43 protein-coding genes are annotated in these 45,172 nt (G+C 70.2%); 30 read left to right on the forward strand and 13 right to left on the reverse strand.

Features of this window, described 5'->3' with window-relative positions; genetic code table 11:
* Positions 1-105 precede the first annotated feature (105 nt).
* Complete coding sequence (locus ACFU53_RS18565; protein ID WP_383993035.1) at positions 106-714, reverse strand: rhomboid family intramembrane serine protease; 609 nt, start codon at positions 712-714, stop codon at positions 106-108.
* Positions 715-805: 91 nt separating this feature from the next.
* Between ACFU53_RS18565 and ACFU53_RS18570 the strand changes: the two genes are divergently transcribed.
* From ACFU53_RS18570 to ACFU53_RS18595, 6 genes are all read left to right on the forward strand, one after another.
* Positions 806-1,504: a UbiX family flavin prenyltransferase gene (locus tag ACFU53_RS18570; protein WP_383993038.1), complete on the forward strand. Its 699-nt coding sequence runs from the start codon at positions 806-808 to the stop codon at positions 1,502-1,504.
* 102 nt (positions 1,505-1,606) lie between these two features.
* On the forward strand, positions 1,607-2,062 hold the full coding sequence (locus ACFU53_RS18575; RefSeq protein WP_383993041.1) for an Lrp/AsnC family transcriptional regulator: 456 nt from the start codon (positions 1,607-1,609) through the stop codon (positions 2,060-2,062).
* Between the two features lie 68 nt (positions 2,063-2,130).
* Positions 2,131-3,294: an aminofutalosine synthase MqnE gene (gene mqnE / locus ACFU53_RS18580; protein WP_383993044.1), complete on the forward strand. Its 1,164-nt coding sequence runs from the start codon at positions 2,131-2,133 to the stop codon at positions 3,292-3,294.
* A gap of 204 nt (positions 3,295-3,498) precedes the next feature.
* The gene (locus ACFU53_RS18585) at positions 3,499-4,023 is read left to right on the forward strand and encodes a GNAT family N-acetyltransferase (protein ID WP_383993048.1); all 525 of its coding nucleotides are present in this window, start codon (positions 3,499-3,501) and stop codon (positions 4,021-4,023) included.
* A 142-nt stretch (positions 4,024-4,165) separates the two neighbouring features.
* Positions 4,166-4,540 (forward strand): DUF4229 domain-containing protein, encoded by a 375-nt coding sequence (locus ACFU53_RS18590; RefSeq protein WP_383993051.1) that lies wholly within the window; start codon positions 4,166-4,168, stop codon positions 4,538-4,540.
* A gap of 105 nt (positions 4,541-4,645) precedes the next feature.
* Complete coding sequence (locus ACFU53_RS18595; RefSeq protein WP_383993054.1) at positions 4,646-5,305, forward strand: TetR/AcrR family transcriptional regulator; 660 nt, start codon at positions 4,646-4,648, stop codon at positions 5,303-5,305.
* 157 nt (positions 5,306-5,462) lie between these two features.
* Here the strand turns inward: ACFU53_RS18595 and ACFU53_RS18600 are convergent, their stop codons facing one another.
* Both ACFU53_RS18600 and ACFU53_RS18605 read right to left on the reverse strand, forming a co-directional pair.
* Complete coding sequence (locus tag ACFU53_RS18600) at positions 5,463-6,758, reverse strand: DUF6716 putative glycosyltransferase (RefSeq protein WP_383993057.1); 1,296 nt, start codon at positions 6,756-6,758, stop codon at positions 5,463-5,465.
* A 247-nt stretch (positions 6,759-7,005) separates the two neighbouring features.
* Positions 7,006-7,935 carry a MaoC family dehydratase gene (locus ACFU53_RS18605; RefSeq protein ID WP_383993060.1) on the reverse strand — a complete coding sequence of 310 codons (930 nt, stop codon included), beginning with the start codon at positions 7,933-7,935 and terminating at the stop codon, positions 7,006-7,008.
* 360 nt (positions 7,936-8,295) lie between these two features.
* Between ACFU53_RS18605 and ACFU53_RS18610 the strand changes: the two genes are divergently transcribed.
* A complete protein-coding gene (locus ACFU53_RS18610) occupies positions 8,296-10,242 on the forward strand; it encodes an AMP-dependent synthetase/ligase (protein WP_383993063.1) in 1,947 nt (648 codons plus the stop codon).
* Here ACFU53_RS18610 and ACFU53_RS18615 read toward each other — a convergent pair.
* On the reverse strand, positions 10,239-10,661 hold the full coding sequence (locus ACFU53_RS18615; RefSeq protein ID WP_383993147.1) for a hypothetical protein: 423 nt from the start codon (positions 10,659-10,661) through the stop codon (positions 10,239-10,241). The two genes, ACFU53_RS18610 and ACFU53_RS18615, sit on opposite strands and share 4 nt — an antisense overlap.
* 215 nt (positions 10,662-10,876) lie before the next feature.
* Between ACFU53_RS18615 and ACFU53_RS18620 the strand changes: the two genes are divergently transcribed.
* Together ACFU53_RS18620 and ACFU53_RS18625 are read left to right on the forward strand one after the other, a co-directional pair.
* A complete protein-coding gene (locus ACFU53_RS18620) occupies positions 10,877-11,368 on the forward strand; it encodes a hypothetical protein (protein WP_383993066.1) in 492 nt (163 codons plus the stop codon).
* Between the two features lie 15 nt (positions 11,369-11,383).
* Positions 11,384-11,632, forward strand: a complete 249-nt coding sequence (locus ACFU53_RS18625; RefSeq protein WP_383993070.1) for a hypothetical protein — start codon at positions 11,384-11,386, stop codon at positions 11,630-11,632.
* 176 nt (positions 11,633-11,808) lie between these two features.
* Here the strand turns inward: ACFU53_RS18625 and ACFU53_RS18630 are convergent, their stop codons facing one another.
* The 3 genes from ACFU53_RS18630 to ACFU53_RS18640 all read right to left on the reverse strand — a co-directional run bounded on the left by ACFU53_RS18630 (position 11,809) and on the right by ACFU53_RS18640 (position 15,660).
* Positions 11,809-12,312, reverse strand: coding sequence for a GNAT family N-acetyltransferase (locus tag ACFU53_RS18630; RefSeq protein WP_383993072.1), 504 nt, complete (start codon positions 12,310-12,312; stop codon positions 11,809-11,811).
* Positions 12,260-12,505: a DUF397 domain-containing protein gene (locus tag ACFU53_RS18635; protein WP_383993149.1), complete on the reverse strand. Its 246-nt coding sequence runs from the start codon at positions 12,503-12,505 to the stop codon at positions 12,260-12,262. Before ACFU53_RS18635 ends, ACFU53_RS18630 begins: the two co-directional genes overlap by 53 nt.
* Before the next feature lie 167 nt (positions 12,506-12,672).
* Positions 12,673-15,660, reverse strand: a complete 2,988-nt coding sequence (locus ACFU53_RS18640) for an AAA family ATPase (protein WP_383993075.1) — start codon at positions 15,658-15,660, stop codon at positions 12,673-12,675.
* Between the two features lie 255 nt (positions 15,661-15,915).
* Between ACFU53_RS18640 and ACFU53_RS18645 the strand changes: the two genes are divergently transcribed.
* Positions 15,916-16,704 (forward strand): hypothetical protein, encoded by a 789-nt coding sequence (locus ACFU53_RS18645; RefSeq protein ID WP_383993078.1) that lies wholly within the window; start codon positions 15,916-15,918, stop codon positions 16,702-16,704.
* A 226-nt stretch (positions 16,705-16,930) separates the two neighbouring features.
* Complete coding sequence (locus tag ACFU53_RS18650) at positions 16,931-18,235, forward strand: RodZ domain-containing protein (RefSeq protein WP_383993152.1); 1,305 nt, start codon at positions 16,931-16,933, stop codon at positions 18,233-18,235.
* Between the two features lie 173 nt (positions 18,236-18,408).
* On the opposite strand, the gene ACFU53_RS18655 is transcribed toward ACFU53_RS18650, so the two are convergent.
* Complete coding sequence (locus ACFU53_RS18655) at positions 18,409-18,702, reverse strand: AzlD domain-containing protein (protein WP_383993081.1); 294 nt, start codon at positions 18,700-18,702, stop codon at positions 18,409-18,411.
* Between the two features lie 119 nt (positions 18,703-18,821).
* On the reverse strand, positions 18,822-19,025 hold the full coding sequence (locus ACFU53_RS18660; RefSeq protein WP_007490911.1) for a cold-shock protein: 204 nt from the start codon (positions 19,023-19,025) through the stop codon (positions 18,822-18,824).
* 379 nt (positions 19,026-19,404) lie between these two features.
* On the opposite strand from ACFU53_RS18660, the gene ACFU53_RS18665 reads away from it, so the two are divergent.
* The 5 genes from ACFU53_RS18665 to ACFU53_RS18685 all read left to right on the forward strand — a co-directional run bounded on the left by ACFU53_RS18665 (position 19,405) and on the right by ACFU53_RS18685 (position 25,123).
* Positions 19,405-20,250, forward strand: coding sequence for a menaquinone biosynthetic enzyme MqnA/MqnD family protein (locus ACFU53_RS18665; protein WP_383993084.1), 846 nt, complete (start codon positions 19,405-19,407; stop codon positions 20,248-20,250).
* 198 nt (positions 20,251-20,448) lie between these two features.
* Positions 20,449-22,257, forward strand: coding sequence for a serine/threonine-protein kinase (locus tag ACFU53_RS18670; RefSeq protein ID WP_383993087.1), 1,809 nt, complete (start codon positions 20,449-20,451; stop codon positions 22,255-22,257).
* A gap of 249 nt (positions 22,258-22,506) precedes the next feature.
* On the forward strand, positions 22,507-23,280 hold the full coding sequence (locus tag ACFU53_RS18675) for a prepilin peptidase (protein ID WP_383993090.1): 774 nt from the start codon (positions 22,507-22,509) through the stop codon (positions 23,278-23,280).
* Between the two features lie 186 nt (positions 23,281-23,466).
* Positions 23,467-24,666 (forward strand): cyclic dehypoxanthinyl futalosine synthase, encoded by a 1,200-nt coding sequence (gene mqnC / locus ACFU53_RS18680; protein ID WP_383993093.1) that lies wholly within the window; start codon positions 23,467-23,469, stop codon positions 24,664-24,666.
* A gap of 7 nt (positions 24,667-24,673) precedes the next feature.
* A complete protein-coding gene (locus ACFU53_RS18685) occupies positions 24,674-25,123 on the forward strand; it encodes a hypothetical protein (RefSeq protein ID WP_383993096.1) in 450 nt (149 codons plus the stop codon).
* Positions 25,124-25,226: 103 nt separating this feature from the next.
* On the opposite strand, the gene ACFU53_RS18690 is transcribed toward ACFU53_RS18685, so the two are convergent.
* Positions 25,227-26,261, reverse strand: a complete 1,035-nt coding sequence (locus ACFU53_RS18690; protein WP_383993100.1) for a chitinase — start codon at positions 26,259-26,261, stop codon at positions 25,227-25,229.
* A 283-nt stretch (positions 26,262-26,544) separates the two neighbouring features.
* Here ACFU53_RS18690 and ACFU53_RS18695 point away from each other — a divergent pair, with 283 nt between their 5' ends.
* From ACFU53_RS18695 to ACFU53_RS18715, 5 genes are all read left to right on the forward strand, one after another.
* The gene (locus tag ACFU53_RS18695) at positions 26,545-26,997 is read left to right on the forward strand and encodes a hypothetical protein (RefSeq protein WP_383993103.1); all 453 of its coding nucleotides are present in this window, start codon (positions 26,545-26,547) and stop codon (positions 26,995-26,997) included.
* A 17-nt stretch (positions 26,998-27,014) separates the two neighbouring features.
* The gene (locus ACFU53_RS18700; protein ID WP_383993106.1) at positions 27,015-29,369 is read left to right on the forward strand and encodes a bifunctional polysaccharide deacetylase/glycosyltransferase family 2 protein; all 2,355 of its coding nucleotides are present in this window, start codon (positions 27,015-27,017) and stop codon (positions 29,367-29,369) included.
* Positions 29,370-29,560: 191 nt separating this feature from the next.
* Positions 29,561-30,625 (forward strand): acyltransferase, encoded by a 1,065-nt coding sequence (locus ACFU53_RS18705; protein WP_383993109.1) that lies wholly within the window; start codon positions 29,561-29,563, stop codon positions 30,623-30,625.
* Between the two features lie 88 nt (positions 30,626-30,713).
* Positions 30,714-31,412 carry a demethylmenaquinone methyltransferase gene (locus ACFU53_RS18710; RefSeq protein ID WP_383993112.1) on the forward strand — a complete coding sequence of 233 codons (699 nt, stop codon included), beginning with the start codon at positions 30,714-30,716 and terminating at the stop codon, positions 31,410-31,412.
* A 218-nt stretch (positions 31,413-31,630) separates the two neighbouring features.
* Positions 31,631-33,607: a zinc ribbon domain-containing protein gene (locus tag ACFU53_RS18715; protein ID WP_383993115.1), complete on the forward strand. Its 1,977-nt coding sequence runs from the start codon at positions 31,631-31,633 to the stop codon at positions 33,605-33,607.
* Between the two features lie 128 nt (positions 33,608-33,735).
* On the opposite strand, the gene ACFU53_RS18720 is transcribed toward ACFU53_RS18715, so the two are convergent.
* Together ACFU53_RS18720 and ACFU53_RS18725 are read right to left on the reverse strand one after the other, a co-directional pair.
* Entirely contained in the window at positions 33,736-34,065 is a 330-nt protein-coding gene (locus ACFU53_RS18720) for a PASTA domain-containing protein (RefSeq protein WP_383993118.1), read from the reverse strand.
* A gap of 217 nt (positions 34,066-34,282) precedes the next feature.
* Positions 34,283-34,789 carry a GNAT family N-acetyltransferase gene (locus ACFU53_RS18725; protein ID WP_383993121.1) on the reverse strand — a complete coding sequence of 169 codons (507 nt, stop codon included), beginning with the start codon at positions 34,787-34,789 and terminating at the stop codon, positions 34,283-34,285.
* A gap of 160 nt (positions 34,790-34,949) precedes the next feature.
* On the opposite strand from ACFU53_RS18725, the gene ACFU53_RS18730 reads away from it, so the two are divergent.
* Together ACFU53_RS18730 and ACFU53_RS18735 are read left to right on the forward strand one after the other, a co-directional pair.
* Positions 34,950-36,242 carry a geranylgeranyl reductase family protein gene (locus ACFU53_RS18730; protein WP_383993124.1) on the forward strand — a complete coding sequence of 431 codons (1,293 nt, stop codon included), beginning with the start codon at positions 34,950-34,952 and terminating at the stop codon, positions 36,240-36,242.
* Between the two features lie 107 nt (positions 36,243-36,349).
* A complete protein-coding gene (locus ACFU53_RS18735) occupies positions 36,350-36,646 on the forward strand; it encodes a hypothetical protein (RefSeq protein WP_383993127.1) in 297 nt (98 codons plus the stop codon).
* Between the two features lie 116 nt (positions 36,647-36,762).
* Here the strand turns inward: ACFU53_RS18735 and ACFU53_RS18740 are convergent, their stop codons facing one another.
* Entirely contained in the window at positions 36,763-37,599 is an 837-nt protein-coding gene (locus ACFU53_RS18740) for a C40 family peptidase (protein ID WP_383993131.1), read from the reverse strand.
* Between the two features lie 717 nt (positions 37,600-38,316).
* On the opposite strand from ACFU53_RS18740, the gene ACFU53_RS18745 reads away from it, so the two are divergent.
* From ACFU53_RS18745 to ACFU53_RS18775, 7 genes are all read left to right on the forward strand, one after another.
* Positions 38,317-38,676: an NADH-quinone oxidoreductase subunit A gene (locus tag ACFU53_RS18745; RefSeq protein WP_005476348.1), complete on the forward strand. Its 360-nt coding sequence runs from the start codon at positions 38,317-38,319 to the stop codon at positions 38,674-38,676.
* A gap of 13 nt (positions 38,677-38,689) precedes the next feature.
* Complete coding sequence (locus ACFU53_RS18750; protein WP_005476347.1) at positions 38,690-39,244, forward strand: NADH-quinone oxidoreductase subunit B family protein; 555 nt, start codon at positions 38,690-38,692, stop codon at positions 39,242-39,244.
* Positions 39,241-40,017, forward strand: a complete 777-nt coding sequence (locus ACFU53_RS18755; RefSeq protein ID WP_383993135.1) for an NADH-quinone oxidoreductase subunit C — start codon at positions 39,241-39,243, stop codon at positions 40,015-40,017. The genes ACFU53_RS18750 and ACFU53_RS18755 overlap by 4 nt, the downstream gene beginning before the upstream one ends.
* Before the next feature lie 55 nt (positions 40,018-40,072).
* Entirely contained in the window at positions 40,073-41,389 is a 1,317-nt protein-coding gene (locus ACFU53_RS18760) for an NADH-quinone oxidoreductase subunit D (protein ID WP_383993138.1), read from the forward strand.
* A gap of 29 nt (positions 41,390-41,418) precedes the next feature.
* Entirely contained in the window at positions 41,419-42,249 is an 831-nt protein-coding gene (gene nuoE / locus ACFU53_RS18765; RefSeq protein WP_383993155.1) for an NADH-quinone oxidoreductase subunit NuoE, read from the forward strand.
* Complete coding sequence (nuoF, locus tag ACFU53_RS18770; protein ID WP_383993141.1) at positions 42,246-43,604, forward strand: NADH-quinone oxidoreductase subunit NuoF; 1,359 nt, start codon at positions 42,246-42,248, stop codon at positions 43,602-43,604. Before nuoE ends, nuoF begins: the two co-directional genes overlap by 4 nt.
* The coding region (locus ACFU53_RS18775; protein ID WP_383993144.1) for an NADH-quinone oxidoreductase subunit G at positions 43,601-45,172 on the forward strand (1,572 nt) is incomplete at its 3' end. The genes nuoF and ACFU53_RS18775, both read left to right, overlap by 4 nt.

The following is a 45,172-nucleotide window of genomic DNA, read 5'->3' on the forward strand; positions in this document are numbered from 1 at the left end:
CCCCTGAACGGCATGGGCAGCGCCCGGGGTTCTCAGGGGCGCGGGGAACTGCGCGACCAGCCCCCGCTTACCCGCACTCGCCAACGCACAGCACCCCCCGAGCTCTCAGACGACAGCCTTCCGCCGGAACAAGAAGGCCGCCACAACCCCCGTCACCAACCCGATCAGATGCCCCTGCCAACTGATGCCCGTCTCGGTCGGGGCGATACCCCCGAGGATCGAGCCACCCCACACCGCCGCGACGAGAACACCCACCGCGACCCCCAGCAGCCGACGCTCGACGAACCCGCTGACGACCAGGAAGCCGAAGAGCCCGAAGACGACACCGGAGGCCCCCGCCGTGTTCGTGTTGTCCGGGGATATCAGCCAGACCCCCAGCCCGTCCGCGACGATGATCAGCGCACACACGGCGGCGAAGCGGCGCAGCCCCCCGAGCGCCGAGAGGAAGCCCAGCACCAGCAGCGGCACGCTGTTCGCCGCGACATGGCCGAAGCCGAAGTGGATGAACGCGGCGGGCACGACATCGACCAGCTCGGGCACCGAACGCGGAATGACGCCGAAGTCGTCCAGCGCGTGACCGCTCGCCACGTCGATCACTTCGAGGATCCACAGCAGCGCCACCCAGCCCACCATCAGCTTGGCCGCGGCCTTCACACGGTCCCCGCGCGACCACTCCCGCTCCGCGTTCAGCGCCCCACGTACTCCACCAGCCATGTCCAACCCCCGACTCAACTCGTCCCCTCCGGGAAACGGCCGTGCCCCCTTGACCGGTTCCCGCCCCGCGGCGCCGGATAGGCTCGGTGTCGTGAACCCAGTCAAGCCAGGAGAGACGCCGCGTACGCCTTGGATCGTAGGGGTGTCCGGCGCATCCGGCACCCCATACGCCGCGGCCGTGCTGCGTGCGCTCCTCGCCGCGGGCGAGAGCGTCGACCTCGTGGTGTCCCGGGCCTCGCGGCTGACCCTGCTGGACGAGACGGGAATCTCCTTCCGGGACGCACACTGGTGCGACGACCTGCGGGAATGGCTGTCCCGCGGGGCCGACGGCAAACCCGGCACGTTCGCCGTGGACATCGAGGGCGACCGTGTACGGCACTGGAGCGCGGGCGATCTGGCCGCCGGACCGTCCTCGGGCTCCTACCCCGTCAAGGGGATGCTGATCGTCCCCGCGTCCACGGCGTGTGTCGCGGGCGTCGCCCTGGGGCTGAGCAAGGACCTGCTGCAAAGGGCGGCGAGCGTGACCCTCAAGGAGGGCCGGCGCCTCGTGGTCGCCGTACGCGAGACCCCGTTGAACGGGCAGACCCTGCGGCACCTGGTGACCCTGGACGAGGCGGGCGCGACCGTACTGCCCGCGTCCCCGGCCTTCTACGCGGGGGCCACGCACATCCAGGACCTGGTGGACTTCGTCGCCGGACGGGCGCTGGACGCGGCGGGCGTCCCGCACACCCTGTACCGGCGCTGGGAGGGCGACCTGGGCGGGGCGCGCGCTTCCCATACGGGCGACTGAGCCGAACGCGCTCACCCCGGCCCCGCACCACTCTCATCCGACTCATCCCACTGATCGCGCATCACCCACAACGCAACTCTTCAGCGGAAGGCAACCGATCGCATGGACGCGGTGGACAGGCAGCTCATCCAGGCCCTGAGGGAGAACGGCCGGGCCTCCTACGCGGAGCTGGGACGCCTCGTCGGCCTGTCGGGACCCAGTGTCACCGACCGCATCAACCGGCTGGAGGCGGCCGGTGTCATCACCGGCTATCGCGCCACCGTCAACGCGGCCTCCCTCGGCCTCGGCGTGACCGCGCTCATCGGCATCTCCCTCTCCGACGCCGCCGACCACGAGGACGTGGCGACCCGGTTGCGGGACCTGGCCGAGATCGAGGACTGCTGGTTCATCGCGGGCGACGACTCGTTCATGCTCAAGGTGCGTGCCCCCGACGTCGACGGCCTGGAGAAGACCATCCGCCGGCTCTCCGGCACGAATGGTGTGTCCCGCACCCGTACGACGATCGTGCTCTCCACGAAGTGGGAGAACCGGGTGGGTGAGCTGCCGGAGGAGGAGTAGAGGAGTAGACGTAGGGTTGACGAGGTCTTCGAGGCAGGCAGGCAGGTCGGTCGGTGAAAGGTGTGGGCATGGACGTCGGGCTCAAGCGCGAGCTGGAGGAGAAGGTCCGCTCCGGTGAGCGGCTGACCCGCGAGGACGGCATCGCGCTGTACGAGTCGGACGACCTGGCCTGGCTGGGCGGGCTGGCACACGAGGTGCGGACGCGGAAGAACGGCGACGTCGTCCATTTCAACGTCAACCGCCACCTCAACATGACCAACGTGTGCACGGCCTCCTGCGCGTACTGCTCCTTCCAGCGCAAGCCGGGGGAGAAGGACGCGTACACGATGCGCATCGAGGAGGCGGTGAAGCTCGCCAAGGCGATGGAGGGCGAGAACCTCACCGAGCTGCACATCGTCAACGGCCTGCACCCGAACCTCCCGTGGCGCTACTACCCGCGCTCGCTGAAGGAACTGAAGGCCGCCCTCCCGAACGTGTCGATGAAGGCCTTCACGGCCACGGAGATCCACCACTTCGAGACGATCAGCGGGCTGACGGCGTCGGAGATCCTGGACGAGCTGATCGACGCGGGGCTCGAATCCCTCACCGGCGGCGGCGCGGAGATCTTCGACTGGGAGGTCCGACAGCACATCGTCGACCACCGCACCCACTGGGAGGACTGGTCGCGGATCCACCGCCTGGCGCACGAGAAGGGTCTCAAGACCCCCTGCACCATGCTCTACGGCCACATCGAGGAGCCGCGCCACCGGGTGGACCACGTCCTGCGCCTGCGGGAGCTCCAGGACGAGACCGGCGGTTTCCAGGTCTTCATCCCCCTCCGCTACCAGCACGACTTCGTGGACATGCAGGACGGCAAGGTACGCAACCGCCTTCAGGCCCGCACCCAGATGGCGACCGGCGCCGAGGCCCTGAAGACCTTCGCGGTCTCCCGCCTGCTCTTCGACAACGTCCCCCACGTCAAGGTCTTCTGGGTCATGCACGGCGTCCAGACGGCCCAGCTGGCGCTCCAGCACGGCGCCGACGACATGGACGGCTCGGTGGTCGAGTACAAGATCACCCACGACGCGGACAACTACGGCACGCCGAACAAGCTGACCCGCGAGGACCTGTTGGACCTCATCCGCGACGCCGGCTTCCGCCCGGTCGAACGGAACACGAAGTACGAGATCATCCGCGAGTACGACGGCCCGGACCCGGCGCGGCGGGAATCCCCCCAGCCGATGCGGGTCTGACCGGGCCGGTTGTTCGTCTGCGGGCCGATGAAAAGGCAGGGGCTGCGCCCCTGCTTTTTCAGGGGCGCGGGGAACTGCGCGAGCAACCACGACGGACCCGCGCCCGGGGGGTCGAAGGGGCACCGTCCCTGGGATGGGACGGGTAGGGGCGGCGGGGGCGAAACCCTCTTGAGGTGAGCCGCATGTAATGGCTACGGTCGCACCATGCCCCTTACGTTCCACCTGGACCCCCTCCTCACCCCGGCCCTCCACGAAGGCATCCTCACCCTCTGGTCAGCCGTCTCCAACGCCGGCGGAGCCGTGGGCTTCGTCCCCCCGGTCACCCGGGAAGAGATACGCCCGGAACTCCTGAGGCACCTGACCGCCATGGCAGAAGGCAGACACCGCCTCCTCCTCGGCCTGGACGGCCACGGCACCCCCGCCGCCACCGCCTTCTTCAGCTTCAACACCCACCGCCTGATGGCCCACTGGGTCTGGCTGTACACGGTGATGGTCCACCCCGCCCACCAGGGCAAGGGCTACGGCCGCGACCTCATGAAGGCGGCCGAGACCGCGGCCCGCGACTTCGACGGCATAGACGCCATCCGCCTCGGCTGCCGAGGCGGCCTCGGCCTGGAACACTTCTACGCCTCCTGCGGCTACAAGGAGGTCGGCCGAGTCCCCGGCGCCATCCGGGTCGCCCCCGACGACCACCGCGACGACATCACGATGCTCCTGCCCCTGACCTGAGGCCCGACGCGGCGCTCTGCCCCGCAACGCGCTCTGCCCCGCACCGAGCCCCACACCCCCCTGCAAGATCCCCCGCCGACCGTGCTTCACTGGACGATGCCCTTTGGCAACGTTCGGAACGGAAACGGAAGAGTGGATTGAGATGCTCCGCTACACACTGATGCGCCTCGGTATCTTCGTGGGCTGCTTCGTGGTCGTCTGGGCCCTCGTCTACTCCGGCGTCGCCCCGCGCGGCCTCGGCGCCTCCAACGGTATGTGGATCGTCGTCCTCTCCCTGCTCATCTCCGCGCCGATCAGCTTCGTCGCCCTCCGCAAGGAGCGCGACCGCGCCTCGGCTCGGATCGCCCCCCGCCTCGACCGCTCCATCGACCGCGTCAAGTCCAACCTCGCGGCCAACCGCAGCCAGGAGGACGAGGTCGACGACGAGGCGAGGACGCAGAGCCCGGAGCCGGCCGAGGACACCAAGACCGACGAAGCCACCAAGACCGCCCAGCCGACGTCCGGCAAGGCTTCGTAGCACCGTACGCAGGCCCGTTCGCAACCCCGTTCGCAGGCCCGTAGGAAAGATCACCCGCCCGACGCGCAGGTCCGTACCCGTCGTCGGAACCGTACGCTTGCCCGCATGGGTGCTGTGAAGAGCAAACGGATGCCCCGCGCGGTGCGGGAACAGCAGATGCTGGACGCGGCGGTGCGGACCTTCGGGCAGCGCGGTTACCGGGCCGCGTCGATGGATGAGATCGCCGAACTGGCGGGCGTGTCCAAGCCGTTGGTGTACCTGTACCTGAACTCCAAGGAAGACCTCTTCACGGCCTGCATCCGCCGCGAGGTCAAAGCACTCACCACCGCCGTACGCGCGGGCGTGAACCCCGAACTGCCCGCCGACCGCCAACTCTGGGAAGGGCTGCGGGCGTTCTTCACCCACACCGCGCGCAACCCGGACGCCTGGGCCGTGCTGCACCTCCAGGCCCGTACGCACGGCGAACCCTTCGCCGCCGAAGTGGCGGCGATGCGTGAGGAGATGGTGGCGTTCGTGACCGGGCTGATCCTGGTCGCCGCCCGGGAGGCCCGCCGCGACCCGTCGCTGCCCGAGCGCGAGGTCGCCGGCCTCGCCGAGGGCCTCGTCGGGGCCGCCGAGGCCCTCGCCGCCTGGGCCAACGCCACGCCCGGCATCACGGCCCGCCAGGCCGCCGCGACCCTGATGAACTTCGCCTGGGCCGGTCTGGGCGACCTCATGCACGGTCGCCCCTGGACACCGCCGGCCGCGAGAGAGCTCGGGGAGTGACGTCTGTGGGGCGGCTGCGGGTGGTTCGCGGTTGCTCGCGCAGCTCCCCGCGCCCCTAGAAGACTCCGGGCGCGACCCATGCCGTCAAGGCGCGCGGGGAACCGCGCGACCAGCCCCCACCCACCCGCAGCCGAACAGCCAACCCCCAAGACCCCCGTTACGCCGCCCCCCACTTCCGCAAAGTCGGTGCCACCTTCTGCCGCCCCACCCGGTACAGCGACTTCGCCCCGCTGCGCGCCACGCGGCGAACCGCGGCCTTGACGCGGCTGGGGTCGCTGCCGCCGAGCGCCGCAGGCAGGGGGCGGCCCTTCTCGTCGAGGCCGTGGCGGATGAGGAGGTCGCCGAGGTAGAGGCTCGCGCGCTGGGGCGTGTAGTAGGGGCGGAGCGGCGGGAGCGCGCCGGCGGCGCGGAGCGCGGTGACGCGGGTGCGCGCGGCGGCGTACGGGTCGGACCTGCCGATGCCCTGGGCCGCCGACCAGGCCGGGTCGGGCTGCGGCAGCGCCCCGGCGTCGATGTCGTCCCAGGAGGCGAGGCAGCCGGAGTGGAGGAAGTAGTGGTTGCCGTGGGCCTCACGGACGCCGAAGTCGGTGAGGATCGCGGTGGGGATGCCCCGGTGCATCGACTCCAGCGCGGCCGTGGAGCTGACCGTCACCAGCAGATCGGTACGGTCGAGAACCTCGCCCATGTTGCCGTAGACGAGCCGGAGGTTGGCCGGGGCGGTCTCGGCCAGCTGCTCGACGAGGAGCTGGTACGGGTCGGCCTCGACGTGGGTGGTCGCCTCGCCGGGCATGCTGCGCAGCTTGATCAGCACCTCCCGGTCGGGGTGACGGCGGGCGTGCGCGGCGGCCCGTTCGAGCAGCGCGAGCCGCGCCGCCTTCCCCTTCGGCACGGACGGCTGCACGGCGAAGGTGAGCGTGAACGGCCGGTCGCCGGAGGACGGCAGATAGGGGTCGCCACCGAGGAACGGCAACGCGCACTCCACGACCGTGTCCGGGTCGACGCCCACACTCGTGAACGCCCTTCGGAAACGGCCCGCGTCGTACGCCGAGTTGGCGAGGACGACATCGCTGCCGGCGCGGGTCATCAGCCCGTCGACCATCTTCTCGTAGACGACCCCGACGTACCCGGTGACCGTGATCGGCCGCCGCTCCCGCCCCTCCCACGCCAGCCCCAGGCTGTGCGTGAGCGTGAGGACCGTACCGCCCAGCAGGGCCATCACCACGATGTCGGCGGCGGCCAGCTCCTCGTCGTCGACCAGCTCGGCGGCCGATATCTCACGCCGGGTGTCGGGCACGATCCCGATCTCGGCGAGCTGTCGCTCGGTCGGGGTCGACCGGCCGCGCAGGAAGTACGCGTCGAGCGCGTGCCCGGGCGCGAGCTGCTGAGCCACGGCCGCGCCCCACTTCCAGCGGGTGTCCGAGTCGGCGAGTACGGCGATGCGTCTGGGAGGCATGGCGCAGGGCCCTTCCTGGCGTGAATCGTCCGGCGCGCGCCCCGGTTCGGCATGTTCGCGCAGTGCGGAGAGATTAAGGAGGATTCCTGAGCGTGTGATGAGCGTGTTCTCGCGGAATCCGGGCGGAGCCTGTGAGTCCGCTGTGTCTGCATTCTCAACTGCCTTGATCTGCAAGTAATTTGGACGAAAGGCCGACGATGTGCGTCGTCTGTCAGCTACGAAGAATTTGAATGTTGTTCACGTGTGCTCAGGCAATGAGCGGGTAGACGTGGCCCCTCACATGGACCCGTGCCCCGCCCGGGCCGGGGGTGTCGCCGCTCCGGAGTTCGAAGCCGCCCCACGCCTGTCCGTCCGCCGCGTACGTCACCGCGCCCGGCAGTGGTACCGGTGCCCGGAACTCCGCGCGGACGAGGGTCGCCGGGGGCGCGCCGTGCTCGGCGAGGCAGCGGGCCACGGTCCACATGCCGTGCGCGATGGTCCGGGGGAAGCCGAACAGGCGGGCGCCGAGAGGGTGCAGATGGATCGGATTCCGGTCCCCGGACACCGCCCCGTACCGGCGCCCGACATCCCCGGCCAACCGCCACTCGGCGACGGCGGGCAACGGCTCGCGCTCCTCCCGCGACCGCTCGCTCCCGCCGGCCCGTGCCTCCTCGCTCCGCCGGTGCCGGGTGAGATACGTGCTCCGCGACTCCCAGGCGAGCCCGTCTCCGTCCTCGCCCTCGTCCTCGCCCCCGTCCCGCACCTCGGTCACCACTGTCGCCTCGGTGCCCCGGCGGTGGGGCACCAACTCGTCGACGTACACGGTGATCTCGTACTCCCCCGTGGCGGGCAGCCGTCGCCGCCGGGTGATCTCGATCGACGTGTGCACGAGCCCGAGGAGGGGCAGCGGAAAGTCCCGGCCGGACATGATCCGCATGGCGAGCGGAAACCCGAGGACGTGCGGATAGGTCAGCGGGACGGCGTCCTCCCCGGTGGGGAACCCGCAGACGCGCTCGTACGCGGCGAGCCGCGCGAGATCGATCCGGACACCGGGGAGAACGAGCCGGGCGAACCGGGCGGGAGGCGTGGGCCGGGAGGTCGCGCGGGGGAGTTTGAGGCTCTTGTACGGCGAGAGGAGGGCGCCCTGGGCGAGAAGGGGGCTCAGGGAGGGCGGTTGGGTGAGGGTGAGGGTGTACATCGGGCGGTTTCCCCCTTCGCCGGTGGTGCTCGCCGTAGTGCTTGCCGGTGGTGCTCGCCCGGCGCTCGCCGTAGTGCTCGTCCGGGCCGCGACCGCGCCCCACGACCTGCGGGACGGCCTTCTTACCCGAAAGTCAGGTTACCCAAGGTAAGGCCCTGATAAGGCTTCGGTGGACGCCTGGAACTGAACGACCCTCAGGTAACTTGGTACGCCCTTGACCTGCGCGCGAGCCGTGCGCGGGAGGTCGGCGACACTGCACATCCCCGGCCCGGTTCCGTCTCCGGACCATCGCCACACTCACACGAACCTCACACACCAACCCCGTACGATCCGGGCACACCGAATGCCCAGGAGCCGCCCGTGTCCAGCCTCGAACGCACCGAACCCGTGCTGGTGGAACCCGAGTTGAAGCGGCTGGACGGCGCCGTGCGAGAGGCGTACGTCCCCGCGCTCGCCACGCCCGTGACCTACGGCTCGCTCGCGGACATCCCGTTCGACAACGCGACCCACGAGCCCGACTCGGTCGTCCTCAGCCGCAAGACCGGCGGCGGCAAGACCGGCGGCGGCACGGCGGGCAACCGTACGGACGGGGACGACAGCCCCCGGTGGCGGGACGTGACGGCGGCCGACTTCGCCGCCGAGGTGCTCGCGCTGGCGAAGGGCCTGATCGCCGAGGGCCTGCTGCCGGGCGACCGCATCGCGATCATGGCACGGACGACGTACGAGTGGACTCTCCTGGACTTCGCGGCCTGGGCGGCGGGCCTGGTGACGGTCCCCGTCTACCCGACCTCCTCCGTCTTCCAGACCCGCTGGATCCTCCAGGACTCCGGCGCGGTGGCACTGGCCGTGGAGTCGGCGGGCCAGGCCGCCGCCCTCGGCCCCGAACTCGACCGCATCCCCGACCTGCGCCACATGTGGGTCTTCGAGAAGGGCCACCTGGACCGGCTCGCCGAGCTGGGCCGGGACGTGTCGGACCAGGAAGTGGCCGTACGGCGTGGGGTGCTGGGCCCCGACACCCTGGCGACCCTCATCTACACCTCCGGCACGACCGGCCGCCCCAAGGGGTGCGCCCTCACCCACGGCAACTTCTGCGCCGAGGTCGACAACGCGATCGACCTCCTCTACCCCATCTTCCGCGCGAGGACGGACGAGGAGGCCTCCACCCTCCTCTTCCTCCCTCTCGCCCATGTCTTCGGCCGCATGGTGGCGATCGCCTGCATGCGGGCGCGGATCCGCGTCGGCCACTCCCCGAGCTTCCGCACGGAGGACCTCCTCGCCGACCTCAAGTCCTTCCGCCCGACGTTCCTGCTGCTGATCCCCTACGTCCTGGAGAAGGTCTTCAACACGGCCCGTGCCTCCGCCGAACGCATGGGCCGCGCGTCCTCGTACGACCGCGCCTCCGCCGTCGCCCGCCGCTACGGCGAGGCCCTGGAGGCGGAGCAGCACGGCACCGGCCCCGGCCCCTCCGCCTTCCTGAAGGCGGCCCGCTCCTTCTACGACCCCCTGGTCTACCGCCGGATCCGCAAAGCGCTGGGTGGCAGGGTCCGCTACGTGATCTGCGGAGGCAGCCCCCTCGGCCGCCGCCTGGCCGCCTTCTACGCGGGCGCGGGGATCGACGTCTTCGAGGGCTACGGCATGACGGAGACGACGGCCGCCGTGACCGTCACCCCGCCCAACCGCCCCCGCCTGGGCACGGTCGGCCGCCCCCTCCCCGGCACGCGGGTCCGCATAGCCGCCGACGGCGAGATCCTGCTCCACGGCGGCCAGATCTTCCGCGGCTACTGGGACCCCCAGGCGGGCGGCGTCGTCCCGGCGGGCCCCGACGGCTGGTTCGCGACCGGCGACATCGGACAGCTCGACGACGAGGGCTACCTCACGATCACCGGCCGCAAGAAGGAGATCCTCGTCACCGACAGCGGCAAGAACGTAGCCCCGGCCCCCCTCGAGAACTGGCTCCGCTCCCACCCCCTCATCGCCCACGCCATGGTCATAGGCGACCGCCGCCCCTACGTGACCGCCCTGCTGACCCTGGACCCCGAGGGCATCACCCACTGGACCCAGATGAACGCCAAACAGGACACCCCCCTCGACCACCTCGCCACGGACCCGGACCTGCGAGCCGTCCTGCAACGAGCGGTGGACGAGGCCAACCGCCTGGTCTCCCGCCCCGAGTCCATCCGCAGGTTCACGGTCGTCCCCGCCGGCTTCACGGAGGAGGCGGGCCACCTGACCCCGTCGATGAAGCTGCGCCGGGAGGTCGTGGAAAGGTCGTTCGCGACGGAGATCGAGCAGCTGTACGGGAATTAGCCCGACATCCCCGCCGCCGGATCGCCCTCTCCCAACCCGACCCACCAGTACCCGTCGTCCTTGACCAGCAGCAATTCCTGCTGCTGGTCGGTCCTGTCGTAGGTGAGCCGGACCGGGTTGAAGTAGTCCACGCCCCCCTCAAGCACGGTGACGTCGACATGCCCACGGGCGCCCTCGCCGAACTCCCGCACCTGCTCGTAGGCGGCGCCCCGGGTCCCGTCGTACGCCGGCCCCGCAAGCTCCATGAGCCCTTCCACGTCGCCGGCCTTGAGCCGCTGCACATACGCCCGCACGACGGTGTCGACGTCCTCGGCGGTCTCCCGGACATCGGGATACTCGGACTTCTCGGCCCGCACGGTCACATCGATCCGGGGCGAGTCGGCGAGCGAGTACGGCGCCCGGAACCAGTTCCACCACACGACCCCGACCGCCCCGAGCACGAGGACCAGCCCACCACAGCACAGCAGAACGCCACGCTTCTTCATCGACCCCACCCCGTTCCATCGTCCGAGCCGCCCCTCGACCGGCTCCCCTTCAAAGAGTCATTTCAGCCGGGCCCGGTTGTACACACCGACGAACTTTCCAGCTCAACAGCCTGCCGCACCCACAGACAAGGCCGATATCATGCGGCCGCATGGACCGAAGACGCGTGACGCGACTGCTGTCTTCGAAGTGGGGCAAGCTCTGCTCGGCCGGCATGTTCCTGGCCGCCGTACTGTGGGGCTGGTCAGCCGTCCGGACCTTCGGCTCGACGGACACGGACGACAACGTCGCCGATCACCTCTCCTCCGCCGCACTGGTGGTGAGCGTCATCGCTCTCCTGTTCCTCGGCCTCCATGAGCGGCACCTGCTGCAGCAGCGCGGAGAGGCGGAGGCTCTCGACGGACGACAGGTGCTGGACCACGTACGCTCCCTGCCCACCTCGGCCAACGGAAAGGTCGCCCTGGTGTTCGCCGCCCTCGGGGTGGCCGGTTGGGTGTACGCGTGGGTGCTCATACGGGGGCTGGGGTGGGACATGCCGCTGGTCCCGCCCGGCGACGACGGAGGACTGTTCGTCAGCGTGGGGACGCTCAGTTGTGTGATTGCGGGGATCTTCGCGGTGACGCACTTCGAGGAGCGCCGCTGAGCTACCGTCCTCCCCATGGGGCGGGACGCGAGGCGGGTGAACGCGGGCGGGGACGGGGCTGTCGGGGCCGGTGGGGACGTGTACGCCGCCGTGACCGGCGACCAGAGCAGCGCCACGTACATCCAGAACCAGTACGTGCAGCAGCCACCATGGCCGACGCCCGCCGAGTCGTCGCCGGCGGAGACGGCACAGGCCCTGCGGCGGTACGCGACCCGTGCGCGTGAGTGCTACGGCCGACTGGATCTGGGGCTTCTGCGGCAGTGAGGGGTTCGAATCGGCGGGCCGAGGTGTGCCGGTACGGACGTGGCGGGCGACGTTGCGCGGAATCTCCTCCTCGCGCACGGCGCCCCAGCTACCAAAGGCCTCATCCGTGCTTCAGGTCAACTGTCCAGCCGACGCGCGAGGTTGGCGGGGAGGGGGCTTGGATCTGCCCATCCGCCTCACTCGGCTGCCGTTGCGCCGACCGCCTTCGCGGACAACTCGGCGATCACCTCGTCCTCGTCCCTCTCGACGGGGGCCACCGGCCGGAACCCGAGCGAGGTGTACAGGCGCTCGGCTGTGGTGTTGTCCGGGTGGTACGACAGGCGCAGGACCTCACAGTCCGTACGGTCCGCCAGCCATCGCATCAGGGTTCGTGCGGCCGCCCGCCCGACCCCCTTGCCCTGCTCGGCACCGTCGATCAGCATTCCGCCGATCCAGTACGAGCCGTCGTCATCACGCCCCCACATGACATGCCCTACCACGGTGTCGTCGGCGCACACCGCGAGCGAGTTCCATACGCCCTCACGCAGGGACAGGAGCAGGTAGCGAGCGGCCAGCGCGGGAACGTACCGGCGCTGGTCGTCCAGCGGAGCGACGTCCGCGACGGCCCGCCAGTTCTCGTCGTCCACGTCATGCAGGGCGACGCGTCGCCCTGCGCCGTCCAGCAGCCCGAGACTGATCATGCGGGCAGGGTACGAGCTTCCCCGGCCGCGAGGAAGCGGTCCAGGCCGTGGGGGAGAGGTCGAGGTGGTGGGGGCCGGTCGGGTTCTTGGAGTCGCGGATGTGGATGGTGTGGGGGCAGGGGGATATCTCGACGCATTGGCCGCCCTCGCCGTCGCTGTGCGATGACTTGCGCCAGGTGTAGGCGGCCTCCAGGCATTCGCCGCCTTCGCCGTTGCCGTAGCTGGACTTGAACCAGTCGGGCTGACCGGCACCGTACGTATCGGAAGGAAGTGCTTCGGAAAGACGTACTTCGCGAGGGAATTCGGTCTCATGCCTGCACCATGCCGGTCCCCGACGACCGCCCACATGAGTACCCGTACTCAGTCCACCAGGTCCGCCGCCGTGAGCAACCGCGTCAGGTCCGTCCGCGACCGGACATGCAACTTCCGGTAGATCCGGGTGAGATGGGCCTCCACCGTCTTCCTGGACACGAACAGCGACGCCGCCGCCTCCGTGTTGTTGAGGCCGCGTGCGATCGCCCGTGACACCTGGAACTCCTGCGGCGTCAGCTGGTCGAGCATTCCGCCCATCCGGCCGGTGGACCTGCTCGCCCTGCCACCCATCCCGCCCATCCCGCCCGACCCACCCGCCACGGCGTGGCCCGCCGTGCTCACCATCCCTCCGGCGGCGGCCAGTTCGCTCGCCGCCCGCCGGGCCCAAGGCACCGCGCCCAGCCGTTCGAAGCAGGCCAGGGCGGAGGACAACGGGGCTCGGGCGGCACCCGGCCGCCGGTACCTTCGCAGCACCTCCGCCGAGCAGAGCAGCGTCCGGGCCCAGTCGAACGGCCCCGTCGTCCGCTGGTGGGCCTTCAACGCGGCCCCGAAGTATGCCTCCGCCTCCTGCGGAGTCTCCGCCAGCAACCCCCGGACCCGGGCCGCCGCGGCCTCCGCCGACGCGAGTCCCGTCTCCCGCGCCCGCTCCTCCAGCCACCCGACCACTTCACCGGCCCGCGCCGCATTTCCGGCCCGTACGTGCGCCTCGGCCAGGTCCGCCGCGAACGGAACCACCTCCGGGTTCCCGATCCCCTGTTCGATCGCCAGCGACAGCGTCTGCTCCAACTGGTCGGCCGCCGCGTCGTGATCCCCGTACGCGAGGGCCGACAGACCGAGCACGGCCGTCATATGGAACTCCTGGCAGCCGATCCCGTACGCCCCGCACTCCCGCCGCGCCCGCGCCACATGCTCCTCGCACTCGACACGGTCGCCGCGCAGGGCTTCGAGCCGGGCGAGACAGTAGAGGGCGTAACTCACGCACGTCAGCTGGCCGAGCTCCTCCGCCCAGCGCAGAGCCTCCGTCAGGTCACCGCGTGCCGAGGCCCACTGGCCGATACGGGTCTCCAGCTCACCCCGTACCGCCAGCGTGAAGCCCAGCACCCCCACCGCGCTGTGCTGTCGCGCCGACTCCACCGCCGTGTTGAGCAGCCGGCGTCCGCGGACGAACTCCTCCGTGCGGCTCCACGCCTGCCCGGCGATCGCGTAGACCTGCTGGTCGCGGACCGGGTCGCCGCCGGTGCCGTGGCGGTCGGCGGCCTCCAGCATCTCGCGGCCCTCGGCGGTACGGCCGGACATGACGAGGGCGCCGCCGAGGAGGGTGAGGCTGTACCAGCGTTCGGGTCCGGACTCGGTGGCGAGGGCCAGGGACTCCTCGGCCACGCGTACCGCCGCCGGGACATGGCCGTCCAGACGGGCGGCGGCCGTCGCCTCGGCGAGGAGCAGGCAGGCGCGGGTGGGGTCGGTGTCGCGTACGGCGTCGGCGGCGTTCATGAGGAGGCCGTACGCCTGGGCCGTCTCGCCCTTCCAGGTGTACATCCGGCCCAGAAGTCCCTGGATGACGGCGCGCATCGCCGGGTCGGGCGTGATCCGCAGCGCCTCCTCGCACCACTGCGGGCCCGCCGGGGAGCCGCTGAGCAGGGCGTCGGAGGCGGCGTGGTGGAGGCGGTCGGCGCGGGGTGCCGGGTCGGGCGTGAGCTCGGCCGCGCGGCGCCAGGCCAGCGCAGACTCCCCGAAGGCGCTGCGCCTACGGGCCTCCAGCGCGGCCTCGACCAGCGCGGCCGCCGCCTCCTCGTCGGGGCCGGGGGTCGCGGACGCTCGGTACCAGGCGTGCAACGGGCCCGTACTCACCTCCGCCAGCGCCTGGAACGCGGCGTACCGGTGTGCGATGGGGGCGCGGCCCAGCACCAGCGCGCGCAGCACCGGGTGGTGGAAGTCCAGCCCGTCCGCCGTGGCCGTGATCAGGCCGTCCTCCTCGGCGGGGGAGAGCGCGTCGAGTGAGAGGCCGGCCGCCTCCAGGGCCTTGCGCAGTGGGCCCGCCGCCGTCGAACGGCTCGCGGCCAGGACGACCAGCGCGCGGCGGGCGGGGTCCGGTAGACCGTCGATACGGGTCGCCCAGGCGCGCTCCAGATGACTGCCGAGGGACGGCGGGTCCAGCAACGGCCGTTCCCCGCGCGCCTGTTCGTCCGTCAGCCCGCTCGCGATCTCCCGCAGGGCGAGCGGGTTGCCGCCGCTGATGCGGACGAGATCGGCGAGCACGCTGGGCGCGACGGCCGGGCGTTCCTCGCCGTTCACCCCGGCTGTCTCGCCTCTCCCGGCCAGGCCGCCGACGACGCCCCCGCCGACACCGCTCACACCGCCGGCGGCGCCGGTCGCGGCCAGCAACTCCGCGCACTCCTCCGGCGCCAACCCGCCCACCTGCACGGTGGGGATGCTGCGGCGGGGGCCCGACTCGCCGTGGTCCTCGCGGGAACCGAGGGCCAGGGCGACCCGTTCACTGGACAGGCGGCGGGCCACGAAGAGAAGGACGCGCTGGGAGGAGGGGTCCACCCAGTGCAGGTCGTCGACGAGGACGACGACCGGGCGCTCGTCGCCGAGCGCTGCGAGGACATTGAGGGCGCCCATGCAGGCGGCGTACGGATTGCCCGGCGGGTCCGCCGGGTCGCCGCTCAGGGCCAGGCTGGATTCCAGGGCCGAGCGCTGGGCGCCGGGGAGTTCCCTGAAAAGGGACGAATGGGGCACCAGTAGGTCGCCGAGGGTGGCGAAGGGGAGTACGGTCTCGGTCTCGATGCCCCGGGCGCGCAGGACCGTGGCCGGTGCCGCGCCGGAGGTTCCCGCCGTCGCGCGCTCCGCCGCGTAGTCCAGCAGGGCCGTCTTGCCGATGCCGGGTTCGCCCCACAGCAACAGCGCCGCCCCACCCGCCCCACCTGCCACGAGCAGGTCGTCCATCAGCCGGCGTTCCCGCTCCCGGCCGACGAGTCCCCGTAACAATGCGCCACCCCCTGGTGCCCGCCTGTGCCCCGCCCGCTCGTCCATCATGCCCCGTGGAGTGCGGGCCAAGAAGGCCGGACGTCGGGGGAGTTGGGAGGAGATCTTGGGGGAGATGTAGGGACTTCCCGGAAGCGAGTGGGGTCCTCCCGGGCCTTCAATGGTGTCGCGGAACAGCACAACAGGGGGATCGCAACACAGGGGGATCGCAACACACGCAACAGAAGGGGATCGCAACACAAGGGGATCGCAACTCCAAGGGAAATCAGGGGAATGAACCAGGTCGCGGAACTAGGGGGACGGCCCATGCCGGCATCCGTGGGACGCGGGGATCTCACCTCAGGATCCGACCGGCTCGACTCGGTCGAGATCAAGGTGACGTTCTCGGGTGCGGGCGCGGCCGCCGCGACTTGGGCGCTGGCGCCGGACACCGGGGGAGCCCGGCGCCGCGTCTACTTCTGTGAGGCCCTCGCCCGCTCCACGGCGCCAGGTCAACTGCCGCTTCTGGATGCGGGGTTGATCCTGCGCCTACGGGCGGGGAGCGGGCGGGGCGGGGCCGCGACCGCGGAATTGCGGCCCTGTCGCCGGTCCCGGCTCTCGGAACGTTGGCTGCGCTTCCGGGAGCAGGGACCGGATTCCTTCCACCTGGCGGGCGCCTGGTCGGGCGACCGCCGGGTCCTCTCCGCCACCCTCGTCTCCGACTGCGGGCGTACGGCCGTGGAGGCGGCCGCCACCGGCACCAAGCCGCTGGAGCTCGTCTTCTCCGACCACCAACGCGCCTTCCTCACCGACTGCGCCGACGTCGACGTCGGCTTCGGCTCACTCGACGTCCTCGGCCCCGTCCACACGGTCCGTTGGCGCGGCGTACGCCTCGACCATCACGAAGTGACCCTGGAGCGCTGCACGTTGGCCGCCGGGGTTGGCGACGCCGGCGGTGCCTCTCTGGAGTGGCTGGAGGTCTCCAAGCGGGTCGCCCCCGAGGGCGCCGAGGTCGTGCAGGCCTCCCTCACCGCCCTCCTGAAGGCCAAGGGCCTCGAACCGGACCTGGGGCGGGGCATCCGGCTGCGACGGGTGCTGGAAGAGCTACGGGCGTAGGCGCTCTGCGGGGCCGCTCCGCTTGGAGGGCCGGTTCACCGCTGCGGGCTTCGTTGTGGTTGGTCGCGCGGTTCCCCGCGCCCCTTCGAGGGCACGCTGTTACCCTGCGTCGTCATAGTGATGCTCGGTGTCGCAGTGGGGGAGGCGGGAAACCGTGGAGTCGGGGGCTGACCTGCCGCGGCGTATTGGCGCCTACACCGTCGAACGGCGACTCGGCGCGGGAGGCATGGGGACGGTCTATCTCGCCCGGTCGCGCGGGGGTCGCGCCGTCGCGGTCAAGGTGGCCCACCCCGAGCTGGCCGCCGACCGGCATTTCCGCGCACGGTTCCGGGCCGAGGTCGAGGCCGCGCGCAAGGTCGGCGGTTTCCATACGGCCCCGGTCGTGGACGCCGACCCGGACGCGGAGGCACCCTGGCTGGCCACGGCGTACATCCCGGGCCCCACCCTGTCCGACCTGCTCGCGGAGCGGGGCCCGATGGACGAGCATCAACTGCGGCTGCTGGGCGCCGCCCTGGCGGAGGCCCTGCAGGCCGTCCACGCCTGCGGGCTCGTCCACCGCGATCTGAAACCCGGCAACATCATCATGGCCGAGGACGGTCCCAGGGTCCTCGACTTCGGTATCGCCCGAGCCGTGGAGTCCACCCGGCTGACCTCCACCGGAGCGGCTTTCGGCACCCCCGGCTACCTCGCTCCCGAACAGGCGCAGGGCCTCGAAGTCACCGGTGCCACCGATGTGTTCGCGCTCGGCGCGGTACTCGTCGCGGCGGCCGGCGGCAGCGCGTTCGGCGACGGTACGCCCATGGGGCTGATGTACCGGTCGGTGCACGAGCCGGCCGATCTGTCCGAGGTGCCGCAGGGGCTGCGCCCCCTGGTCGCCGCCTGCCTGTGCAAGAACCCGACCGACCGGCCCACCCCCGACAGCCTCCTGAACCTGCTGCCTCCGGACGCGGCCCCGCACCCGCCCGCCCCGGCCACCCCGCTCACCCCGGACACCTCCGAGGAAGCGCCGACCTTGTTCGTCGGCCACCGACCGCCGATCCCGGCAGCGCGTCCGCGGGCGCGCGGGCCGGCCATGGCTGTCGTCGCCCTGGTCACCGTGGGCGCGCTCGTCGGCGGCGCGGTGTACCTGGCGAACCGGGACGGCGGAAGCGGTACGCCCTCGGCCTCCGGGTCGAAATCCTCGCTGACCCCGTCGGCCGGCGCGCCTCCCGGGGGCACCGGCGGTGGGATCACCGACCCGCCCGAGGGCGGAGACGCGGCGGATGGGGGCGACAAGGCCAGGGACGAGGTCACGGTCCGGATCACCGCCGAGGACGGCAGAAGCTGGGTCTCGGCCAAGGACTCGGTCGGCGAGCTTCTCTTCGACGGACTGCTCCAGCAGGGCGAGACGAAGACCTTCTCCGACGAGGAGTCGATCAACCTGGTCCTCGGCGAGGCGAGCGCCGTCCAACTCGTCGTGAACGGCAAGAAGATCGAGAACGACTTCACCTCGGGCACTGTGGAGCGGCTGACCTACACGAAGGACGACTGACCTCGCGAAGGACGACGGGCGCTGACCTCCGCGAAGGACGACGGGCGCTGACCTCCGCGAAGGACGACGGGCGCTGACCTCCGCGAAGGACGACGGACGCTGACCTCCGCGAAGGACGACGGACCGGCCCGACGAACGGCTGACCCTTGTGTCGAACGACTGTCCGGCAAGCCTCAGCCGACCCCCACCGCCCGCAACCCCGCCGTGGTCGCCGCCGCCCCCAGCACCACCACCGCGAACGGCGCCCTCCGCCACGCCAGCACCCCGCCCACCAGCACCCCGGTCGGCCGGGCCCAGCCGGCGAAACCGCCGCCCTCGGTCAGGGCGCCCGTGGCCAGCAACGCCACCAGCAGCACCACGGCGGCCCCGGCCAGCAGCTCCCGCACCCGTACGGGGATCTCGACCCGCCCGTGCAAAGCGGGCCCGGTGAGCCGGAAGGCGTACGTCCCCACGGCGAGCACGAGCATCGCGGCGACAACCGGACTCGGGGGAGGGGCGTGTCCGGGAAAGGCAGGAGCCCCTGCGCCGGATGGCGAGGGGCTCCTTGGGTACTGCTCTCAGACGTCGTCAGAGGGGCATCCCTCGATCAGACGGGGGTGACGTTCTCCGCCTGCGGGCCCTTCGGGCCCTGCGTCACGTCGAAGGAGACCTGCTGGTTCTCCTCCAGCGAACGGAAGCCGTTCGCGTTAATGGCGGAGTAGTGGACGAACACGTCCGGGCCGCCACCTTCCTGGGCGATGAAGCCAAAGCCCTTTTCGGCGTTGAACCACTTCACGGTTCCGGTAGCCATAAGCCCTCCTTGGGCCCAAAGGGTTGCCCTGCTCCAGAACCCTGCAAGTGTGAAAACAAAATGCCGCACAACTGCATACGTCTGAAAACGACGAGAGCCCGCGGTTACATGCTCCGCAGGCTCTGTACTGCAAGGGAAACCAAACTGCAACTTGCGGCGAGCCTAGCACGCAGGGAGGGGAATGCAATAGAGGGAAAGATCACGTCACCCGGATGTTTGATCGGCTCGCGTCGCGGGTTGACGTATCGCCTCTTCCGCACCACCGGTCTCACGAACGACACGCCGTCGAAAGAGTTGACACAACGTGTACATCCGGTTTGGCGAGCCTCTCCAGGCCCCCGGAGCCCGCACGGTACCCCATGAGGGCTAGCCTCGCGATGTGGACAATTCTCGCAACCGGCCGCGCGTCGGCCACATCCAGTTCCTGAACTGCCTGCCTCTGTACTGGGGGCTCGCGAGAACGGGCACGCTCCTCGACTTCGAGCTGACCAAGGACACCCCTGAGAGGCTCAGCGAGCAGCTGGTGCGCGGGGACCTCGACATCGGGCCCATCACGCTCGTCGAGTTCCTCCGCAACGCGGACGACCTGGTCGCCTTCCCCGACATCGCGGTCGGCTGCGACGGGCCGGTCATGTCCTGCGTCATCGTCTCCCAGGTGCCCCTCGAACGCCTGGACGGCGCACGGGTCGCACTGGGCTCCACCTCGCGCACCTCCGTACGCCTGGCGCAACTGCTGCTGGCCGAGAGCGTCGGCGTACAGCCGTCGTACTACACCTGCCCGCCCGACCTCCCGCTGATGATGCGGGAGGCGGAGGCGGCGGTGCTCATCGGTGACGCGGCGCTGCGGGCCAACCTCCTCGACGGCCCGAACTTCGGGCTCGAGGTGCACGACCTGGGTGCCATGTGGAAGGCGTGGACGGGGCTGCCGTTCGTCTTCGCGGTGTGGGCGGCGCGGCGGGACTACCTGGAGCGGGAGCCGGAGGTCACCCGCAAGGTGCACGAGGCGTTCCTGGCCTCCCGCGACCTGTCCCTGGCCGAGGTCGACAAGGTCGCCGAGCAGGCCGCCCGCTGGGAGGCCTTCGACGAGCGGGTCCTGCAGCGGTACTTCACCACCCTCGACTTCCGCTTCGGTGCACCCCAGTTGAGCGCGGTCGCCGAGTTCGCGCGACGGGTCGGCCCGACCACCGGATTTCCGGCGGACGTGAAGGTCGACCTGCTTTCTTGAACATTTCCTCCGGAAGTCCCGGTGAACTTCCCGGAATTTCGTTTGACGCATTCCGCGTTCTGTGGGATCGACCGTCGACGTTCGCATTCCCATTCGGGCGTACGGCACTACGCTGCTGGGGAGTCGTGCGTCGGGGAGAGTTCGTACGGGGGAACGTACGGCGTGACGCGCGGGAGACGTACGGGGGAGGTGTCGCCCATGCAACCGCTCGATGTCGGCGAGCCCACGGTCGTGGGGCCCTACCGGCTGCTCGGCCGGCTCGGGTCCGGCGGGATGGGCCGTGTCTATCTGGGGCGCAGCGCGGGCGGCCGTACCGTCGCCGTCAAGGTCGTGCACCCGCACTTCGCCCTGGACGAGGAGTTCCGCGCCCGCTTCCGGCGTGAGGTCGACGCGGCCCGACGCGTGGGCGGTTCCTGGACCGCCCCCGTCCTGGACGCGGACCCGGAGGCGTCGGTCCCCTGGGTGGCGACGGGTTACGCGGCCGGACCGTCTCTCGCGGCGGCGGTCGCGGACCGCGGTTCTCTTCCCCCGCACTCGGTACGGGTCCTGGGCGCGGGCCTGGCGGAAGCGCTCTCGGCGGTGCACGCGCTGGGCCTGGTCCACCGGGACGTGAAGCCGTCGAACGTGCTCCTGACCGTCGACGGCCCCCTCCTCATCGACTTCGGCATCGCCCGCGCCACGGACGGCACGGCGTCCATCACCTCCACCGGCGTCTCGATCGGCTCCCCCGGCTACATGTCCCCCGAGCAGATCCTCGGCAAGGGCGTCACCGGCGCGGCGGACGTCTTCTCCCTCGGTGCGGTCCTCGCGTACGCCGCGACCGGTCAGTCCCCCTTCCCCGGCGACTCCTCCGCCGCCCTCCTCTACAAGGTCGTCCACGAGGAGCCCCGACTGGACGGCCTGGAGGGCGACCTGCGCGACCTGGTCGAGTACTGCCTGGCCAAGGACCCGACGGCCCGCCCGGCCCCCGACGAGGTCGCCCGCACCCTGGCCCCCCAGGGCGCGGCCCGACTGGTGACGGCGGGCTGGCTGCCGGGCCCACTGGTGGAACAGGTCGGCCGGAGCGCCGTGCAGCTTTTGAACCTGGAGGCGGTGGAGGAAGTCCCGTCCGGGCCGGTGGGGTTCAGCAGTCCGTCGGTGGGGGCGGGAGAGTCGAGGGTGGGGACGGGCTCGGTGAACACGGCGCCCCCGCTCGGCGACGTGAGGGCCGAAGCGCCTGCGGCTCCTGGCGATCCGAAGGCCGAAGTGCTCGCCGCGAGCGGGGTGTTCGGGCCACCGCCGGTGATGTCGCCGCAAGCGCCGCAAGCGCCGCCCGTGACACATGTGCCGGGGCAGCGGGCCGACGCCGTGGTGGCGGACACGGTCCCGCCGGCGTCACCCTCTCCGTCGTCGGCGCCGGGCAAACTGTCCTTGAGCGTGGCGGCCGCGTCCACGACCACCCCGAACGGGCGCGGCCGGAGGGTGAGTTGCTCGGTCGCCCTGGCGGTCGCGGGAGCGTTCGCGGTGGTGAGCGTGGGGGCGCTGTTCGGGCTCGGGATGCTGAAGGGCGAGGACGACGACGGCGGCCGCAGCGCGGCCGACAAGGCACCGTCGGCGAGCGCCGGCCCGAGCGACGAGAGCCAGTACTCGGAGCTGCCCGGGGACGCGGAGGGCGAGTTGCCCAAGAAGTACCTGGGCACCTGGGAGGGCGAGGGCTACGCCCTCGACGGCAACCTCCCCGCCGGAACCTTCACCGTCACCCTCGAACAGGCTTCGGTGGGCGACCGGTTGGGCACCTTCCGCTCCGTCGACCTCCTCGGCGGCGCCTGTGACGACAAGCTCGTCCTGAAAAAGGTCACCAAGGACAGCATCCTCGTCACGAGCATCGCCGACACCAAGAACAACCCCAACACCTGCACCAAGAACACCCACGAGATCACCCTCACCCCCGTCGGCGCCGAACTCCAGTACACCGCGAACAACGCGGACGCGGGCGACCCGACGGCCCGCTTGGCGAAGGTGAGGTAGGGGCGGCGGTTCGGCTGCGGGTGCGTGGGGGCTGGTCGCGCAGGTCCCAACAGCGCCCCTTGACGGCATGGGGCGCGCCCGGAGTCCTGTAGGGGCGCGGGGAGCTGCGCGATCGACCACAACGAACCCGCGCCTGGGGCGTGAAGGGGCGCAGCCCCTGGGGGATGGGACGCGGATGGGACGGGTAGGGGCGGCGGAGGCGAAAACACACCGGCACACCACACGCACCGCTCCTCATAGGCTGACCACGTGGATCTCGACCCCTGGCTGATCGCGCTGACTATGGCCGCCGCCCTGTGGGGCGCGGCCGTGGGCACCCTGCTCCCCCGCCCCGCGTACCGCTTCACGGTCGACGAGGAAGACCCCTGGCAGCACGAGTGCCCCGCCGGTCACCGAATCACCGGCGTCGCGGCCGGCTGGCTCGGCCCCGCCCGCTGCCCGGCGGCCCCCTCCGCGGGAACCTCGCCCACCACCTGCGTCTACGGCCCCCGCACCACCCCCGTCGCCACAGCGACCGCCCTCGTCTGCGCCGCCCTCGCCCTGGCCACCGGCACCCGCCCCGAACTCGCCGTATGGCTGCTCCTCGCCCCACTGGGCGTGCTGCTCACCCTCGTGGACCTCAAGGCGCAACGACTCCCGGACCCCCTGACCCTTCCCTTCGCAGGCCTGGCCCTCGCCCTGCTGGGCGCGGTCGCGTCGGTACCCGAGCACGCGGGCCAGTGGCGCACGGCGCTGTACGGCGCGCTCGCCCTCGGCAGCCTCTACTTCCTCTTCTTCCTGATCAGGCCCGAGGCCCTCGGCTTCGGCGACGTGAAGTTGGCCCTGGGCCTCGGCGCCGTCCTCGGCTGGTACGGCTGGGGCGCGCTGTACCTCGGCACCTTCGCCGGCGCGCTCATCGGCAGCGCGTACACCCTGGTCCTGGTGGCCCGGGGCCGCGCCGTCCGCGGGCAGCTGCTCGCCCTGGGCCCGTTCATGATCGCCGGAGCGTACGTCGGGCTGCTGCTGGAGGCGTACGCGGCGTGAGGCGGCCCCGGCCCCCTGTTGCCCTTTGGTGATGCCTCGCCCCCGGAGTTGTCCACAGGCAGACGGACTGACGTCGGGCGATCCGGAGCCCTGGCGTAGGCTGGCCTGGTCCGCCCGCCCGTCTCCACCCTTATAACGAAGGCGCTTCGCGCCCTGGCTGGATTCATTACGAAAGGGACGCTCCCGGTGACCGAGAAGGCCGACCTCCAGTCCGTTCTCGACCGTGCCGCAGAGGGTGGGCGGATCACGCCGGAGGAGGCGCTCGACCTCTACCGCGACGCCCCGCTGCACGCACTCGGCTCCGCCGCCGACGCCGTACGCAGGCGACGGTACGCGGGCACGGAGCACATCGCGACGTACATCATCGAGCGGAACATCAACTACACGAACGTGTGCGTCACGGCGTGCAAGTTCTGCGCGTTCTACGCCCCGCCGAAGGCCAAGGACAAGGGCTGGACGCGCGATCTCGACGACATCCTGCGCCGCTGCGCGGAGACCGTCGAGCTGGGCGGCACGCAGATCATGTTCCAGGGCGGGCACCACCCGGACTACGGGGTGGAGTACTACGAGACGCACTTCGCCGCCATCAAGAAGGCGTTCCCGCAGTTGGTCATCCACTCCCTCGGCGCGTCCGAGGTCGAGCACATGGCCCGTATCTCCAAGGTGGGCGTGGAGGAGGCGATCACGCGTATCCACGCGGCCGGTCTCGACTCCTTCGCCGGCGCCGGCGCGGAGCTGCTCCCCGCGCGCCCCCGCAAGGCCATCGCGCCCCTCAAGGAGTCCGGCGAGCGCTGGCTGGAGATCATGGAGATCGCGCACAACCTGGGCGTCGAGTCCACGTCCACGATGCTCATGGGCACCGGCGAGACCAACGCCGAGCGCATCGAGCACCTGCGGATGATCCGTGACGTACAGGACCGGACGGGCGGCTTCCGGGCCTTCATCCCGTACACCTACCAGCCCGAGAACAACCACCTCAAGGGTCGTACGCAGGCCACGATCTTCGAGTACCTGCGCATGATCGCCATCGCCCGGCTCTTCATGGACAACATCGCCCACATCCAGGGCTCCTGGCTCACCACCGGCAAGGAGATCGGCCAGCTCTCCCTGCACTACGGCGCGGACGACCTCGGCTCGATCATGCTGGAGGAGAACGTCGTCTCCTCCGCCGGCGCCAAGCACCGCTCCAACCGTCTGGAGATCATCGACCTGATCCGCAAGGCGGGCCGCGTCCCCGCCCAGCGGACCACGACCTACGAGCACATCGTCGTCCACGACGACCCGGCGAACGACCCCGTCGACGAGCGCGTCATGTCCCACATCTCGTCCACGGCGATCGAGGGCGGCACGGCCCACCCCGAGCTGAAGCTGCTGAACGCCAACTAGCGCTCACATGCTGACCATTCACGCCGCCGACGAGGTGCGGTACACCTGGGACGACCCGGAGCCGATCAAGGACGGCGCCGTCGCGGTGGAGGGCACCCGGGTTCATGCCGTGGGGTCGTTGGCGGAGGTCCAGGAACGGTTTCCGGGTGCCCGAGTGCGGCGCTGGCCCGGTGTGCTGGGTCCCGCCCGCATTCACGAAGGCCCGCTCCCGGACGCCCCTTCCCCACGTGAACGCATCCACGCGGTGCTGAAGTCGGGCGCGGTCGCGGTGCTGGAGCAGTACGCCGACACCCCCGAACTCCGCGCCGCCGCCCAGCGGAACGACGTGGTCGTGCTCGCCGGGCCCCGGCCCACGGCGATCAGCGACACCGGCCGGGCGGACCTGACCGTCTTCGACGACTCCGGCACCTGCATAGCGACGGTGTGCGCGGGGCGTCTGGTCCACCGCCGCCGCTGAGGGGCAGCCCCGCTGCTCTGCTTTTTACTTCCAGGGGCGCGGGGAACTGCGCGACCGGCCCCCACCGGACCCGCGGCCCGCGACGGTCGGCCCCCCCCCGCTCTCATCCCGAGAACGCCTTCCCGAACGCCCCGTCCTCCTGATCGACCCCGCTGCACACCGTCAACGCATCCTCCGAAGACGAGTCGTCCCCGCACTGCCGATCCCGGAACGTCGCCCACATCGACACCCAGGCAACCCCCTTCTCCTCCGCGAACTCCCGCACCTGCGCCGCGTCCTGCAGCGTGAACGTCTCGTTGTCGACGTCGTTGACGCCCAGCATCGAGGTCAACGCCAACGCCCCCCATGCCGTCGACTCACTCGTGCCGAAGATGTCCATCAGCTGCTCGTGCGTCGCCTCGGCCGACTGCTCCGCGTAGTCGCCCATGTCACCGTCGTACGAACTGGCGTAGTTCATGGTCATGATGTTGACCGTGGTGACCTGGACGGCGTTGTCGTTGGCCGAGTCGAGCAGGGCCACGCCGTCGTCGTCGAGGCCGGACGGCATGACGGGGAGGGTGAAGGAGACGGAAAGGTCGGGGCGGTCCTTCTGGAGGAGCGCGATCGCCTCGGAGCGCAGGTCGACGGAGTCGGAGTCCTTGAGCGCGTCGCCCTCGACATCGAAGTCGGCCTCGGTCGAGCCGGCCGCGTCGAGCGCCGCGCCGTAGGCCTCGGCGAGCTCGGACGCGCTGTCGCAGGCCTGGGCCAGCTCCGTGCCCGAGGCGCCGCCGAAGGAGACCCGCACCGACGCCCCGGAGCCGGTGAGCGCCGAGATCCGGGACTTCACCGCCGAGTCGTCGATCGCGTCCGCCCCGTTCCACGCGGGCGTGCACGCGTCGCCGTCGGCGATCACGAACGCCAGGTTGTACGCGGCGGCCGACCCGGCGTCGTCGAGTTCGGAGGCGTCCGTGGCGTTCACGTACGGCGCGTACGTCGTGGACACCTCCGTCGCCGACTCCTCGGCGGCCGACGGCGCGCCGGCCGAACTCGCCGGGCCGCTGGGCGTGGACGCGGACTCATCGGCCTTCGTGGTGCAGCCCGCGCAGGCCAGGGCCACCAGACATATCAGCCCGACGGCCGGTATCAGGGAATTCCTCACGGTACTCACGATGGAAATGAATCACACCCGGCTGTGCTTCATGTGTGCTTCTTGAAGATTGCAGATCCGAAGGACGATCACGGAACGGTGACCGGCAAATGGTTCGCCAGTCGGGCAAACATGCCCTTCCTGGTGGGGTGTATCCCCCCAAAAGCAAACACCGACGGCTTCGCAGTCGTTCATGGATTCTCTAAGGAAACGGACAGGTTAAGGAGTTTCTCATGGGAGTCTCACAAGGGAAGCTGGGAATTGGCCAAATAAAGGCCGCCTAATATCCGGGGATATGCAATCCGAGTCCGCCAACGAAAACTTCACCCCCGAGGCCGTGTACGAGATCACCTCGACACCGGCCCGCGGCAGCCGCCGCCGGCAGGGCAAGCAGCGCAAGGGGTCGGCAGAAGAGGGCCCCGTGTTCGTCGACAACTCCGGGCGCCGCGCCAGACTGCTGCGCCGCTGCGGCACGCTGCTGGGGGTCGTCTGCCTCGGTTACGCCGTCGTGCTCGGCATGGCGTTCATGGGCTGGGGCATCTCCGCGTCCCCGACCGAACTGTTCCCCTTCGGCGGAGGCGGAGGCGGAGGCGGCGGCGGCCAGGGCGGCGCACCGGGCGGCGGTGGCAACGGCCCACAGCCCCAGGGCGGCGTCGTGCCCGAGGGCATCCCCTCGGGCGCCCCCAACGGCACTCCGCCCTCCGGCGCCCCCACCGCCGTACCCTCCCCGTCCGCGTCCGCCAACTGACGGGAGCGCACCACCTCATGAGCACGACCACACCCGCACGCCGCGGCCGCCGACGCGCCCCCTCCAAGCTCCAACGCGCCACCGGCAAGGCCGCCGCCCTGCAGAAACCCCGGGTCATCCTCGCCCTGCTGCTCCTGCTCGGGCTGACCAGCGTGATGCTGCTCGACGGCTATCTGCGCGCCGAGGTCGGCGGCGACCAGCGCGTCCGCACCGGGGCCAGCTCCAGCGACGTACCCGAGGACATCCTCGACGGCGGGCCCATCCTGACCTTCCGCGGCGGCGAGGCGCAGACGCAGTCCGTGCCGGACAAGACCATCGCGCTCACCTTCGACGACGGCCCGAACCCGACCTGGACCCCGGAGATCCTCGAAGTCCTGAAGAAGTACGACATCCCCGCGACGTTCTTCGTGGTCGGCTCGATGGTGTCGCGCTACCCGGCCATCGTCGAGGACATGGTCGACGACGGTCACGAGATCGGCATCCACACCTTCACCCACATCGACCTGTCGTACCAGAGCGATGCCCGCATCACCCGTGAGATGACCCAGACGCAGCTCGCCCTCGCGGGCGCGGCCGGCATCACGACGACGCTCTTCCGCGCCCCGTACTCCTCCGAGACGGACGCCATCGACAACTACAGCTGGCCCGTCTACCAGAAGCTCGGCGAGGAGGGCTACACCAGCGTCTTCGTCGACACCGACAGCGACGACTGGAAGCGGCCCGGCGTCGAGAAGATCATCAAGTGGGCCACGCCGGACGACGGCAAGGGCGCCTCGGTCCTCATGCACGACGCGGGCGGCGACCGCTCCCAGACGGTCAAGGCACTCGGCACGTACATCGAGAACATGAAGGCCAAGGGTTACACCTTCACCACCGTCAGCGGCGCCCGGCAGAAGGACGACGCCGATGACGGCACGGCCACCGGCGCCGCGAACGGCCGGCAGAACGGCCAGCAGGGCAACCAGCAGAACGGCCGGCAGGAGGGTGCCCCCGGGGGTGCCCCCGGGACCGACGCGCAGGGCGGGGCGCAGGGCGGCGCGGCCGCCAACGGGCAGGGCACGCCGGGCACTTCGGACGCCCAGGCCGCCCACCGCACCGCCACCGGGGCCACCCTCTACGAGGGCAAGGCGCTCGTCGCGGCCGTCTACGTCGCCGAGTACGTCGTACCGACCCTCTCCGTCGGCCTGATGGTCGTCGGCGTCGCGGTCATCGGCCGCTTCGGGATGATGCTGATCCTCGCCCGGCGCCACTTCCGCGAGCGAAACAAACGCCGCTTCAGCTGGGGGCCACCGATCACCGGCCCGGTGACGGTCATCGTGCCCGCGTACAACGAGAAGGAGTGCATAGCCAACACGCTGCACTCCCTCGCGCAGAGCACCCACCCCATCGAGATCATCGTCGTCGACGACGGTTCCACGGACGGCACCAAGGAGATCGCCGAGGCGCTCGGCCACCCCAACGTCCGGGTCATCCGCCAGGAGAACGCGGGCAAGCCCGCCGCTCTCAACAACGGCGTACGGAACGCCAGTTACGACATCGTCGTGATGATGGACGGCGACACGGTCTTCGAGCCCGACACCGTCGCCAAGCTCGTGCAGCCCTTCGCCGACCCGAGCGTCGGCGCGGTCGCGGGCAACGCCAAGGTCGGCAACCGCAACACCATGATCGGCGCCTGGCAGCACATCGAGTACGTGATGGGCTTCAACCTCGACCGCCGCATGTACGACCTGCTGCGCTGCATGCCCACCATCCCGGGCGCGATCGGCGCGTTCCGCCGTGACGCCGTCCTGGAGGTCGGCGGCATGAGTGAGGACACCCTCGCCGAGGACACCGACATCACCATCGCCATGCACCGCGCCGGCTGGCGCGTCGTCTACCAGGAGCACGCCCGCGCCTGGACCGAGGCCCCGGGCTCGCTGAAGCAGCTCTGGTCGCAGCGCTACCGCTGGTCGTACGGCACCATGCAGGCCCTCTGGAAGCACCGCAAGTCCCTGACGGACAAGGGCCCGTCGGGCCGCTTCGGCCGCGTCGGTATGCCACTGGTCGTCATCTTCCAGATCATCACCCCGGTCTTCGCCCCGCTCATCGACGTCTTCACCGTCTACGCGATGATCTTCGTAGACTTCCAGGCGTCCCTGCTGGCGTGGCTGGCGGTCCTGGGCGTCCAACTGGTCTGCGCGGCCTACGCGTTCAAGCTGGACAAGGAGAAGTACCGGTACTTGCTGATGCTGCCCCTCCAGCAGCTCGCCTACCGGCAGATGATGTACCTCGTCCTCATCCACTCATGCATCACGGCTCTTACGGGCGGCCGCCTCCGCTGGCAGAAACTGAAGCGGACGGGCGAGGTCGGCACCCCGGCGGGGGCAAGCTGATGGGCTCGCACAGGAGAGGGGGTCCGCCGGCCACGGCGGCTCCCGCCGAGGGCGGCGAGCCTGTTCCCGCTGTCACCAATGTGGGCAATCGTTCCCCAGGGCGATGGGGCTCCCCCCGCTCGAGCGAAGCCGAGAGTGGGGGAGGGTGGGCACAGCCGACAGCGCCGGGCGCCGATGAAGCCAAGGCTCAGGTGCACGAAGGCCCTGCGCCTCAGCCTCGAACCACCGGGCGCGATCGTTACTTCGACACGCTGCGCGCCCTGGCCCTCATCCGCGTAGTCACCTACCACACCTTCGGCTGGCCCTGGGCCGGTATGGCCTTCCCGTCCATGGGCATCATGTTCGCCCTCGCCGGCACCCTCATGGCGAAGTCCCTGGAACGCCCCGCACCAAAGGTGATCAGGAGCCGCGTCCGGCGGCTCCTGCCCCCCTTCTGGTTCTGGGGCCTCTTCGTGGTCGTCGCCATGCTGATCCACGACTGGATGCCCGGCTGGCAGATCGTCTTCTGGGTCCTCCCCCTGGGCGACCCCCCGGGCAACGCCTGGGGCGAACAGACCTGGGAGATCCTCTGGTACCTGCGCACCTACCTCTGGTTCGTCCTGCTCTCCCCGCCCCTGCTGAAGCTGTTCCGGCCGGCCCCGGTCCCGGTCCTCCTCCTGTCCCTGTCGCCGATCCTGGTCTTCCACTTCCTCTGGGAACCCCCGGACGACCGCCTCGGCAATGCCCTGACCGACCTGGCCACCTTCCTCTTCTGCTGGCTCCTGGGCTTCGCCCACCGCGAGGGCGTTCTCGCGAGGCTGAAGCCGTTCGCGGTCACCGTCCTCTCCCTCGCGGCCCTCGGGTTCGGCGCCTGGTACGCCTTCACCCACCAGGAGGAGACCGGCTCGTACGACCTCGACGACATCCCCCTCGCCCAGGCGTTCTTCTCCGCCGGCTTCGTGACACTCCTGCTGTACGCGAAGGCGTACTTCAAGGTCGACTTCGCCGGACTCACCCGCTTCGGACGCCTGGACCGGATCGTCACGATCTTCAACTCCCGCGCGGTCACCATCTACCTGTGGCACGAGATCGCCCTGATCCTGGCCGTCCCGCTGATCGACCAGTTCTGGAACGTGCCCGCGTTCGAGAAGTACCTGCCGCTGGAGAGCCAGTGGTTCATGTTCGGCATCGGCTGGCTCCTGATCGGCGTGTTCGTCCTGCTCTGCGGGTGGGTGGAGGACGTGGCGGCGAAGAAGAAACCGAAGCTGTTGCCGTAGTGCCGCTGCAGGGCTGCCGCCGGAACGGGTCGGCAGCGGTGGGCCGGGCGCCGCGTGGGCGTCCGGCCCCTACTGCCACAATGGGCCCGTGACCCGCGCATCCCTGGACAAGCAGCCGCACGAAGTCGCCTCGATGTTCGACCGAGTGGCGAAACGGTACGACCTCACCAACGACGTGCTGTCCCTCGGGCAGGACCGGCGCTGGCGCAAGGAGGTCGCGCGGGCGGTGGACGCCCGCCCCGCGCAGAAGATCCTGGACCTCGCGGCCGGCACGGGCACCTCCTCGCTGCCTTTCGCGCAGACCGGCGCGTACGTCGTCCCGTGCGACTTCTCCCTCGGCATGCTCCGGGTCGGCAAGGAGCGCGACTCCTGGCTGCCGTTCACCGCGGGCGACGCCACGAAGCTGCCGTTCAGGGACGACACCTTCGACGCGGTGACCATCTCCTTCGGCCTGCGGAACGTGCAGGACACCGACGCCGCGCTGCGTGAGCTGTACCGGGTGACCAAGCCCGGTGGGCGCGTCGTGATCTGCGAGTTCTCCCACCCGACGTGGACGCCGTTCCGGACCGTCTACACCGAGTACCTGATGCGGGCGCTGCCGCCCGTCGCCCGCGCGGTGTCGTCCAATCCGGACGCGTACGTCTATCTGGCCGAGTCCATCCGCGCCTGGCCCGACCAGGCGGGCCTCGCCGAGCGCCTCCGGAAAGCCGGCTGGGACAAGGTCGCGTGGCGGAACCTCTCGGGCGGGATCGTCGCCCTGCACCGGGGGTCCAAGGCCCACGTGTAGGTCCCAAAGCAGCCCGCATAGGCCCCAAAGCAGCCCGCAGGACTCTGGTTTCACCCGTACGAGGGATGCCCGCAAGGGAATCCTGTTGACGGGAACCGGTCAACAGAAACTACCGTCCGTTGATACGTCGGTACGCGCCGGTGATGTCCCACGACACACCGGCGCGCCTCCGACCACGTCGCATCACGGCACGAGTCATCTGAATGACGGAGCGTTCCATGACGTCCTACTGCCCCTACTGCGGAACACCAGGTCCCGACGAGGCACGCTTCTGCATGAAGTGCGGGCGGGAACGCATGCCGGTTCCAGCGGCGGAGTCCGGCACGGGCACCGGGACACCCCCGGCCCCGCCCGCGGCGCCACCGGCGGCTCCGCCCCGGACACCCCCGCCGGCTCCGGGAACGGCGGCCGTCCCGACACCCCCACCGGGAGTCCCGGGAACGGCCCCACCGGCGGTCCTCCCGGCGGCCCCACCGGGCACGCCACCCCTCGGTCCACCGCCGCCTCCGCCCGGGTACGCCCCCGTCCCCGCCCGCCCCTCACCCGTCGGCGCCTTCTTCGGCCGGGCCTTCCGGGGCGACTGGGGCGGCTCCGCGCTGTCCGCGCTCTGGCCGGTCGGGCTCCTCTTCGTCGCTGCCGTAGCCCTGGCCATCCCCTCGTACGGCCAGGGCAGCCAGGACGAGGAGGACCTCGTCGGCTTCGGCGACCGTCTGGGCCTGGCCCTCGCCGCCCTCCTCCAGGGCCTCGGCGGCGGCTTCAAGGCCTCCGAGGTCAGCGGCGGCGACTACACGGGCGACTTCCAGACCACCGAGGGAGCCGTCACCCTGACCCTGGTCCCGCTCACGGTGACCGCTCTGTTCATCGGGGCGCTCTACATCGGCGTACGGCAACTCCGTACGCGACTGGTGACACGCGGCGCGTACGGCACCGCGTACGGCGGTGTGCCGGGCGGTGTACAGGGCGGCGCGTACGCCGGTGGGTACGGCGGGGGGTACGGCGGTGCCGGTGTTGGGGGGCCCGGAACGGTGCCCGGTGGCAGCCGTACCGCCGGGCTCGAAGCGGTCGTGCGGGTCACGCTGCTGGTGACGGTCGCAGTACTCCTGCTCGGGCTGTTCGCGCAGCCCGAGATCGCGCTCGCCGAGGTCTCGACGTCACCCTGGCGCGCGGCACTGGGCGCGCTGCTGCTCACCGCAGCCGTCTCGGTCGGCCTGCTTCAACGCGACGACCTGGCCGCCTGGCTGGCCGTCCGACCCGGCCCCCAGGCCCTGTTCCGGGCGACCGGAACGGCCGTACGGGCGATGGTGATCGTCCTCGCCCTCTGCTCGCTCGTCACCTTCGTCGTCCTCGCGGCGAACGACGAGTGGCAGGCCGAATGGGAGGAGGACCTCAACCCCCTCCTCCTCGTCCTGCTCGTCCTGCCCAACCTCGCCGTCAACTTCCTCGGCCTCTCCTGGGGCGCGTCCGTCCAGGGCGAGGCGGGCCGTACGCGGTACGGGGACGACTCGTCGTACGGCGGCGACTCGTCCGGCGACTACGGGCTCGTCGAGTCCAGCCCGTACGGCGGCTACGAGCGCGAGGCGTTCGGGCTCTCCGAACTGGGCGACGCCGTGAACTCCTGGGCGGTCGTGGGCGCGTTGACACTCGGCGCGGTCTGCGCCCTGATTCTCGGTGTCCTCGCGGCTCGCCGCTCCTCGGGCCGCGGCGAGCAACTCCTCGCCGCGGGTGTCTTCTTCGGCCTCTTCCTCCTCCTCGCCGGCATCAGCGGCTTCGGCATGGAGGCCTCGGGCTCCGCCACGACCGACTTCAGCAGCGAGTTCTCGGCCGCGGGCCAGGTGGACGTAGGCCTCGACATCCCCGAGGTGCTCCTCTTCGGCCTCCTCTGGATCTTCGGCGCGGCCTTCCTCGCGCCCTACCTGGTCCAGCTGACAGGAGCACGCACGGCGGTGATCGCACCCCCGATCCCGGCGATGCCGGGCAACGGCCCGGCGGCCTACGGGTTCCCGCAGCAGCCTTCGGCCCCCGTCCCGGCCCCGGTCCCGTACGAGCCCCCGCTCGTAGAACTCGGCCACCACCACCTGCCACCCGCCGACCCTGCCAAGCCCCGCAACCGAACCCTCATCTGGACCATCACGATCGCGGCGGCCTTCGTGATCGGCGGGGGAGGGGCAGCGGCGATCCTGCTCTGGCAGAAGTAGAGAGCACTTGACGACGAGAGGCGGACACCCGCGCCCTCAGGGGCGCGGGGAACCGCGCGATCAACCACGGACAACCCGGAGCCTGCAACGCACCGAAGCCCCCACCCCGAACCCAGAGCCCTCCGCGCCTACCGAAGAACCGGAAACGGATTCCCGGGCCCCGGCTCGTCCAACGCTCTGCGCAAACCGGGCGGCGGCCCACCGCGCCGCGGCTCCCGCACACCCCCACCGTCGTCCCCCAACTCGAACCACACGGTCACAGCTGCCCCACGCGGCACCTCCACCCCCGGCGGCGGGTACTGCCGTACGACGTAGTCCACGACGGTGAGTTGGAAGTCGGGCCGGTCGGGCGCGACGAGGGTCACCCCGCCCGCCTCGGCCGTCTCGCGCGCGTCCACGGCCATCAGACCGACGAACCGTGGCACACGCACTTCGAATGACTTGGGTGTTATGCGCACAGATGTTCACCCCCAGCGGTACCGGCAGGGTAACCGCCGAGCGGCCCCGGCCGGAAGCACTGAGTTGCAATCTACGCCAAATCGCTACTCTGTGTGACGGGTTGCCGATATCGCGAACGCACGGCCGCCTTGTCGAACCACGAACCGCATGCCGCCTTCTGAGCGGCCCCCCGATCTTTGTCGAACCACGAACGCGCGGCCAACTCGCCGACCGCCGTCACAGCGCCAGCCGGTAACAGTGCCCCAGCTGCTGCGAGACCGGCGTCGTGTACGTCTCCGCCAGCTCCATGCCCAGGCGCCGGGTGACGGCGATGGACCGCTCGTTGCGGGCGTTGACCATGGCGACCACGCTGCCGACGCCGGACGCCCGCACCCGCTCCAGGGTCTGGGTCGCGGCGGCGGTCACATACCCCTTGCCCCAGTAGTCACGGGCGAGCCGCCAGCCGATCTCGATCTCGCCGGTCGGCCCCCACTCCCGGGGCCACGGCTGGGCGCCGGTGAAGCCGATGACCCGGCCCTCCTCGTCGAGCATGGTCCACAGACAGAAGCCGTGCTCGGCGTCGTGGCGGCGCTGGCGCGCGGTGAGCTCCTCGTAGACGGACAGCTCGGCGGACCGGCCGCCGTGGAACTCCATGACGTCGGGATCGTCGAAGATCCGGTGCCAGGCGAAGGCGTCCTCGTCGGTGGGGACGCGCAGCCGTACGTCGGGCAGAGCTCTGTTCACAGGGGCAGCCCTTCAGTCGATGATCGGTACCGCTGAATAGACTGCCCATGTCCGACGCCTGTCGGCACATGTTTTCTGGTCTTCCAGTTCTGGTACTCCAGCTTCTGGTCTGCCGGCGAACCTTTGCTTCGATCCGTCTACTTCTTGGGGAGAACCCGTCGTGACCGAGCCCCAGCCCCTTACCGAACACACCGCCGATGTGATCGTCGTCGGGGCCGGGCCAGCCGGTTCCACCACCGCGTACTACCTGGCGAAGGCCGGGCTGGACGTGCTGCTCCTGGAGAAGACCAGCTTCCCGAGGGAGAAGGTCTGCGGCGACGGCCTCACGCCGCGCGCCACCAAGCAGCTCGTGTCGATGGGCATCGACATCTCCGAGGAGGCCGGCTGGCTCCGCAACAAAGGTCTGCGGATCATCGGCGGCGGCGTCCGCCTCCAGCTCGACTGGCCGGATCTCGCCTCCTACCCGGACTACGGACTCGTCCGCAAGCGCGACGACTTCGACGAGCAGCTCGCCCGCCAGGCCCAGAAGGCGGGCGCGCGGCTGCACGAGCGCTGCAACGTGGGCGCGCCGATCGTCGACGACCGCACAGGCCGTATCACCGGTGTGCACGCCAAGCTCGGTGACGAGAAGCGGGAAGTCACCTTCCACGCCCCCCTGGTGGTGGCGGCCGACGGCAACTCCACCCGCCTCTCCCTCGCGATGGGCCTGCACCGCCGCGAGGACCGACCGATGGGCGTCGCGGTCCGTACGTACTTCACCTCCCCGCGCCACGACGACGACTACCTGGAGTCCTGGCTGGAACTGTGGGACAAACGAGGCCCGGGCGAGGACCGGCTGCTCCCCGGCTACGGCTGGATCTTCGGCATGGGCGACGGCACGTCCAACGTCGGCCTGGGCGTCCTCAACACCTCCGCCGCCTTCAAGGAGCTGGACTGGCGCGACGTCCTGAAGGCCTGGTGCGCGTCCATGCCTCAGGAGTGGGGCTACACCCCCGAGAACATGACCGGGCCCATCCGCGGTGCCGCCCTCCCGATGGCCTTCAACCGCCAACCCCACTACACCAAGGGTCTGCTGCTGGTCGGCGACGCCGGCGGCATGGTGAACCCCTTCAACGGCGAGGGCATCGCCTACGCCATGGAGTCCGGCCAGATCGCGGCCGACGTCATCGTCCAGGCCCACGCCCGCGCCACCCCCGGGCAGCGCGAACTCGCCCTCCAGCGCTACCCGCAGGTCCTCAAGGACACCTTCGGTGGCTACTACACGATGGGCCGCGCCTTCGTGAAGCTCATCGGCAACCCGAAGATCATGAAGCTCGCCACGCAGCGGGGCCTCACCCATCCGCTCCTGATGAAGTTCACCCTGAAGATGCTGGCCAACCTCACCGACCCCACCGGCGGCGACGCGATGGACCGCATCATCAACGGGCTGAGCAAGGTGGCCCCGAAGGCGTGAACGGTTGACGCCCCGGAGGGACCGGGGCGATCCGGGTGCGAGGACGCCGTGGGTGACCGGGACACTACTTTCCGTCCCGTCACCCGCCTCCCCGCCCTCCGGTGCCCATGACTGCCGCCGACACGCAGCCCGCCCGGTGCGACGCGCTGGTGACGGATCGGATGGGCGGCATCATGTTCTCGCCGCGCACCTCGACCCCCGTCGTGCGCGGCCGCACCACCTGCCGCGACTCGCCCTGTCCGTCACCGCCGTCGGCCAGGCCAGTTCTGGGACGTACGGAATTCCGCGGGCGCCGAACGCTGCGAGATTCCGGAGCCGTACCGGCCCCGGAGACGGGACCCCTGGAACGCGTCGACAAGACCCGCTATCGGCTGGGCCCGCCCGACACCTTCGATCTGGGGTGAGAGCGCCCTGTGGGGCCCTTGTGGCCCTTTCTGAGGGCAGCCCGGAGGGCCGCTGTCCCCACCGGGAGAGCGGCCCTCTCGAAAAGCGCCTGGGCGACCCGGCGCGAGGCGTGGGCTCAGAGCACGCGCACCGCACCCGTCGCCGGGTAGCCGGAGAGGTCCTGGATGACGACGCCCTTGGAGGGGTTCGCCGCGTCGAGGTACTGACCGTCCCCGATGTAGACACCCACGTGGTACGCGGAGCCCTTCGAGCCCCAGTACAGGATGTCGCCGACCTGCAGGTTGGACAGCGAGACCTCGGTGCCCTGCATCGACTGGTCCTGCGAGACCCGGGGGAGGTCCACGCCGACCTGCTTGAACGCGGCCTGCACGAGCGAGGAGCAGTCCCACGCGTTGGGGCCCGTGGCGCCCATGACGTAGGCGTCGCCGAGCTGCGCCTTGAGGAAGCCGATCACCGTGCCGACGCTGCCGGTGGCGGGCGTCGTCGTCGTGGTGGTGGTGGTCGACGAGTTGGACGTGAGGGTGGTCCGCTCACTGTCGCGTGCGGCACGCTCGGCCTCGGCCTTGCGCTCGGCCTCGGCGGCGGCCTTCTTGCGGGCCTCTTCCTTCTTTGCCTTGACCAGGTCCTTCTCGGCCTGCTTGGCAGCCTGTTCGGCGGCGGTGTCACGCTCGGCCTGCAGCTGATAGTCGGCCGCCATCGCCTGCGTGGCGTCCGCGGACTGCGCGGCCTGCGTGGCCAGGTCGGCCGTGAGGGTGGGCAGTTCGAGCGTCTGCGTCACCGGCTCCGCGGCGAAAGCCGACGTGGACGCACCGGCCACTGCCACGGTGCTGAGAACGCCACCGGCGACTCCGGCGCGCAGCGCGATCGAGGACGCGTTGCGGCGGGGTTTCCGGTGGCTGCGTATGTGAGCGGTGTGGGACATGGGTACAAGCGGTACCAGCGACTCCTCCATACCTTCAAGAAACGTGTGCTGCGCCACAGTTGTTCAATGGAGGCCTCAAATTCCCTGTGCGCCACTCTTTATTGACGCCGTAACGGGCATAGCGGACATGACCGGTCGAGCCTGTGATCATGCGCTTTCGTGAATACGTCCGAATTGCCCTGCGCTTACCATCGATCGCAGCGAGTGGCCAAGGCCGGTTGATTTGATCTCGCTCCGGTGTGGCGCAGGTCACGGAACGGTCACCCGGTCGCCCGGCGTCCCGCGCGTGGCCACCCGTCCCCGGCGCTCGTGAATGCGTGCACGCGTCCACATCGGCCATCGGACCTCCCTTCGAGGTGTGAACGCGACGCACTACCAAGCGACCTCGCCCGGCACCAATTTGCATGCAGCGGAACTCTCTTGATATAGAGACGCCTCACGTGACCAGCGGTAACGAGTGAAAATGTCACTTCTGGTGATCAGTCTGGCGCTTCGGGTATGAAGATCGATGCTCATCCGACTTCATGATCCTTCGCCAGGTGGTGGAGATCACAAACTCGGTGCCGTACCCCGTGTCGCAGATCACAGACCGGCAGGCATAGGATGCGGGGCAGTTGGGCTTGTGACCTGCTTCACATGTTCGCGATCTTCGCCGGGACAGGCGGAGTTCGTGGGACCGGTGGGGCGGGAGAGCAGGGCCCACGCAATCCGCCAGCAGTCAGTGCCGACTGAGAGGAGCGAGGAGCGGTGAACGCCTATGCGCCCATCCTCGTACTGGGAGCCCTCGGGGCAGGCTTTGCGATCTTCTCCGTGATCATGGCCTCGCTGATCGGCCCGAAGCGCTACAACCGGGCCAAGCTCGAGGCTTACGAGTGCGGGATCGAGCCCACCCCCACGCCGGCCGGCGGCGGGCGTTTCCCCATCAAGTACTACCTGACGGCGATGCTCTTCATCGTCTTCGATATCGAGATCGTCTTCCTCTACCCCTGGGCCGTCACCTTCGACGCCCTGGGTGTTTTCGGGCTCGTGGAGATGCTGCTCTTCGTGCTCACCGTCTTCGTCGCCTACGCGTACGTCTGGCGGCGCGGCGGCCTGGAATGGGACTGAGGGGCCTTTAAGCATGGGACTCGAAGAAAAACTGCCGAGCGGCTTCCTGCTGACCACCGTCGAGCAGGCCGCGGGCTGGGTACGCAAGGCATCCGTCTTCCCCGCCACCTTCGGCCTCGCCTGTTGCGCCATCGAGATGATGACCACGGGCGCGGGGCGCTACGACCTGGCGCGCTTCGGCATGGAGGTGTTCCGCGGGTCGCCGCGTCAGGCGGACCTGATGATCGTGGCCGGCCGGGTCAGCCAGAAGATGGCGCCGGTGCTGCGGCAGGTCTACGACCAGATGCCGAATCCCAAGTGGGTGATCTCCATGGGGGTCTGTGCGTCGTCCGGCGGCATGTTCAACAACTACGCGATCGTCCAGGGCGTCGACCACATCGTCCCGGTCGACATCTATCTCCCCGGCTGCCCGCCACGGCCCGAGATGCTGTTGGACGCGATCCTCAAGCTCCACCAGAAGATCCAGACGTCCAAGCTCGGCGTGAACGCCGAGGAAGCGGCCCGTGAGGCGGAGGAAGCGGCACTCAAGGCGCTCCCCCTCATCGAGATGAAGGGGCTGCTGCGATGAGCGACGCGAACGGCAAGAGCGGTGCGGGCGGACCGGGTGCGGGCGAATCGAACGGGGTGAACCCCGAGAAGGATCTCGCCGCCTCCAACCTCCCCGGCCAGCGCGGCGACGGGGGTGAGGAGATCCGCGTCCAGCGCGGCATGTTCGGCGCCGACAATGGCGGCGACACCTCCGGCTACGGCGGCCTGGTCCGCTCCATCCGGCTCCCCGGCGCGGCGGGCCGCCCCTACGGCGGCTGGTTCGACGAGGTCGCCGACGAACTGGAGGGCGCCCTGGAGGAACAGGGCCTCGTCCCCGAGAACGTGATCGACAAGACCGTCGTCGACCGGGGCGAGATCACCTTCCACATCGAGCGCGAACACCTGCCGCGCGTCGCCCGGACCCTCCGCGACGACCCGGCCCTCCGCTTCGAACTGTGCACCGGCGTCTCCGGCGTCCACTACCCCGGTGACAAGGGCCGCGAGCTGCACGCCGTCTACCACCTGCGCTCGATCACCCACAACCGGCTGATCCGCCTGGAGGTCTCCGCCCCCGACGCCGATCCGCACATCCCGTCGCTCGTCCCCGTCTATCCGACCAACGACTGGCACGAGCGCGAGACGTACGACTTCTTCGGCATCGTCTTCGACGGCCACCCCGCGTTGACGCGGATCATGATGCCGGACGACTGGCAGGGCTTCCCGCAGCGCAAGGACTACCCCCTCGGCGGCATCCCCGTCGAGTACAAGGGCGCCCAGATCCCGGCTCCGGACCAGCGGAGGTCGTACTCATGAGCGCCCACCCGTCGCCCGACCACCGCCCCTCAACGACTCCCTTCGGGAGGCCGCAATGACTACCGCAACTCCGCGCGAGACCACCGAGGGCACCGTCTACACGGTCACCGGTGGCGACTGGGACGAGGTCGCCGAGACCGCGGCCCGGTCCGACGACGAGCGCATCATCGTCAACATGGGCCCCCAGCACCCGTCCACGCACGGTGTGCTCCGGCTCATCCTGGAGATCGACGGCGAGACCGTCACCGAGGCCCGCTGCGGCATCGGCTACCTCCACACCGGCATCGAGAAGAACCTCGAGTACCGCACGTGGACGCAGGGCACCACGTTCGTGACGCGCATGGACTACCTGACGCCGTTCTTCAACGAGACGGCGTACTGCCTCGCCGTGGAGAAGCTCCTCGGCATCGAGGACCAGATCCCGGACCGCGCCACGATCATCCGCGTGCTCCTCATGGAGCTGAACCGGCTCTCCTCCCACCTGGTGTGCATCGCCACCGGCGGCATGGAGCTGGGCGCCACCACGATCATGATCTACGGCTTCCGTGATCGTGAACTCATTCTCGACATCTACGAGCTGATCACCGGCCTGCGCATGAACCACGCGTACATCCGGCCCGGCGGACTCGCCCAGGACCTGCCGCCCGGCGCGGTGGACCAGATCCGCGAGTTCGTGAAGAAGATGGAGAAGAACCTTCCCGAGTACGACAAGCTCGCCACCGGGAACCCCATCTTCAAGGCCCGTATGCAGGACGTCGGCCACCTCGACCTGTCCGGCTGCATGGCCCTCGGCGCCACCGGCCCGATCCTGCGCTCCGCCGGCCTCCCGCACGACCTGCGCAAGGCGCAGCCGTACTGTGGGTACGAGACGTACGACTTCGACGTCCCGACCGCCGACACCTGCGACTCCTACGGCCGTTTCCTGATCCGCCTGGAGGAGATGCGCCAGTCCCTGCGGATCGTCGAGCAGTGCCTGGACCGGCTGCAGCCCGGCCCGGTCATGGTCGGCGACAAGAAGATCGCCTGGCCCGCCCAGCTCGCCCTGGGACCGGACGGACTCGGCAACTCCCTGGACCACATCAAGAAGATCATGGGCACCTCCATGGAGGCCCTGATCCACCACTTCAAGCTGGTGACCGAGGGCTTCCGCGTCCCGCCGGGACAGGCGTACACGGCGGTCGAGTCGCCCAAGGGCGAACTCGGGGTGCACGTCGTCTCCGACGGAGGCACCCGCCCCTTCCGGGTCCACTACCGAGACCCGTCCTTCACCAACCTGCAGGCCATGGCGGCGATGTGCGAGGGCGGCCAGGTCGCCGACGTCATCGTCGCCGTCGCGTCCATCGACCCCGTGATGGGAGGCGTCGACCGGTGACCACCACCCCCGAGGGCGTCAGCCTGGGCATGCCCCAACTGCCCGCGCCCGACTACCCGGACGACGTTCGAGCCCGGCTGGAGCGGGACGCCGCCGAGGTCGTCGCCCGCTACCCGGACTCCCGGTCCGCCCTCCTGCCGTTGCTGCATCTCGTGCAGTCGGAGGAGGGCCATGTCACCCGCACCGGCATGCGGTTCTGCGCCGAGGTGCTCGGCCTGACCACGGCCGAGGTCACCGCGGTGGCCACCTTCTACACCATGTACCGGCGCAAGCCCTCCGGCGACTACCAGGTGGGCGTCTGCACCAACACCCTGTGCGCGGTGATGGGCGGCGACGCGATCTTCGAGGCACTGCAGGACCACCTCGGTGTCGGCAACGGCGAGACCACCGGCGACGGCAAGGTCACCCTGGAGCACATCGAGTGCAACGCGGCCTGCGACTTCGCGCCGGTCGTGATGGTCAACTGGGAGTTCTTCGACAACCAGACCGTCGACAGCGCCAAGCGCATCGTCGACGACCTGCGCGCGGGAACCGAGGTCGAGCCCACGCGCGGGGCACCGCTGTGCACCTTCAAGGACACTGCGCGGATCCTCGCCGGATTCCCCGACGAGCGGCCGGGGGCCGTCGAGGCGAGCGGCGGTGCGGGACCCGCCTCGCTGGTCGGCCTCCGCCTGGCAAGGGGAGAGACCGGACCCGCGCGCGTGGTCCATCCGCGGAACGGCGCCCCCAAGGACGAGCCGCACGACAAGGTGCACGAGCCGTCACCCACCGAGCACCTCAGCTCGCACGACGCGCCGCAGGACACGTCGGCCTCGGACCCGGCCCACCCGGCAGGGCCTGCCGCCGAGGAGGGGGAGTGATGACGTTGGCACCCGAGATCAAGGGCACCAGCCCGGAGAAACTGCTCGCACCCGTGCTGTCGGCCTTCTGGGACGAGGACAGGGCGTGGTCGCTCGACGTCTACCGAAGGCACGAGGGGTACGAGGGGCTGCGCAAGGCGCTGGCCATGTCACCGGACGACGTCATCGCGTACGTCAAGGAGTCCGGGTTGCGCGGCCGTGGCGGCGCGGGATTCCCGACCGGAATGAAATGGCAGTTCATTCCTCAGGGTGATGGAAAACCACATTATCTAGTTGTCAACGCCGACGAGTCGGAGCCCGGAACGTGCAAGGACATTCCGCTCCTCTTCGCGAACCCGCATAGCCTCATCGAGGGCATTGTCATCGCCTGTTATGCCATCAGGTCTTCGCATGCCTTCATCTATCTCCGTGGTGAAGTCGTCCCCGTCCTGCGGCGGTTGCACGAGGCCGTACGTGAGGCCTACGCGGAAGGCTTCCTCGGCGAGAACATCCTGGGCAGCGGACTCGACCTCGACCTCACCGTGCACGCGGGCGCGGGCGCGTACATCTGCGGTGAGGAGACCGCACTGCTCGACTCGCTCGAAGGCCGCCGTGGTCAACCGCGGCTCCGTCCCCCCTTCCCTGCTGTCGAGGGCCTCTATGCGTGCCCGACTGTCGTGAATAACGTCGAATCGATCGCGTCAGTTCCCGCGATCATGCAAAAGGGCAAGGAATGGTTCAGGTCGATGGGCAGCGAGAAGTCTCCCGGCTTCACGCTCTACTCGCTCAGCGGCCACGTCGCGAGCCCCGGCCAGTACGAGGCGCCGCTCGGCATCACGCTCCGTCAGCTCCTGGAGATGAGCGGCGGAATGCGACCCGGGCATCGCCTCAAGTTCTGGACGCCTGGCGGCTCCTCGACCCCGATGTTCACCGACGAGCACCTCGACGTCCCTCTTGACTACGAAGGAGTGGGCGCCGCGGGTTCCATGCTCGGCACGAAAGCACTCCAGTGCTTCGACGAGACCACCTGCGTCGTGCGGGCCGTCACCCGCTGGACGGAGTTCTACGCCCACGAGTCCTGCGGCAAGTGCACGCCCTGCCGCGAAGGCACCTACTGGCTGGTGCAGTTGCTGCGCGACATCGAGGCCGGCAAGGGCGTCATGAGCGACCTCGACAAGCTGAACGACATCGCCGACAACATCAACGGCAAGTCCTTCTGCGCCCTCGGCGACGGTGCCGCCTCGCCGATCTTCTCCTCCCTCAAGTACTTCCGCGCGGAGTACGAGGACCACATCACGGGCCGGGGCTGCCCCTTCGACCCGGCCAGGTCGACCGTCTGGGCAGACAAGGACAAGCACGCGGAGGTGAACGCATGACCGTGACCACCAGCGCTCCCTCCGGGGGCGGGGAGGCGGCGGTCCCGCCGGAGGATCTCGTCTCGCTCAAGATCGACGGCGTCGACATCAGCGTGCCCAAGGGCACCCTGGTCATCCGGGCCGCCGAACAACTCGGCGTCGAGATCCCCCGCTTCTGCGACCACCCCCTCCTCGACCCGGTCGGCGCCTGCCGCCAGTGCATCGTCGAGGTCGAGGGCCAGCGCAAGCCCATGGCCTCCTGCACGATCACCTGCACGGACGGGATGGTCGTCAAGACCCACCTCACTTCCCCGGTCGCGGAGAAGGCACAGAAGGGTGTGATGGAGCTCCTGCTCATCAACCACCCGCTGGACTGCCCGGTCTGCGACAAGGGCGGCGAGTGCCCGCTGCAGAACCAGGCCATGTCGCACGGCCACTCCGAGTCCCGCTTCGAGGGCCGCAAGCGCACCTACGAGAAGCCCGTGCCGATCTCCACGCAGGTGCTGCTCGACCGTGAGCGGTGCGTGCTGTGTGCCCGCTGCACCCGGTTCTCCAACCAGGTCGCGGGCGACCCGATGATCGAGCTGGTCGAGCGGGGCGCGCTCCAGCAGGTCGGCACCGGCGAGGGCGACCCCTTCGAGTCGTACTTCTCCGGAAACACCATCCAGATCTGCCCGGTGGGCGCGCTGACCTCGGCGGCGTACCGATTCCGCTCCCGCCCCTTCGACCTCGTCTCCTCGCCGTCCGTCTGCGAGCACTGCTCCGGCGGCTGCGCGACCCGCACCGACCACCGGCGCGGCAAGGTCATGCGGCGGCTCGCGGCCAACGACACCGACGTCAACGAGGAGTGGATCTGCGACAAGGGGCGGTTCGCGTTCCGGTACGCGCAGCGACCTGACCGGCTGACCACCCCGCTCGTCCGCAACGCGGAGGGCGTCCTGGAGCCCGCTTCCTGGCCGGAGGCCCTGGAGGCCGCCGCCCAGGGGCTCCTCGCCGCGCGCGGCCGGGCCGGTGTCCTGACCGGCGGCCGGCTCACCGTCGAGGACGCCTACGCGTACAGCAAGTTCGCGCGTGTGGCCCTCGACACGAACGACATCGACTTCCGCGCGCGCGTGCACAGCGGCGAGGAGGCCGACTTCCTGGCGGCCCGGGTCGCCGGACGCGGCCGCGACCTCGACGGCACGGGCGTCACGTACGCCTCCCTGGAGAAGGCGCCCGCGGTCCTGCTGGTCGGGTTCGAGGCCGAGGAGGAGGCGCCCGGCGTCTTCCTCAGGCTGCGCAAGGCCTGGCGCAAGCACAAGCAGCGGGTGTTCTCGCTGGCCACCCACGCCACCCGGGGTCTGGAGAAGGCCGGCGGCACGCTGCTGCCCGCCGCGCCCGGCACCGAGACCGAGTGGCTGGACGCCCTCGCGAGCGGCTTCGGGCTGGACGACGACGGCACCAAGGCCGCCGAGGCGCTGCGCGCCGAGGGCGCCGTCATCGTCGTCGGGGAGCGGTTCGCGGCCGTGGCGGGTGGGCTCACCGCCGCCGTACGGGCCGCGTCCCTGACCGGCGCGCGGCTGGTGTGGATCCCGCGTCGGGCCGGGGAG

Source organism: Streptomyces sp. NPDC057474 (assembly GCF_042802555.1).
Lineage (GTDB): Bacteria > Actinomycetota > Actinomycetes > Streptomycetales > Streptomycetaceae > Streptomyces.

What these genes read in the sequence shown, in the direction of transcription:
- ACFU53_RS18575 (WP_383993041.1), top strand. Translation starts at nt 1,607, where the DNA reads ATGGACGCGGTGGACAGGCAGCTCATCCAGGCCCTGAGGGAGAACGGC.
- ACFU53_RS18685 (WP_383993096.1), top strand. Translation starts at nt 24,674, where the DNA reads ATGCTGACCATTCACGCCGCCGACGAGGTGCGGTACACCTGGGACGAC.
- ACFU53_RS18670 (WP_383993087.1), top strand. Translation starts at nt 20,449, where the DNA reads ATGCAACCGCTCGATGTCGGCGAGCCCACGGTCGTGGGGCCCTACCGG.
- ACFU53_RS18565 (WP_383993035.1), bottom strand. Translation starts at nt 714, where the DNA reads ATGGCTGGTGGAGTACGTGGGGCGCTGAACGCGGAGCGGGAGTGGTCG.
- ACFU53_RS18735 (WP_383993127.1), top strand. Translation starts at nt 36,350, where the DNA reads ATGACTGCCGCCGACACGCAGCCCGCCCGGTGCGACGCGCTGGTGACG.
- ACFU53_RS18620 (WP_383993066.1), top strand. Translation starts at nt 10,877, where the DNA reads ATGGACCGAAGACGCGTGACGCGACTGCTGTCTTCGAAGTGGGGCAAG.
- ACFU53_RS18630 (WP_383993072.1), bottom strand. Translation starts at nt 12,312, where the DNA reads ATGATCAGTCTCGGGCTGCTGGACGGCGCAGGGCGACGCGTCGCCCTG.
- ACFU53_RS18755 (WP_383993135.1), top strand. Translation starts at nt 39,241, where the DNA reads ATGAGCGACGCGAACGGCAAGAGCGGTGCGGGCGGACCGGGTGCGGGC.
- ACFU53_RS18700 (WP_383993106.1), top strand. Translation starts at nt 27,015, where the DNA reads ATGAGCACGACCACACCCGCACGCCGCGGCCGCCGACGCGCCCCCTCC.
- nuoE (WP_383993155.1), top strand. Translation starts at nt 41,419, where the DNA reads ATGCCCCAACTGCCCGCGCCCGACTACCCGGACGACGTTCGAGCCCGG.
- ACFU53_RS18695 (WP_383993103.1), top strand. Translation starts at nt 26,545, where the DNA reads ATGCAATCCGAGTCCGCCAACGAAAACTTCACCCCCGAGGCCGTGTAC.
- ACFU53_RS18645 (WP_383993078.1), top strand. Translation starts at nt 15,916, where the DNA reads ATGCCGGCATCCGTGGGACGCGGGGATCTCACCTCAGGATCCGACCGG.
- ACFU53_RS18590 (WP_383993051.1), top strand. Translation starts at nt 4,166, where the DNA reads ATGCTCCGCTACACACTGATGCGCCTCGGTATCTTCGTGGGCTGCTTC.
- ACFU53_RS18660 (WP_007490911.1), bottom strand. Translation starts at nt 19,025, where the DNA reads ATGGCTACCGGAACCGTGAAGTGGTTCAACGCCGAAAAGGGCTTTGGC.
- ACFU53_RS18595 (WP_383993054.1), top strand. Translation starts at nt 4,646, where the DNA reads ATGGGTGCTGTGAAGAGCAAACGGATGCCCCGCGCGGTGCGGGAACAG.
- ACFU53_RS18650 (WP_383993152.1), top strand. Translation starts at nt 16,931, where the DNA reads ATGGGGACGGTCTATCTCGCCCGGTCGCGCGGGGGTCGCGCCGTCGCG.
- mqnE (WP_383993044.1), top strand. Translation starts at nt 2,131, where the DNA reads ATGGACGTCGGGCTCAAGCGCGAGCTGGAGGAGAAGGTCCGCTCCGGT.
- ACFU53_RS18750 (WP_005476347.1), top strand. Translation starts at nt 38,690, where the DNA reads ATGGGACTCGAAGAAAAACTGCCGAGCGGCTTCCTGCTGACCACCGTC.
- ACFU53_RS18640 (WP_383993075.1), bottom strand. Translation starts at nt 15,660, where the DNA reads ATGATGGACGAGCGGGCGGGGCACAGGCGGGCACCAGGGGGTGGCGCA.
- ACFU53_RS18605 (WP_383993060.1), bottom strand. Translation starts at nt 7,935, where the DNA reads ATGTACACCCTCACCCTCACCCAACCGCCCTCCCTGAGCCCCCTTCTC.
- ACFU53_RS18600 (WP_383993057.1), bottom strand. Translation starts at nt 6,758, where the DNA reads ATGCCTCCCAGACGCATCGCCGTACTCGCCGACTCGGACACCCGCTGG.
- ACFU53_RS18585 (WP_383993048.1), top strand. Translation starts at nt 3,499, where the DNA reads ATGCCCCTTACGTTCCACCTGGACCCCCTCCTCACCCCGGCCCTCCAC.
- ACFU53_RS18740 (WP_383993131.1), bottom strand. Translation starts at nt 37,599, where the DNA reads ATGGAGGAGTCGCTGGTACCGCTTGTACCCATGTCCCACACCGCTCAC.
- ACFU53_RS18625 (WP_383993070.1), top strand. Translation starts at nt 11,384, where the DNA reads ATGGGGCGGGACGCGAGGCGGGTGAACGCGGGCGGGGACGGGGCTGTC.
- ACFU53_RS18760 (WP_383993138.1), top strand. Translation starts at nt 40,073, where the DNA reads ATGACTACCGCAACTCCGCGCGAGACCACCGAGGGCACCGTCTACACG.
- ACFU53_RS18715 (WP_383993115.1), top strand. Translation starts at nt 31,631, where the DNA reads ATGACGTCCTACTGCCCCTACTGCGGAACACCAGGTCCCGACGAGGCA.
- ACFU53_RS18655 (WP_383993081.1), bottom strand. Translation starts at nt 18,702, where the DNA reads ATGCTCGTGCTCGCCGTGGGGACGTACGCCTTCCGGCTCACCGGGCCC.